The organism is Pseudarthrobacter sp. NPDC092202 (genome assembly GCF_044755505.1).
Lineage (GTDB): Bacteria > Actinomycetota > Actinomycetes > Actinomycetales > Micrococcaceae > Arthrobacter.
Genome location: NZ_JBIVRG010000019.1, coordinates 1 through 49,050 on the forward strand (window position 1 = coordinate 1; position 49,050 = coordinate 49,050).

43 protein-coding genes, 1 pseudogene and 2 riboswitches are annotated in these 49,050 nt (G+C 64.7%); of the genes and pseudogenes, 20 read left to right on the forward strand and 24 right to left on the reverse strand.

Annotated features, from left to right (window positions below; all coding sequences use genetic code 11):
- Positions 1 to 219, forward strand: a 219-nt coding sequence (locus tag ACIQF4_RS19435; RefSeq protein WP_400517464.1) for a hypothetical protein, incomplete at its 5' end; no start/stop codon positions are given.
- Between the two features lie 66 nt (positions 220 to 285).
- Entirely contained in the window at positions 286 to 960 is a 675-nt protein-coding gene (locus ACIQF4_RS19440; protein WP_139027875.1) for a fasciclin domain-containing protein, read from the forward strand.
- Positions 961 to 1,361: 401 nt separating this feature from the next.
- Here ACIQF4_RS19440 and ACIQF4_RS19445 read toward each other — a convergent pair whose 3' ends face one another.
- Positions 1,362 to 2,348, reverse strand: coding sequence for an arsenic resistance protein (locus ACIQF4_RS19445; RefSeq protein ID WP_191079185.1), 987 nt, complete (start codon positions 2,346 to 2,348; stop codon positions 1,362 to 1,364).
- A 237-nt stretch (positions 2,349 to 2,585) separates the two neighbouring features.
- On the opposite strand from ACIQF4_RS19445, the gene ACIQF4_RS19450 reads away from it, so the two are divergent.
- Together ACIQF4_RS19450 and ACIQF4_RS19455 are read left to right on the forward strand one after the other, a co-directional pair.
- Positions 2,586 to 3,836, forward strand: coding sequence for an Nramp family divalent metal transporter (locus ACIQF4_RS19450; RefSeq protein WP_139027873.1), 1,251 nt, complete (start codon positions 2,586 to 2,588; stop codon positions 3,834 to 3,836).
- A 626-nt stretch (positions 3,837 to 4,462) separates the two neighbouring features.
- On the forward strand, positions 4,463 to 5,767 hold the full coding sequence (locus tag ACIQF4_RS19455) for an efflux RND transporter permease subunit (RefSeq protein WP_400580032.1): 1,305 nt from the start codon (positions 4,463 to 4,465) through the stop codon (positions 5,765 to 5,767).
- 175 nt (positions 5,768 to 5,942) lie between these two features.
- On the opposite strand, the gene ACIQF4_RS19460 is transcribed toward ACIQF4_RS19455, so the two are convergent.
- The 7 genes from ACIQF4_RS19460 to ACIQF4_RS19490 all read right to left on the reverse strand — a co-directional run bounded on the left by ACIQF4_RS19460 (position 5,943) and on the right by ACIQF4_RS19490 (position 11,679).
- Positions 5,943 to 6,647 carry a metal-dependent transcriptional regulator gene (locus tag ACIQF4_RS19460; protein ID WP_191079183.1) on the reverse strand — a complete coding sequence of 235 codons (705 nt, stop codon included), beginning with the start codon at positions 6,645 to 6,647 and terminating at the stop codon, positions 5,943 to 5,945.
- 203 nt (positions 6,648 to 6,850) lie between these two features.
- On the reverse strand, positions 6,851 to 7,723 hold the full coding sequence (locus ACIQF4_RS19465; protein WP_223883696.1) for an SURF1 family protein: 873 nt from the start codon (positions 7,721 to 7,723) through the stop codon (positions 6,851 to 6,853).
- Between the two features lie 2 nt (positions 7,724 to 7,725).
- Entirely contained in the window at positions 7,726 to 8,361 is a 636-nt protein-coding gene (locus ACIQF4_RS19470) for a DUF3105 domain-containing protein (protein ID WP_191079182.1), read from the reverse strand.
- A gap of 27 nt (positions 8,362 to 8,388) precedes the next feature.
- Positions 8,389 to 9,063: a DUF305 domain-containing protein gene (locus ACIQF4_RS19475; RefSeq protein WP_139027867.1), complete on the reverse strand. Its 675-nt coding sequence runs from the start codon at positions 9,061 to 9,063 to the stop codon at positions 8,389 to 8,391.
- 2 nt (positions 9,064 to 9,065) lie between these two features.
- Positions 9,066 to 9,461 carry a M23 family metallopeptidase gene (locus tag ACIQF4_RS19480; protein ID WP_400517462.1) on the reverse strand — a complete coding sequence of 132 codons (396 nt, stop codon included), beginning with the start codon at positions 9,459 to 9,461 and terminating at the stop codon, positions 9,066 to 9,068.
- Positions 9,462 to 9,880: 419 nt separating this feature from the next.
- Positions 9,881 to 10,060: riboswitch (cyclic di-AMP (ydaO/yuaA leader) on the reverse strand.
- 188 nt (positions 10,061 to 10,248) lie between these two features.
- Entirely contained in the window at positions 10,249 to 11,217 is a 969-nt protein-coding gene (locus ACIQF4_RS19485; protein ID WP_191079181.1) for a cytochrome c oxidase assembly protein, read from the reverse strand.
- A gap of 42 nt (positions 11,218 to 11,259) precedes the next feature.
- Complete coding sequence (locus tag ACIQF4_RS19490; RefSeq protein ID WP_191079180.1) at positions 11,260 to 11,679, reverse strand: helix-turn-helix transcriptional regulator; 420 nt, start codon at positions 11,677 to 11,679, stop codon at positions 11,260 to 11,262.
- 210 nt (positions 11,680 to 11,889) lie between these two features.
- On the opposite strand from ACIQF4_RS19490, the gene ACIQF4_RS19495 reads away from it, so the two are divergent.
- From ACIQF4_RS19495 to ACIQF4_RS19520, 6 genes are all read left to right on the forward strand, one after another.
- A complete protein-coding gene (locus ACIQF4_RS19495; protein ID WP_363956572.1) occupies positions 11,890 to 13,980 on the forward strand; it encodes a cytochrome c oxidase assembly protein in 2,091 nt (696 codons plus the stop codon).
- A 53-nt stretch (positions 13,981 to 14,033) separates the two neighbouring features.
- Entirely contained in the window at positions 14,034 to 14,411 is a 378-nt protein-coding gene (locus tag ACIQF4_RS19500) for a helix-turn-helix transcriptional regulator (RefSeq protein ID WP_191079178.1), read from the forward strand.
- Complete coding sequence (locus ACIQF4_RS19505) at positions 14,408 to 15,328, forward strand: cation diffusion facilitator family transporter (RefSeq protein ID WP_191079177.1); 921 nt, start codon at positions 14,408 to 14,410, stop codon at positions 15,326 to 15,328. Before ACIQF4_RS19500 ends, ACIQF4_RS19505 begins: the two co-directional genes overlap by 4 nt.
- Positions 15,328 to 16,020 carry a thioredoxin domain-containing protein gene (locus ACIQF4_RS19510; RefSeq protein WP_191079176.1) on the forward strand — a complete coding sequence of 231 codons (693 nt, stop codon included), beginning with the start codon at positions 15,328 to 15,330 and terminating at the stop codon, positions 16,018 to 16,020. Before ACIQF4_RS19505 ends, ACIQF4_RS19510 begins: the two co-directional genes overlap by 1 nt.
- A gap of 77 nt (positions 16,021 to 16,097) precedes the next feature.
- Positions 16,098 to 16,703, forward strand: coding sequence for a hypothetical protein (locus ACIQF4_RS19515; protein ID WP_191079175.1), 606 nt, complete (start codon positions 16,098 to 16,100; stop codon positions 16,701 to 16,703).
- A gap of 79 nt (positions 16,704 to 16,782) precedes the next feature.
- The gene (locus ACIQF4_RS19520) at positions 16,783 to 17,397 is read left to right on the forward strand and encodes a copper resistance protein CopC (protein WP_400517459.1); all 615 of its coding nucleotides are present in this window, start codon (positions 16,783 to 16,785) and stop codon (positions 17,395 to 17,397) included.
- Positions 17,398 to 17,469: 72 nt separating this feature from the next.
- On the opposite strand, the gene ACIQF4_RS19525 is transcribed toward ACIQF4_RS19520, so the two are convergent.
- Entirely contained in the window at positions 17,470 to 17,949 is a 480-nt protein-coding gene (locus tag ACIQF4_RS19525) for a hypothetical protein (RefSeq protein ID WP_191079173.1), read from the reverse strand.
- 374 nt (positions 17,950 to 18,323) lie between these two features.
- On the opposite strand from ACIQF4_RS19525, the gene ACIQF4_RS19530 reads away from it, so the two are divergent.
- On the forward strand, positions 18,324 to 20,675 hold the full coding sequence (locus ACIQF4_RS19530) for a transglutaminaseTgpA domain-containing protein (protein WP_400517458.1): 2,352 nt from the start codon (positions 18,324 to 18,326) through the stop codon (positions 20,673 to 20,675).
- A 200-nt stretch (positions 20,676 to 20,875) separates the two neighbouring features.
- On the opposite strand, the gene ACIQF4_RS19535 is transcribed toward ACIQF4_RS19530, so the two are convergent.
- Positions 20,876 to 21,676: an NlpC/P60 family protein gene (locus ACIQF4_RS19535; RefSeq protein ID WP_191079171.1), complete on the reverse strand. Its 801-nt coding sequence runs from the start codon at positions 21,674 to 21,676 to the stop codon at positions 20,876 to 20,878.
- A 5-nt stretch (positions 21,677 to 21,681) separates the two neighbouring features.
- Positions 21,682 to 21,880: riboswitch (cyclic di-AMP (ydaO/yuaA leader) on the reverse strand.
- A gap of 530 nt (positions 21,881 to 22,410) precedes the next feature.
- On the opposite strand from ACIQF4_RS19535, the gene ACIQF4_RS19540 reads away from it, so the two are divergent.
- Together ACIQF4_RS19540 and ACIQF4_RS19545 are read left to right on the forward strand one after the other, a co-directional pair.
- On the forward strand, positions 22,411 to 23,949 hold the full coding sequence (locus ACIQF4_RS19540) for an alkaline phosphatase (RefSeq protein ID WP_191079170.1): 1,539 nt from the start codon (positions 22,411 to 22,413) through the stop codon (positions 23,947 to 23,949).
- Positions 23,950 to 24,259: 310 nt separating this feature from the next.
- Positions 24,260 to 25,039 (forward strand): CPBP family intramembrane glutamic endopeptidase, encoded by a 780-nt coding sequence (locus ACIQF4_RS19545; RefSeq protein ID WP_191079169.1) that lies wholly within the window; start codon positions 24,260 to 24,262, stop codon positions 25,037 to 25,039.
- 222 nt (positions 25,040 to 25,261) lie between these two features.
- Here the strand turns inward: ACIQF4_RS19545 and ACIQF4_RS19550 are convergent, their stop codons facing one another.
- The gene (locus ACIQF4_RS19550; protein WP_191079168.1) at positions 25,262 to 25,699 is read right to left on the reverse strand and encodes a hypothetical protein; all 438 of its coding nucleotides are present in this window, start codon (positions 25,697 to 25,699) and stop codon (positions 25,262 to 25,264) included.
- Between the two features lie 746 nt (positions 25,700 to 26,445).
- Between ACIQF4_RS19550 and ACIQF4_RS19555 the strand changes: the two genes are divergently transcribed.
- Entirely contained in the window at positions 26,446 to 26,667 is a 222-nt protein-coding gene (locus ACIQF4_RS19555; protein ID WP_139027852.1) for a DUF3188 domain-containing protein, read from the forward strand.
- A gap of 781 nt (positions 26,668 to 27,448) precedes the next feature.
- Positions 27,449 to 30,082: an AMP-binding protein gene (locus ACIQF4_RS19560; protein WP_191079167.1), complete on the forward strand. Its 2,634-nt coding sequence runs from the start codon at positions 27,449 to 27,451 to the stop codon at positions 30,080 to 30,082.
- Positions 30,083 to 30,127: 45 nt separating this feature from the next.
- Here ACIQF4_RS19560 and ACIQF4_RS19565 read toward each other — a convergent pair whose 3' ends face one another.
- The 9 genes from ACIQF4_RS19565 to ACIQF4_RS19605 form a co-directional block, all read right to left on the reverse strand.
- On the reverse strand, positions 30,128 to 30,418 hold the full coding sequence (locus ACIQF4_RS19565; RefSeq protein ID WP_191079166.1) for a hypothetical protein: 291 nt from the start codon (positions 30,416 to 30,418) through the stop codon (positions 30,128 to 30,130).
- Between the two features lie 550 nt (positions 30,419 to 30,968).
- Entirely contained in the window at positions 30,969 to 31,595 is a 627-nt protein-coding gene (locus ACIQF4_RS19570; RefSeq protein ID WP_191079164.1) for a hypothetical protein, read from the reverse strand.
- A gap of 116 nt (positions 31,596 to 31,711) precedes the next feature.
- Positions 31,712 to 32,314: a cadmium resistance transporter gene (locus ACIQF4_RS19575; RefSeq protein ID WP_191079163.1), complete on the reverse strand. Its 603-nt coding sequence runs from the start codon at positions 32,312 to 32,314 to the stop codon at positions 31,712 to 31,714.
- A 52-nt stretch (positions 32,315 to 32,366) separates the two neighbouring features.
- Positions 32,367 to 33,116: a cytochrome c biogenesis CcdA family protein gene (locus tag ACIQF4_RS19580; RefSeq protein ID WP_191079162.1), complete on the reverse strand. Its 750-nt coding sequence runs from the start codon at positions 33,114 to 33,116 to the stop codon at positions 32,367 to 32,369.
- Positions 33,113 to 33,622: a signal peptidase II gene (gene lspA / locus ACIQF4_RS19585; protein WP_400517455.1), complete on the reverse strand. Its 510-nt coding sequence runs from the start codon at positions 33,620 to 33,622 to the stop codon at positions 33,113 to 33,115. Before lspA ends, ACIQF4_RS19580 begins: the two co-directional genes overlap by 4 nt.
- On the reverse strand, positions 33,619 to 35,571 hold the full coding sequence (locus ACIQF4_RS19590; protein WP_191079160.1) for a cation-translocating P-type ATPase: 1,953 nt from the start codon (positions 35,569 to 35,571) through the stop codon (positions 33,619 to 33,621). The genes lspA and ACIQF4_RS19590 overlap by 4 nt, the downstream gene beginning before the upstream one ends.
- Positions 35,568 to 35,942 carry a helix-turn-helix transcriptional regulator gene (locus tag ACIQF4_RS19595; protein ID WP_191079159.1) on the reverse strand — a complete coding sequence of 125 codons (375 nt, stop codon included), beginning with the start codon at positions 35,940 to 35,942 and terminating at the stop codon, positions 35,568 to 35,570. The genes ACIQF4_RS19590 and ACIQF4_RS19595 overlap by 4 nt, the downstream gene beginning before the upstream one ends.
- 93 nt (positions 35,943 to 36,035) lie before the next feature.
- Positions 36,036 to 37,274, reverse strand: a complete 1,239-nt coding sequence (locus ACIQF4_RS19600; RefSeq protein ID WP_223883694.1) for a cytochrome P450 — start codon at positions 37,272 to 37,274, stop codon at positions 36,036 to 36,038.
- A 121-nt stretch (positions 37,275 to 37,395) separates the two neighbouring features.
- On the reverse strand, positions 37,396 to 38,004 hold the full coding sequence (locus ACIQF4_RS19605; RefSeq protein WP_191079158.1) for a TlpA disulfide reductase family protein: 609 nt from the start codon (positions 38,002 to 38,004) through the stop codon (positions 37,396 to 37,398).
- A gap of 297 nt (positions 38,005 to 38,301) precedes the next feature.
- Here ACIQF4_RS19605 and ACIQF4_RS19610 point away from each other — a divergent pair, with 297 nt between their 5' ends.
- From ACIQF4_RS19610 to ACIQF4_RS19630, 5 genes are all read left to right on the forward strand, one after another.
- On the forward strand, positions 38,302 to 39,954 hold the full coding sequence (locus ACIQF4_RS19610; protein ID WP_191079157.1) for a cytochrome c biogenesis protein ResB: 1,653 nt from the start codon (positions 38,302 to 38,304) through the stop codon (positions 39,952 to 39,954).
- The gene (gene ccsB / locus ACIQF4_RS19615; protein WP_191079156.1) at positions 39,954 to 41,066 is read left to right on the forward strand and encodes a c-type cytochrome biogenesis protein CcsB; all 1,113 of its coding nucleotides are present in this window, start codon (positions 39,954 to 39,956) and stop codon (positions 41,064 to 41,066) included. The genes ACIQF4_RS19610 and ccsB overlap by 1 nt, the downstream gene beginning before the upstream one ends.
- A 156-nt stretch (positions 41,067 to 41,222) precedes the next feature.
- Positions 41,223 to 42,104: a prolipoprotein diacylglyceryl transferase gene (gene lgt / locus ACIQF4_RS19620; RefSeq protein ID WP_377087145.1), complete on the forward strand. Its 882-nt coding sequence runs from the start codon at positions 41,223 to 41,225 to the stop codon at positions 42,102 to 42,104.
- A 155-nt stretch (positions 42,105 to 42,259) separates the two neighbouring features.
- Positions 42,260 to 43,627, forward strand: a complete 1,368-nt coding sequence (gene lpdA, locus ACIQF4_RS19625) for a dihydrolipoyl dehydrogenase (protein WP_191079154.1) — start codon at positions 42,260 to 42,262, stop codon at positions 43,625 to 43,627.
- Between the two features lie 135 nt (positions 43,628 to 43,762).
- Positions 43,763 to 44,380: a class I SAM-dependent methyltransferase gene (locus ACIQF4_RS19630; protein WP_223883693.1), complete on the forward strand. Its 618-nt coding sequence runs from the start codon at positions 43,763 to 43,765 to the stop codon at positions 44,378 to 44,380.
- Between the two features lie 252 nt (positions 44,381 to 44,632).
- Here the strand turns inward: ACIQF4_RS19630 and ACIQF4_RS19635 are convergent, their stop codons facing one another.
- The 4 genes and pseudogenes from ACIQF4_RS19635 to ACIQF4_RS19650 all read right to left on the reverse strand — a co-directional run.
- Positions 44,633 to 46,342, reverse strand: a complete 1,710-nt coding sequence (locus ACIQF4_RS19635; protein ID WP_191079152.1) for a dolichyl-phosphate-mannose--protein mannosyltransferase — start codon at positions 46,340 to 46,342, stop codon at positions 44,633 to 44,635.
- Between the two features lie 127 nt (positions 46,343 to 46,469).
- Positions 46,470 to 46,964 (reverse strand): DUF3093 domain-containing protein, encoded by a 495-nt coding sequence (locus ACIQF4_RS19640; protein ID WP_191079151.1) that lies wholly within the window; start codon positions 46,962 to 46,964, stop codon positions 46,470 to 46,472.
- A gap of 766 nt (positions 46,965 to 47,730) precedes the next feature.
- Entirely contained in the window at positions 47,731 to 48,633 is a 903-nt protein-coding gene (locus ACIQF4_RS19645; RefSeq protein ID WP_191079150.1) for a cytochrome c oxidase assembly protein, read from the reverse strand.
- Between the two features lie 65 nt (positions 48,634 to 48,698).
- Positions 48,699 to 48,837 (reverse strand): annotated as a pseudogene (locus ACIQF4_RS19650) (c-type cytochrome biogenesis protein CcsB); the annotation flags it as partial.
- Positions 48,838 to 49,050 lie beyond the last annotated feature (213 nt).

Consider the following 49,050-nt stretch of genomic DNA (forward strand, 5'->3'; position numbering starts at 1 on the left):
GCGACGCCCGGAACACACCCCTGCCCGCGGCGCATCATCTCGCACCGGTCACGCCAGGACGGCCAGCCGAAGGCTCATCGGTGGATCGAGGCTAAAGCGGCGGCGGAGCACCTCACTTTGACGGTCCGCGATGGCGCGTTTCTCAGAAGCGAAGGATCTCAGGAAAAACTTCTTGATATTGACCCATCCATGTTTCTGCGTCGGCCGAATAGTCATTGAGACACCGGCCAGGGGCAGGTGAACATCGGTCCGGGCCATGCCCGTCACAATTCAAGGAGTACTGGAATGCAGACAATTAAGCGCAGCACGTTCACGGTCGCAGGCGTTGCAGCGGCGGCTTTGCTAAGCCTGACCGCCTGCGGGGGATCGGCTGCCACTTCAGGCTCATCTGCTCCCGCCGCCGCGCCTTCTGCTTCCAGTGCGGCGCCGGCACCGTCCGCCAGCTCTTCGGCCGACGCTATGGACCCGGCCGTCAACCTGGTCGGCCCGGGTTGCGCTGGTTACGCCGAGCAGGTCCCCACCGGCGCAGGCTCGGTGGAAGGCATGGCCTTGGATCCAGTCGCTGTCGCAGCATCGAACAACCCGATCCTTACCACTCTGACCGCCGCAGTGTCCGGCAAGCTGAACCCCAAGGTTGACCTGGTGGACACCCTTAACGGCGGCGAATTCACTGTCTTCGCACCGGTGGATGAGGCCTTCGCCAAAATTGACCCCGCAACCATCGAAACCCTTAAGACCGACGATGCTCTGCTGAGCAAGATCCTGACCTACCACGTGGTCCCGGGTCAGATCACTCCCGACAAGATCGCTGGCACCCACGCCACGGTCCAGGGCGGATCCGTCACGGTCACCGGCAGCGGTGAAACCCTCAAGGTCGATGACGCCAGCGTCATCTGCGGCGGCGTGCAGACCAAGAACGCAACCGTCTACCTCATCGACTCGGTGCTGATGCCCAAGTGAATCGGCTGCTGGCCTAGGGCCAAATAGGACTGCTCCCTGGAAGTTGGAACTGAATTTATTAGTCCAAACTTCCAAGGAGCAGTTTCTTGTGTAGCCACACCCTCTTTGGCCGCGGTAAGAATTACCGAGAACTCACATTGGACGCCTAAGTCCATGGGGCAGGAATGCCATGGTGGGCCGCTGGTCTTGAGAGTGAACCTGCTCTTTCCGTCATCTCCGCTGGCTGCCGTGCAGAGCCAGCAATCTCCCGCAGCTGCTGGGACCAAGACTGACCGCGGCCCAGCCATATCCGTTCTCTATGACTGCTGGGCAAACTGAAACGGGTAAGGCTTCATTTACTCATCTGTGTGAGGGGTGTTTCATGGGCCGGCGGCGCTGGGGGAGTGGGCGGAGGGGCCGCGTTAGCTGGACTTGAGGGTCCGGTCCGTCCTGATGATCCGGGGGACGATCTTGACGTAGGCCACCATCCCGATGAGCTCCACTAATGTCTGGGTAACGACGACGAGGGATACCAGGGCGAGCGGCTCGGGCAGGGCCAGGGCCAGGGGGAGTACGACCAATGAGTTGCGTGTTGCGCCGCTGAAGATCACGGCCTTGGTACTGGCGGCGTCCAGTCCGCCTGCCCGCGCCGCTGCCATGCCCAGCGGGACCATCACCACCAGGAATGCCGCGTAGACCGGGATGACCGACAGCAGGGATCCGATCTGGCTGCCCACGCCGGTGATCTGTGACCCAATGACGACAGCGAGGGTCAGCATCATCAAGGGAACCATCAGCCCTTCCATCAGCGTCATCACGGCACGGCCTCCGGCTGCCCGTCTGGCCCATTCCTGGGTGAGCGCCGCCAGAACAAGCGGGATGATGATCAGGAAGACGAGAGCCTCAATGAAGGGCCCTGGCTCTATCTCGGAGACCAGGTCGGGGCCTACAAAGAACAGCAGATACAGGGGCAACAGCAGCATCTGCGTGAGCATGAGCAGCGGCGCGGCCGCAAGAAGCCGGTCGCTTGATCCGCCGGCCAGTCCGGAGAAGACGATTACGTAATCGATACAGGGGGTCAACAGCACCATCATCACCCCGATCAAAAGGGCCTGATCATGTGCGATGAACCGGGACAGGGTAAAGACAACGCCCGGGACGATAAGGAAGTTCAGGACCAGAACGGTCGCCATGAACCGGACATCGCGTATCGCCTTACCGATCAAGGCAAACGGAATGCCGAGGAACGTCGCAAACAGCAGCAGCACCAGAACAGGGTTGATGGCCTGTTCCAGGGGCACAGACACGGCAGGAACCAGCCAGCCGAGCACTCCTCCAGCGACAACGGCCAGCAGGTAGAGGCCGATCTGCCGGCGCTCCAGGACACTGACCAAACGGGCTACTCGCATTCATCAAGCGTAGGCGGGTGAATAAAGGGCGTCGGAAGATGACGAAGCAGGCCAACCGGCCCGGGAACAAGCACCGGCGTCCTCAGCTGAGAAACCACCGCCGCCGTACGGAACCTTGATGAGTAGGTGCAGTGATGTCCAACGTGAAAGAAGGTAAGCCGAAGCTTTACTTTTCGGTGCGCCTAATTTTGCGTTATTCTCAGTGGTATCACCACGCCCACGATGACGAGGACCATGATGGCTATTCCGATACTTCAGGCACGCCCGGCCGCGGGCCGGCGGTGGTCCCGCTTGCTGCTGATGGGCCCGGCTTTTGTGGCCGCCATCGCTTACGTCGATCCTGGCAATGTGGCCGCTAACCTCACTGCGGGTGCGAGCTACGGGTATTTGCTGGTCTGGGTTTTGGTGGCAGCGAACGCCATGGCCGTGCTGGTGCAGTATCAGTCGGCCAAACTCGGGCTGGCCACGGGCCTGAGCCTTCCCGAGATTCTGGGCAAGCGTCTTGGCAACGGCCGACGGCGGATGTACTGGCTCCAAGCTGAGGTGGTCGCCGGCGCAACCGACATGGCCGAAGTCATCGGCGGTGCCGTGGCGCTGAACCTGTTGTTCGGCCTTCCGCTGCTGGCCGGCGGCCTCATCATTGGTGTGGCATCAATGCTGCTTCTGGCGTTGCAGAGCGCACGGGGCCAGAAGTCCTTCGAGTACGCGATCCTGATCCTGCTTGGCGTCATCGCGGTCGGTTTCGTCTCCGGGCTCTTCGTGAACCCGCCCGATGCCGGGAGCGCCTTGGGCGGCCTGGTGCCCAGGTTCGAGGGCACGGACACCGTCCTGCTTGCGGCCAGCATGCTGGGAGCCACGGTCATGCCGCACGCGATTTATCTGCATTCGGCGCTGGCCCGGGACAGGCACGGCTTCTCCAAGGATCCCGCCGTCCGGACACGACTCATTAAGGCCACCCGCTTCGACGTGGCGGGCGCCCTGATGCTCGCCGGGGTAGTTAACATTGCCATGCTCCTGCTGGCCGCCTCCAGCCTGCGTGGCATCGAAGGAACGGACACGATCGCCGGTGCCCACGCCGCCGTCACGTCGGCTCTTGGTCCCGTCATCGGCGTCGTGTTCGCCATCGGGCTGCTGGCCTCGGGACTGGCCTCGACATCGGTCGGCTGCTATGCGGGCGCCACGATCATGGGTGGGCTGCTGAAGCTCCGCGTACCGCTGCTGACCCGTCGCGTCATCACCTTGATCCCTGCCCTGCTGATCCTCGGCGCCGGGATCGAGCCGACCCTGGCCCTGGTTCTGAGCCAGGTCCTGCTCAGCTTCGGTATTCCTTTTGCTTTGATCCCGCTGATCCGGCTGACCGGGAAACGTGATGTGATGGGCATCCACACGGACTCGATGCCGCTGAAGATCGCCGGCTGGACCAGCGCGACGCTGATTGTGGGACTGAACTGTGTCCTCATCGTCCTCACCGTTACCGGTCAAGCCTGATCCTTCCGGAGTTTGACGCGGAGTCGCCGCTGCTGGACGGGACCACTCGCTCGGCGTTCGTCGCTTTGGGGAGGGCTGTTCCTCCAGTGGAGGGCGAACTCGTCCAAGGTTTTGCCATCGACAAGCCATGGTGTCGGGGGCACGAGCCGGAGACCGCGGAGCTCCCCATTTTCCAGCATTTTCACAACTTCGGCTTCACTGATGCCCAGTACGCCGGCGGTCATTGTGACTGTGTAAAAGTGCACCATTCCCCGTGCCGGTGTGCGGGCGTGACGTGGGGACATGCCAAAGCTCCTTTTTGGATCGGATAAGTGTTGGCCAGCTGATGGCCAGTGCCGTCATCTTCATGGCCGTGCATTCTGGTCCGGTACCGCAATATAAGTGCTCCAATTCCTTTTTGTCGACCACCAAAATTTGGGGGACGGTGCTGCCCCACCCCGTGTGGTTGGGGGGGGCAGGTGCCCCTGTTTTGGGGGTTCCGGCGCATCAAGTTGGGGCTGTCTGGTGGCCGTGATCGGGGGGAAGCTTGGGTAACTGTCCCTTGGAAGGTTTTCGGCGCTTTGCCGGCCCAAATTTCCCACATGCACTTTGGAAGAGCTATGACGGGTTTATTTGCTCGATGGAGCATGCAATTTCGGTTGTTGGTCCTGGCTTTGGCGGCCGGCATTGTAGGCATGGGTCTTTGGTATCTTCCCCATGTTTCTGTGGATGCCCTTCCTGAATTCGAGCCAGCGCAGGTGGAAATTCAGACGGAAGCCCTGGGCTTGTCCGCTGTTGAGGTAGAGCAGCTCATTACCTCGCCGATGGAAGTCGACTTGCTCAACGGCGTCGCCTATCTGGACGAGATCAGATCCCAGTCCATTCCTGGCCTGTCCTCAATCCAGCTGCTGTTCGAGCCGGGGACGGATTTGCCCCGGGCACGCCAGCTCGTGGCGGAGCGGCTGGTCATGGCGCACTCTTTGCCGCGTGTCTCCACGCCGCCGGTACTGATGCAGCCCAAGTCTTCCACCGGCCGGGTGATGATGGTGCGGCTCTCTTCTTCGGAGATGCCGCTCATGGACATGTCCGTGTTGGCCCGCTGGAACATCAAACCACGCCTGATGGGCGTTCCCGGCGTCGCGAACGTTTCCATCTGGGGGCAGCGTGAGCAGCAGATGCAGGTCCAAGTGGACCCGGCAGTGCTGCAGGCACGCGGAGTGACGCTGAACCAGGTCATGGAGACCACGGGCAATGCCGTGTGGGTGTCTCCCCTGACCTTCCTTAAGGCCTCCACGCCAGGTACCGGCGGCTTCCTGGAGACGGAGAACCAGCGCATCGGTATCCAGCACGTGCTGCCGATCACCACTTCGAGCGATCTTGCCAAGGTCAGCGTGGAGAAAGTGACGGGTGCCCCATTGACGCTGGGGGATGTTGCTTCAGTGCGCGAAAATCATCAGCCGCTCATAGGTGATGCAGTGCTGGACGAGGATCCAGGCCTGATGCTGGTCGTCGAGAAGTTCCCCGAGGCGAACACCATGGAGATTACCGCCGCCCTGGAGTCGGCGCTGGAGGACCTGAAACCGGGCCTTTCGGGCATTGACGTGGACAGCAGTGTCTACCGTCCGGCGTCCTTCATCCAGTCCGCGGTGGAGAGCCTGGGAATTGCGCTCTTCGTCAGCCTGGCGCTGGCGGCTCTCCTGCTCGGGATGTTCTTCAGGTCCTGGCGAGTCGCTTTGGTGGGACTGCTGGTCCTGACGGTATCCACAGTGGCCGCCCTGCTGGTGCTGTTCGCGCTGGGGGTCGGATTGAACGTCATGGTGTTCTCCGGCCTGGTGCTTGCCCTGGTGGTGGTGGTGGGAGACCTCGTGACCGACCTGAACGGGCTGCAGCTCTACCGCAGCCAGGAGGAGATTCCCGGCAACGGCAGCACGCGCGCGGGGAACTGGTCCTAAGACCTCACCGCAACAGCCTGGACCTTACGGCTTTCCGCGCCCGGCCGCCATCATCTTTGTCCGCCGCCCACGAGCGGGAGAGCACCGGTGGTCAGAGGTCGAAGGCGGCGGCAGCCAGCGCCGTGACCCTTAGGCAGTGACGAAAGTACTGACGGCGGCTATGGCCCACATAAGCTCATGAGCGCTCAATCCCCGCTGCTGCAGGAACCACCCAGACCGCGTCCGCCGCTTCAGTTCCAAGCGTGATGTCCTGCCCGCTGCCGGTCATTCGGACGGTTGTCCCTGCCGTGAAGGGCTTCCGTTGGCCGGTGGTGAGCTTGGTCCCGGGAGTGAGGCCAAGGCGGGAAAAATAACGCAGCAACTTCGGGTCAGTGTCCGATACCCGGCAAATGACCACGTTTTGTCCTGGCTGTGCGGCAGTGAGCTGGCTGGCTTCGGGGCGGTTTACCTGCCCGTCGGCTGTGGGGATGGGATCACCGTGGGGGTCCGTGGACGGGTGTCCCAGCAGTTCATCCATTCTGGCGATCAGGTCTTCGGAGGCCGCGTGTTCGAGCTTTTCGGCCTCGTCGTGGACTTCATCCCAGGTGTATCCGAGTGTCTGCACCAGAAAGGTTTCCAGGACTCTGTGCCGGCGGACCATGACCAGGGCGTACCGCCTCCCGTCGGGAGTGAGACTGACACTGCTGTACTTGGCGTGTGAGACCAGGCCCTGGAGCGCGAGCTTTGCGATACCCTCGGAGACCGTGGACATGCTCAGGCCCAGCCGGTCCGCCAGCAGCCCAACGGTGACCGGCGCATCCGACCATTCATTGGCGGTGTAGAGGAGCTTCAAATAGTCCTGAGCGGCAACGGTCAGGTCAGAACCGTCGGCCTTAGCCATTGCCGCGCCGCCCGCCCTGCAGAGAGCCAGTGAGCCGTCCCTTTGGGGGAAGGATGGTCAGGGCCAGGGGCTCAGTCCTTGAGGGCAATCGACGCCGTGCGCAGCAAACGGCCGCCCAGGGTCCGGTCGTCGCCTCTGCAGCGGATCCGCCGGCCCGGCTGCGGCTGGCCGTCAGGTACTCCACGGCTGGCTGGCCTCCGCTCTTAGAGGCCCATGGCATCCAGAAGAGCATCTTCCTCGTCATCAGAGCGTGGGCGGCGTGCTTTGCCCTGGGCACGGTGTTGTCCGGGTTCGGACGGTTCCTCAAGTTCACGTTCCTCCCGACCGATGCGGGCCTGTTGCCGGGCCATGTAACCGAACCCGACAAAGGCCAGCACGCCGAAGGTAATCCACTGCATCGCGTAGGACAGGTTTGACCCTTCCTGCACCTTGGGTGGGGCGAGTTGCTGAGGCGCAGTTTCCGGCGGGGGCGTTTCGGAAGCCATGAGGCCATAGCTGCCTGTCTTCACAGGGTACTGCAGCTGGCGGGCATAGGAGGTCAGGTCGATGCTGGCCAGTTGCCCTTCCGGAGCAGCGCGGTCCACGTCGGCTTCTGAGGGTTTGATCCGCACCACCGCAGTGACGGTTCCAGTCGGCGGTGCAGGAACCATATCAGGGTAGCCGGGCCGGTTGTTTCCGATGGGAACCCAGCCGCGGTTGATGATGATCGTTTCGCCGGTTAGCAGACGGAACGGCACCACAATCTCGTACCCTGCGGCAGAGTAGTTGGGCCGATTCCGCACGATCCGCTGGTCTTCGGCGAGGTACTGGCCTCTAACGGATACGGTCGTCCATTTCGCGTCCGGCTCGGCGTGATCAAAATAGCGGCTGGCTTCTTCGTAGGGCACAGGCGGCTTGTCGTAGTTCTGCTGGACACGGCGGATTTCGGTGACTGCCTGGTTTCGCCGGTCCATCTGCCAGTTACCCAGCCCTATGCAGGCCGCAGCGAACAGAACGGCCAGACCCAGGATGCCCACCCACCGCCAGGACAGCAGGAATCCGTAGGCCCTGGGCTCCCGGTCCTTATTTGGCAGCAATGTCAGCCCTGCACGCCGCCGGAACAAACAGCCCCGGGCTCGGGTGCCTGCGCGCCTTGCCGGTATTTTTTAATGAACGGTGCCAGGCGTTCGTCGCTGCCGCTGTCCACGGCGAGCTGCTTGCCCCACGCTGTTGCGACCACCGGGGAGACCTGCCCCGGAACGGGGCTGGCCAAGAGGTAATCCTGTCCGACGGCCAGCGAGGTTAGGCTGGCGATCTGGTCCGTGGGCAGGTCGGGGCGGTAGGTGAGCCAGACGGCCCCGTGTTCGAGGGAATGCACTGCCCGGGTCTGTTCAACGGGGGCGGTGTAGATCCCGCAGTTCGTCCAGACCGGTGCATGGTCTCCGCCGGTGGCCGGAGTCTGCGGATAATTGACGGCCCCGCTGGTGTGGTTTCTGGACTGGTCCGGATAGTCCTGCTCACCCTCGATCGGGCGGGCCGCAGCGGCATTGAGCTGCTCGCGCTGCTGCACCTCTGCCACAAGGACAAAGGTCACTGCGGCAATGATTGCGAGCACGACCGCCGCGCCGGTGCCGTAGATCAGCCAGGCCCGCCGCCTGTCGGCGGCCCGATGCCTGGCCTGCACTGCAGCTAGGAGCGCTTTGCGGTCCTCACCGGCTTTCGGTTTTCCGGACATCGGCGGTCTCACTCTCTTTTGGGGCGGTCAAAGTCGGCCACGGAGCTCTTCAAGGGCCCTGATTTCAGCTGTCTGTGCTTCGAGGATACGGGCAGCGAAGTCCCGTACCTTTGAGGTTTCCGCCAGACGGGTACCGGCGGTGGCCATTGCAACGCCACCTTGATGATGGCGGATCATCAAATCAACGAATAAACGCTCCGCCTCCGCACCTGAGGATTCGCGCAAGGCCTGCATCTGTTCCTGGGTGGCCATGCCTTCCATGGTATTTCCGCCACCGGCAGCTGGGGCACCGTGCGAGGCACCGGCCCCGTCATGAGTACCATCTGCCTTCATCCAGGCCATCGGCGGCGCTGTCCCGGTCTGGGAGAGCCCCCAGTCCTGCAGCCAGGCAAACATCTGCCCATTTTGATGCTGCTGTGCAGTGGCAATGTCATAGGCAATCGCCCGGACCTCGGGGTTCTCGGACTTGTCCCGGATCAGCAGGGCCATCTCCACCGCCTGGGCATGATGGGTCTGCATATCCCGGGCAAACCCGGCGTCCGGGCCGGCGTCCGGGACTACAGTGGGCGCGGCGGAAAGCCGCCCCAAGGCAAAGAAGCCCAGCGCGGTGAGGGCCACAACCGTGACAAAAACTGCCCACAGCCGTTTCCTGGGCAGCACCGACGTTGCCTTGGGCTGTTCGCGCGCCTCCATGTCGGTCATGCTCAAAGCCAGCCCTGGGGATCCACGGTCACGCCGTTGCGGACGATTTCGAAGTGCAGGTGGCATCCGGTGGAGTTTCCGGTCGTGCCGGCACCGCCGAGCCGCTGGCCCTTGCCCACCACGGCTCCGACCGGAACCTCTATCGACGAAAGATGGTTATACGTGCTCTTCATCCCATTGCCATGATCCACCACGATGCGGTTCCCTCCGCCGTTCTGGGACCACCCGGCCTCCACCACGGTGCCGGAGCCGGCGCTGAACACTGCGGTCTGGCAGGAGGCCACCAAGTCCAGTCCGGTATGCAGTTCGCCGGACCCGCCGGTGATCGGGCTGGTCCGGAAACCGAACGGAGACGAAATGGACATGCTGGCCAGCGGGGCGGCCAAGGTGGCATCCACGGGTACAGCCCCTGGCGGTGCCGCCGCTGCATCGGGAGGAACTGCGGCCGGCGTTCCGGCAGTGGATCCTGTTCCGGCAGGCGCCGGTGCCGCAGGCCGTTCGGCCGGACTGGTTCCGACGTCAGTGCGTGGATAGGTGATGACCGCCTGCGCCTGCGCCGCAATGGCCGGTGCAGCCTCAACGGCCGCCGGCGGGGCGGCTGGGACGGGTCCGGCAGCAACTAGGCCGGCATGCGCGGCGGGTATACCGGACGCGAGCATAGCGACGGCAGCAAAAGCGGAGGCCCCGGGAAGCCAGGCAGGGCGCCGGGACGGGGCGTGGGGACCGGACCGTCCCCGCGGCCCTGCAGCACCTGCGCGGGCTCGGGAGCGGTCTCGGGGCAGGGCACGGCGGCGGCCGTGGCGGGAGGGGAGCACAGCTATCCTTTCAGGTCGCCTGCGAAGTTAGCTGTCGGGTTCGGGCCAAGGAAAAAAGCCCGGACGCAGCCCCGTCACCGGCCCGCAGGGCCGCTGCCGAGTGTGCGTCTTCACCCCAAGGCAGCAAGCTGCCGTGAGTGGGTCCTCCGCCCCCGCCGTAAAGGGTTCGTCGTCTGGCACCGCCGGCGGGGCTGAGCATGCGGAGCCGAGGCTTAATACAGAAAAGCCTGAATCAATGCTACCTAACCGAACGAGAATGTCACAATCCGATAACAGCAGGAAAAGAAAGCTACTTCTACGCTTTGTAAAACTCGTCTGCAGATATCTTCATACGACCAGACCCGGGGGTCAAGTCGGACGGCGCTGCTGATCAGCGGTGACGCTCAGGTCTGTCTGCCAGGTGCTGCAGGTAGCTGTTGTAGGCGTCCAGCTCGGGGGTTCCTCCGGTCAGCTCGGCCCGCTCGATGCTGGCGTTGGATCTTGCCTCCTCGCGCTGCCACCGGACCAGGATGAACATCAGCAGGAGCACCCCGGGCAGCTCCCCGTAGGACCAGGCCAGTCCGCCGGCCACGCCTTGGTCCGTCATCGGGTCGACATTCCATCCTGGAGGGGGTGCGGCGAAGAACTTCACCATGGGCGTGGTCGCCATCATGACGACCACCCCGAAGAAGGCATGGAGCGGCATCTCCGCGAAAATGTCGACCATCCGCCCGAAGTGTGTCTGGCGGCTCGGCAGGGGATCGGCGGAGATTAACGGGACAGTGAAGAGGATCCCGGAGATCAAAAACAGCAGTTCCAGGCCGACGTGGCCGTACCAGCTAGGCAGCAGCAGGTCCGCCAGGCCCGAGAAGTACACGCCGTAGAAGCTGAGCAGGAACAGCGGGACCATGAAGGCCGGGTGAATCGCAATGCGCCCCCAGCCCGAACGCAGACCCCACAGCGCTGCCTGAAGGACGCGGCGGCCGAGCCTGCCGTGTGGTGTGGCACGCAGCAGCAGTGTTCCTGGTGATCCAATTACCAGCAGCGGTGGAACGGCCATCATGAGAGTCAGTTGCTGGAACATGAAGATGGAGAACATCCGCAGCCCGTACCCTTCGATACCGGCTCCCATGACCACGAGGATGGCCAGACAGCCCACCAGGAAGGAACAGGTCCGCACCACGGACCAGCGCCGGCCCTGCCGCCACAGCCGGATCGCCCCTGCAAGGTAAAACACCGCGGCCAGGAGCGTCAGGGCAGGGATCAGCGGTACCGGCTGCAGGTTGGGCGCCAGGTATTCAGTAAGCGACGGGGGCAGCGAAGGAAGCCAGACCGGACCGGTGATCTCCGGCTCAGACATGGCAGCACCGGCGGCCGCACCGCGCAGACACAGCGGCCCCTATCAGCCTGGCTGGGCGGTTTCGACCGCGCGCAACCGGTCCTTCCCTGTATGGCCCACGTGGGTCAGGCCAAGATCGAGCAGCATCCGGACGTGGGAGTCTGCCAGTGAGTAGTAGGCCATTCTGCCCGAGCGGCGCACCTGAACAACCCTGGGCCCGCGCAGCAGGCGCAGGGCGTGGGAGACGCCGGATTCGCTCAGCCCGGTGGTTGCTGCCAGGTCGCAGACGCACATTTCCCCTTCGAGGAGGGCGATCAGGATCCTGACCCGGCCAGGGTCCGAGAGCAGCCCGAAGATCACCGCCAAATCGGCCACGTCCGAATCTCCAGGCATCCGGGACCGGACCGCCTCGACTTTGTCTGCATCGACGAGCCGGAGGGAACACTCCGGCCCGGAAGGGGCCAGGGGTGGGATCTGCGTCATCCATCTAGGCTACCTTTATGTGCTGAATCTGTGATCTGCCCCGGATACGTGCGGAAGCGCACGAGGCCCGCGGCCCGGGGGAACGCACGCCGACACGCGCGTTTAACGTGTGAACAACTCTACAGATAATCTGGTGTCGCGCGCGGTGTTTCGTTTCGCGCTCCGTCCCCGCCCTTCCGGGACGCGGCCAGGACCAGGTTAGGACGTATCGTGGCGCTCAAAGCCTCCACTTCACAGGAGAGGACAACTGTTTCACCCGGGCCGGTCTGGCTGGCGGCCGCCTGCGCAGTTGCCTTGGTGGTCGTCCTTGCTGCGACCGCCTACGGCAGGGGAACTCTTCCGGCCGAGACCCGGGACCCGGGGGCGCTGGTTCAGTGGGGCTACGGCCTGGCGCAGACAATACACAACCTGGCGGCGGCGGCAACGATCGGCGGGCTTGTCTTTGCCGCTTTCATTCTCCCGCCCCTCAAAAGCGCCGGCCGGGCCTCCCGAACCGGTGTTCGCCGGCAGGCCCCGGCAACAGGGGCTGAGCACCCCGCCTTTACCCGGATCATGGTCCTGGTTGCGACCACCAGCATCATCTGGACCTTCTCGGCGCTGGCGGTCCTGGTCCTGGGCTTCGCGGACATCGCCGGCGTCCCGGTCTCCGGCAGCCCCGAATTTTCTGCCGGCCTTGTCGCCTATATGACAGAACTGCCCAGCGGAAACGCGTGGCTGTCGGTCGTGATCATCGCAGCAGTGGTAGCAACAGTGGTGTTCGGTGCCCGCTCGCCGGGGCCCCTGGCGGCCGCGGCGCTGCTGGCCATCGCAGGACTGGTTCCCGTCATCCTCATTGGCCATGCCTCCAGCGGTACCGACCACGAACAGGCCACCAATTCCCTGGGCCTTCACCTGGTCGGGGTGTGCCTCTGGTTCGGCGGACTGATCGCCCTCACCGTGGCCGGAACAGCCCTGGGCAAAGACACAGCAGCGGTCCTTCGCCGGTTCTCGTCCCTGGCCTTGTTCGCCTTCATCCTGGTCTCCGCTTCCGGCATCATTAACGCCTCAATCCGGATGGCGCTGCCGGAAGGACTGGCCTCCCCGTACGGCGTCCTGGTCATGGCCAAAACCGCCGCCGTCATCATCCTGGGCATCATCGGATATCTGCACCGTACCCGCCTCATCCCCGCCCTGAGCCGGAAGGATGCGCCGGGAGCGGGCACGGTGCTGTGGCGGTTCATCGTCGCGGAACTGCTGATCATGGGCGCCGTCAGCGGCCTCGCAGCAGCCCTGAGCCGGACGCCTCCGCCCGGCGGCGAAGAAATCCGCGCGGCCCTCACCCCGGCCGAAGTGCTCACCGGATACCTTCTGCCGCCGGAACTGACCCCGGAGCGCTGGTTTACCGTGTGGCGGCCGGACTGGCTGTGGATCACCCTGGCCGCTACCGCTGCTGTCCTGTATCTTTTGGGCGCGCATCGCCTGCGCCGGCGCGGGGACAACTGGCCCTGGATCCGGACGGCGCTCTGGCTCACCGGGCTTGCGGCGCTGGTCTTTTTCACGTCCGGCGGCCCTTCCGTATATGGCAGGGTACTTTTCAGCGCCCACATGGTCGATCACATGGCCCTGACCATGGTCGTCCCCGTCTTCCTGGTCCTCGGCTCCCCGGTCACCCTGGCCCTGCGCACCCTGGCCCCGCGGCGGGACGGCTCCCGCGGCCCCAGGGAATGGATCATGATTCTGGTTCATTCCCGGGTGGCGGCGGTCCTGACCCACCCGCTGTTTGTCGCGGCCAACTTCGCCGGTTCCATCGTGCTGTTCTACTACTCAGACGCCTTCGGGTTCGCTCTGCGCGAACATGCCGGACATGAGCTGATGACCGCCCACTTCCTGATCACCGGTTACCTGTTCATCCTCTCGATGATCGGAACCGACCCGCTGCCGCGCCGCGCCCCCTACCCGCTGCGGCTCCTGCTGCTGCTGGCAACCATGGCCTTCCATGCCTTCTTCGGGGTAACGCTCATGGGCTCACCAACTCTCCTGCAGCCGGACTGGTTCACCGGCCTGGGCCGGGACTGGGGACCGTCGGCCCTGGCCGACCAGCAGATGGGCGGAGCCATCACCTGGGGCATCGGGGAAGTCCCCACTTTACTCATTGCCATCGGCGTCGCGGTGATGTGGTCCCGCTCTGATGCCAGGGAAATGCGCCGCACCGACCGCGCCGCCGTACGGAACAACGATGCGGATCTGGACGCATACAACGACATGCTTGCCCAGCTGCAGGAGCGCGACAGCAGGATCGACCGGCGGCGGGATGGCCGGTGAACCGCGTCGATCCAGGCTTTCCTGAATCCAGAAACAGCTGTAATATTGCCGGTATGCGCATTCTCTCGAGCACTGAGGTCCTGGCCCGGTTCGGCAAAGCCCTCGCAGACCCGACCAGGGCAGCGGTCCTGCTCACGCTGCGGAACGGTCCGGCGTTTCCCTCTGATCTGGCCGAAAGGATCGGTGTGAGCCGCCAGATTCTTTCCAATCACCTTGCCTGCCTGCGCGACTGCGGGCTGGTCCTGGCCGAGCCCGTGGGACGGCGCGTCAGGTACGAACTTTCTGATCCCCGCCTTGCCCACGCCCTGGATGACCTGCTCGGTACCATCCTCACGGTCGGCCCCATCTGCCAGTGCGCTGACCCTGACTGCGCCCAGGAGACAACCGCATTCTCCCGGACCGGGGCGGTAAACCAGGAGATCCATTCGTGAGCGGCCACGATCACGCCCACGGCGCCGGTGACGGGGCGGCTCAGCGCGGAAAACTGATCATCGTCTTCACCATCACCTTCGCCGTGATGGTCGCCGAAATCATCGGTTCCTTCCTGACCGGCAGCCTTGCCCTGCTGGCCGACGCCGGACACATGTTCACCGATTCCACTGGCCTGCTGATCGCCCTTATTGCCGCGTCGCTGGCGCTCAAACCCGCCACCATGAAGCGGACCTGGGGTTACAAACGGGCAGAGATCGTCGCCGCCGCCGGGCAGGCGGCCCTGCTCCTGGGCGTGGGCGGTTTCGTCATCATCGAAGGCATCCGCCGGCTGTTCGAACCTCCGGATGTCGGTGGGTCCACGATGCTCTGGTTCGGCATCATCGGCCTGGCCGGCAACGTCATCGGCCTGATCGTGCTGGCCTCGGGCCGGAAGCATAACTTCAATATGCGTGCCGCGTTCCTCGAGGTCCTCAATGACGCCCTGGGATCCGTCGCCGTTATCGTCGCCGCCATCATCATCGCCGTCACCGGCTGGGTGCAGGCCGACGCCGTCGTATCCCTGCTGATCGGGGCGCTGATCATCCCCCGGACCCTGAAGCTGCTCAGCGAGACCCTGAACGTGCTGATGGAGAACGCGCCGGCAGGCCTTGACCTGGCAGAGGTCCGTAAACACATCCTTGCCCTGCCGCACGTCATCGACGTCCATGACCTGCATGCCTCCCTGGTCGCCTCGGGCACCCCAGTCCTCTCCGCGCACGTCACAGTCGAAGACGGCTGCATGCTGGACGGCCACGCCGCCGAGATCCTGGCGGACCTGCAGCGCTGCGTCGCGGAACATTTCGAAGTCAGCGTCGAGCACTCAACTTTTCAGATCGAACCAGTAGCCCACCGCAACCAGGAAAGCATTCCCCACTAATGACACAGGCAACAAAATCCACCGCCAAGCCCACCGACCCGGCGCGGAAGGTCCGGATCGTCCTCTGGATCCTCCTCGCCGCCGCCGTCGGCGCCGGCCTGATCTGGTACGCGGTGTTCACCGCCGCCAAACCCGAACCGGCCGCAGTGCAGCCGGTAGCGGACGCCCAGGTGGTCAGGGACGACAGCCACCGCCTCACCGCCCCCGCCACCGAGAAGGCCCAGCTCGTAGAGTTCCTGGACTTTGAATGCGAGGCCTGCGGGGCCGCCGCGCCGCTGGTGGAGGAACTGAAGAAGGAATACGGGGACCGGATCACCTTCGTCAACCGCTACTTCCCGCTGCCCTCTCACAAGAACTCAGGCCAGGCCGCCCTGGCGGTGGAAGCCGCAGCCCAGCAGGGCAAGTACGAACAGATGGCCGCCAAGATGTTCGAAACCCAGCCGCAGTGGGGCGAGAAGCAGGACTTCCAGAACGCCCTGTTCAGGACCTTCGCCGAAGAACTGGGCCTGGACATGGCGAAGTACGACGCTGCCGTGGCTGCCGAAGAGACCAAGGAACGGATCCGCAAAGACATCGCTGACGGAAAAGCCCTCGGCGTCTCCGGCACGCCGACCTTTTTCCTCAACGGTGAAAAGCTGACCCTCAACACCGAAGCGGAATTCCGGCAGAAACTCGAGGACGCCGTCAAATAGCCGGCACGCAGCGGGGCCTGCAGAAACGCTATCGTTCTACATGACGTAGCAGAACAACGCCCGGAAGGAGCTGGCACGTGGTCCTTCGGCACGCGCCGCTGCGCCTGCCCCGCGCAGGGGTGCTGGCCCTGACCGTGCTCACACTCGCCGCCGCGGCACACGTGGGAGCCGGGGGTCAGCTTCCAGCGCCGGCAATCATGATGGCGCTTGCCGCGGTCGTGGGACTCTCCGCAGTCCTGCTCGCGGGGCTGAAAATGACAGCCCCGCTCCTGGCCGCCTACCTCGGCGGGGCCCAGCTGAGCCTGCACCTGGCCTTCTCAACCCTGTCCGCCGGCGCCGTGCCCGGTTCAGAGCCTTCACATCACGGGCCCGGGCTGGCGGCCGGGCCATTGATGCTGGAAAGCGCAGCGACCCATCAGCATCTGATGGCCGACGCCGGTTCGCCAATGACGTTCGCGCACGTCATTGCAACGCTGGCTACAGCACTCCTCCTTGCCCGCGGCGAGGCCGCCCTCTGGGCGCTTGCGGCGTGGCTGCGTCCCCTCAACGGACCCATCGATCCTGTCATTATTCCGCCGGGCTTCCGCCAGCCGCTCCGTACCCGGCGGCCTCTTCCTCCTGGCGTCACAGTCCCCGTTCAAACCGTTGTCCGTGGGCCGCCGCCACGCTTGGGCTGCTCATAAGACCCTCGCCGGTGACGGCAGGGCAACCCGCCTGCGCTCTGCAGTGCGGGGACCGGATACGAACAGAAGTGAAGAACCCATGACAGCACGGAAAAAGAACGCACGCTCCCGGGCCGGCCTGGCTCTCGCCGGAGCGCTGCTGCTCGCAGCAATCGGCGCCGGACCAGCGCGGGCCCATGACGCTCTCCAGTCCACATCCCCGGACCGGGACGCTACGGTGACAGCCGCCCCCGACACCGTGACCCTCACCTTGTCGGAACCGCCCACGGATTCGAAGAGCCTGAACCTGAGCGTGATCACCGTGACCGACTCGACCGGAAAAACGCTCAGCGACGGACAGGTCACGGTGACCGGCCCGACGATCTCAACCAAAGTCGCCCCGGGAAGCAACGGACCCTACACCGTGTTGTGGCGGACGGTCTCCTCCGACGGCCACCCCATCGAGGGAAACTACTCCTTCACCGTCCAGGACCCCGCGGCGGTGCCAACGGCCTCACCGGCAGCGCCAGTATCGGAGTCCGTGACAGCATCGCCAACCCCAAGCGCCGCGGCAAACGCGATGCCCCAGGCTCCCCGCCCGGATGACAGCAACGGTCCACTCGTGACAGGGATCGGCGCTGCCATCATCGCCGTCCTGGGAGGCATCCTTTACCTCGCCCGCCGCCGCCGGGAGCGGCCCGGCAACCAGGGCTGACGCTACGGGGGACGTTCCCATTCGCAGCCGCCGTGACAGGGCACCGGAAAGGTGCCCTGTCACGGCGGCTTTTTATGGCGCGGTCTCGGGGTTTTGCGCGTGAAGCCGGGCCTTCGCCGACCGCCTGCGGCCCGTGTACCTGGCCACGGCGGCAACCAGAACAGCCCCGGCCATCAGGACGAATGCGGCAACGCCCACATAGAACAGTACGGAGGACACCGGCGGCGCAGGGGCGGACGCATCCGCAGCGGCAATGATGGTCAGCCAGTACGCGACGGTGGCCCCTGTCCATATGAGGCCCGCGCACGCTGTCAGCCACGACCACCGGGAAAACCACGCCGTGCCATCCCGGTAGGACAAGGCGATGGCTATCGCCACTACCCCGGTCACTGCCAGGAGCTGCATGCCGAGCACATACGGCCCGGCAACCAGACCGACGGGAACGCCTAAACCGCCCAGGAGTACCAGCCGCTTGGCACCGAGGGGCATCCCGGCCGCCACTCCCTGGTCCCCGTCAGTTCGCGCCCCCTGGCTTGTCGTCTTGTCTGGCACGGTCGAATCCATGAACTTCCTCTTAAATATTAGGCCCGGACCGAAGTTCCGGGCTGGTGCCGGACCAATGGTGCGGCGGATGATTGCCTTCCCCGACGTTACAGCATCAGCTGGATCGAACACGGTGGTGGTGACCTCAACAGGTTCAAGCACCTATCCGTTAGCGGAACCTTCCACTCGATCAACACGTTGGAATGTCAATCCAGTGATTTCTCCCGGCGCAGCTCCCAGGGATTCTTCCTTGGCCTGCATAAGGAAGGTTTCCATGACCACAATCGATCAGCGCTCCGCGGGCAGGAAACCTTCCACCGTTCCGCCGACCGTCCTGTTCCATCGGCCTCCCCTTTTTCCATAGCGGAAAGAACATCGTCTCCATGGAAACCGCCACTGCGACGGACCGCCAGACGCTTCCGGAGCCCGACCCGCAACAGCGGCGCTCCCTGAGGCAAAGCAACCACGCCGCGGAGAGTCAGCGGCACTTGATGGTATCGCTGGCCGCCCTGGTGGCAATGGTCCTGGTATCGCTGAGCATCCATGGAGTCCTTGACGGCTGGGGCTGGCTTCCGAACGTAATGTTTACTGCCGCTGCCGTATTGACGGCGACAGCAGGGACACGGAGCCTCCGTTGGCCCCCGGTCCTGAGCCTGGGGGCGGGCCTTTTGACCCTTGCCGGGGTGCTCGTCTGGCAGTTTTTCCGTGACCAAAGTTTCCTGGGCATTATCCCGGGCTCTCAGGCCACGGAACGTCTTGCGTCTTTGCTCGAAAACGCCGAAACCACCGTCGCCTCAGAGCTGGCACCGGTGGCGCCCGGCGAGGGCGTCCTCTTGATCACCTGTGCCGCAACCGGCCTGGCCGCACTGCTCATCGATACCCTGGCCATCACCTGCAGGATGCCCGCGACCAGCGGAATACCCCTGCTGGCCGTCCTTTCCATCCCCGCAATCATCCTTCCTGACAGCGTCGGTGTTCCCGCATTCACTGCAGCCGCCGCAGGCTACATCTTCCTCCTGGCTACCGGGCAATGGCGGGAAAGCTCTGAAGCTCAAGGCCGGGCAGCGCACCGGACCGCCGGCTACCTCACGCAGGCCGCAACCATCGGGGCGGCCGCGCTCAGCCTGGCCCTCGTTCTGCCTGCCATGGTCCCGGGATTCACCACAGGAACGTTTCCGCAGGGATCCCGCCTGCAATGGTGGACGGCAGCATCCGGGCTCGACCCGAGCGTAACCCTGGGAAACTCCCTGCGGGAGCCCGACGGTTCTGGCCGGATCACCTATGCCACCACCGCCAATGAGCCACTGTATCTGCGGCTGACAACGCTGGAGGACTTCTCGGGAAGGCGATGGCAACCGGACCAGCGCATGGATTCCCGCCGCACCGGGATCAGGCAGATGGGCATCAGTGCCGGCCTTCCGGTCGGCAGCGGGAACCTGACCACCACCCGGATCGATACCCGAAGCTTTACGAGTCCATGGTTGCTCGCCCCCTATGCCCCACTGAGCATCACGGGAGTCGACGGCCGGTGGACATGGGATCCGCGAACACTGACGGTATTGTCGGCTACAGGGGAAACTTCGGCCGGGCAAAGCTACCAGGTGACCAGTTCAGTACCGGAATTGACGCGTGAAGTCCTTGCCGGCAGCGCACCTGTGGGGAATGACGAAGTTGACGCCCGGTTTAGTTACCTGTCCGAGGATCTTCCGACAGTCGTCAGGGAAACGGCGTCGAACCTCACCTCGGACTTGATCAACCCCTATAACAAAGCAATGGCCATCCAGAATTACCTCCGCGGCGGTGACTTCACCTACTCCCTCCAGGCCCCTGTTGAAGGAAACTACGATGGCACCGGCCTTGAAGTCATTGGACGGTTCCTTGAGGTAAAAGCCGGCTACTGCGTCCACTTCGCCGGTGCCATGGCTGTCATGGCAAGGCTGGCCGGGATCCCGAGCCGCGTCGCAGTCGGTTATGCACCAGGGGAACCAACCGGAAACACCGTTATGGTTGGCGGTGAACAGCTGCCCGAATTCGCCGTTGATTCCAAGGATGCCCATGCCTGGCCTGAGCTGTACTTCCGCGGTGCCGGCTGGGTGAGGTTCGAACCGACACCCTCCCGCGGCGTGGTCCCGGACTACGCGCAGCAACCGGCAACTCCTCCAAACCTCCCGGTAGAAGACGACCTCAGACCCGACGGCTTATCCATGCCGGACACCGGGACATCCCCGACTCCTGCCCCGGGACTTTCGGGCAGCGGCACGCCGGGCACGCCCATCCCTTCCGGCGTGGAGCCCGGCATGACGGTGGTGGCCTTGGTCCTGCTGTTTCTGGCCGCCGCGCCCTTCCTGATCCGCGCCGCCAGATCCGGTGGACGGAAGCGCCGCTTTCTCAGGTCGAATCCGCAACAAGCAGCCAGCATCGCCTGGGCCGAGACGACGGAAAGCGCCGTTGACCATGGCTACACTCCGGGCGCGGCAGAAACACCGCGGGCTTTTACCAGCCGACTGATGCAGCAGGCGCGGTTCAACAGCCAGGCCGTCGACTCACTGACCAGGCTCCGCCACGCCTTTGAGATGCAAATGTACGCTGCTGCGAAGGTACAACCCGTACCCGGGACGGTGTCTCCAACCTGGGCCGATGTCCAGGAAGTCAGGCGGGCTTTGTGGGGTTCGAAGACCCTGCCGGCGCGCCTGAGAGCCAGGCTCCTGCCGCGATCGCTACGACGCCGATACTGACCTCGTGCACAAGGCAAGGGCTGGACGCTGAGGAGAAGAAGCCGTGCAGGCCGTGTCCAAATCGTTACTAAGCGGTCGGCTGGTCAGTGCGGACAGGCCGTAGTTCCAGGAACAGCATTCGCGGCGGGTGCTGCTCAAGCGATACTGAAGGCCGGTGATTCGCCGCCCCCAAGGCACCGAATGACCGGCCTTCAGTGGATTTATTTGCCTGCGCGGACGAAGGTGACGGCGCCCTTGGACGTCATCCAGGTCAGCGGGTGGACCGCGGTTTCGTTCTTGCCGTTCAGCCCGGAGCTGAGGACCTGGCCGTTGCCGACGTAGATGCCGACGTGGCCGGGCTGCATGACCATGTCCCCGGGCTGGGGATCGGAGACCACGGTGCCGTAGTTCATGAACTGCATGGGACCGAGGTCACCGACGGGGATCCCTGCAGCGTTCAGGGCGTTTTCCACCAGCCGGGTGCAGTCCTGGATCATGCCGATCTGCGCGTAGGCCGAGGAGACCATGGTGGCGTTGACTCCACCTGCTGCCGGAGCGGCCGCCGGGGCGGCTGCCGGCGCGGCAGCAGGGGCGGGGGTGACAGTGACCTGGGCTTTGGCCTTGGCCGGCGCAGCAGCCTTCACGGCGGCGGGCGCGGCCGGAGCGGCTGCCTTGGGGGCCTGGACGGCGACCGGTTTCGGCGCTTCCACGACAGGGGCCGGCGTGGTCTTCACGGCGGGACGTTCGAAGGAGATCTGGACGGTGGCGTCTGCGCTGAGCGGGGCCTGGACCTGGCTGGCGAGCTCCAGGGTCGAGGTCGGCTCCGTGTCCCGCTGGGCCGGCGCGTCCGCTGCCTGCGCTGCAAGGCCGCTGGTCAGGACGAGCCCGGAAGCTGCCGCGATGACGGCGGCCTGACGGCCCACACCGCCGGCGTTTTCAGCGACGGATTTGGACAGGACCGCAAGGGCACTGGTCTGAACGGGGACCGCGCGGTGGCGGCCGTGAGCACGGCGAATAGACACGAAAAAGGGCCTCTCCCACTGCCTGCGAGGTTAGCTGTCGGATTCGGATGGGAGACACCCGGCCGCATCTCCAGCGCAAGGCAGGAGGCGCGGCTTCACCCCAAGGCCCGCCCGAAGCAGGCCGTCATGTGGTTTCCCCGTCTCTGCCGGACGAATGTTGCGAAGGGATCCCGGGGCAGCGGCAGAGTTAGGCAAATCTGCTCAGGAGTGCCGCATTCTGAGACCGGCACGCGTCCGACCCTACTGCAAAAACCACGGCGTTGTCACATTTGCATAACGCAAAGCAGCGATCCCCCGTCCGAATACCTGAAGGACGGCGCTAAGGACGGGGGCTGAACAATCGCGCCGCCGCCCGCCGGGAGTCGAAAAAGAACGGCCCGTCTTCCTGCCCGGTCGGCCACATAATCATTTGTGAAGTCTGAAACATGCTTTGGAAGAAGACGAAGGCGAAGCCGGAAGTGCATTCCGTCTTCGCCGCCGCTAAAAGGCTTCTGTTCAGCGGCTGCCTTTGGAACAGGCCCCACTGATGGGCGCACCGGTTGGTAGGACCGGGCGGGCCAGCCGGATGAAGGCCGGGTTGTCCTTAACTGATTCAATGCCCCGGAACATGCGTATCCTTTCTGAACGGATCTATTTCCATTGGCTCGAGAAACCCTCGGGTAGTGCTATGGCCGCGGTACGGTTTGAGGCAAAGGCGATATAGCCCCCCGCCCCTGACAGGAAAGCACCCTCCGATGACACAAGTTCCGGCCGACGTCACGCCCGCCGACCCTGCACGGAAAAGACGCAGGATCATTTGGGTCGTCCTGGCAGCCGTCGTGGCCACCGTCGTGGCCACCGGGCTGATCTCGTCCGCGGTGTTTACCGCCACCAAGCCGGCACCTGGCACAGCCCAGAACGTTATATATCTGCTTGGTGACGGCATGGGCCGCACCCAAGTCACTGCCGGCAGGGAGCGTTTCTACGGTGCCGAGGGCAGGCTGGTTATGGAAACCCTCCCGGCCCACGGTTCTGTCAGTACCTATGCTGTGCAGAAAAACTCCGGCCAGCCGGGGCAGTCTGACTTCGCCCCGGAACTGGTCACCGATTCCGCCGCTGCAGCCACGGCGTGGGCCTCCGGGGTGAAAACCTACAACGCCGCCCTCGGGGTGGATGCCACGGGCCATGTGGTGCCGACCATGATGGAGTTGGCCAAGCAGACCGGCTACCGCACTGGCAGTGTCTCCACGGCCGAAATTACCGACGCGTCCCCGGCCGGGCAGATGAGCCACGTCCTGTCCCGCGGCTGCCAGGGACCGGACTACTCCGCGGACGCGTGCCAGGACACAGAGATCACCGGTGAGCCGCTGCCGACCAGTGATGTCCGAGTAACCCCGATCGCAGACCAGATCGCCCGCAACGGTACCGCGGACATCATCTTCGGCGGCGGCCTGCGCCGCTTTGACGCCTCGGATGAAACCGAGCTGAAGGAGCAGGGCTACTCGATCCTGGGTTCGGTTTCCAGCCAGATTCCCGCGACCCGGGACGACCTGAACGGAGCCGTGGGGGAGAAGGTCTTTGGCCTGTTCAACAAGGGAAACCTGACCGTTGAAAAAGCCAAGCAGGACGACCCCGGAGCTCCCCAGGCGAAGGAGCCGTCCCTGCCGGAGATGACAAAGAAAGCTCTTGAGCTTCTAAACCAGCAACAGGAAAGCAGCGGCAAGGGTTTTTACCTGCAGGTTGAAGGTTCCTTGATTGACAAGCGGTCCCACGACAACGACGCGGCCCAGACACTGGAGGAAGTCAAGGCCTTCGACGATGCCGTCGCCGCAGCCCTGGACTTCGCCAAGAAGGACGGCAATACCCTGGTCATTGTTACCGCCGACCACGAAACCGGCGGTTTCCACATCATCGAAAAGGGCTCCTTCACTAACGCCGAAGCAGCCGCGCCCCCGGTCAACGTCGATTCCGGGAACGCCGCCAATAACTCCACCCCGACCCGGTCCGACGGAAACTTCAAGGACCCGGAACGTTCAACCGGTATCAGCAACGGTGCAGGCGCAAAGGACCAGCAAAACTTCGGCCCTGCCACCTTCCGGACGCCGAGCGACCCGCCCCAAGTCAAGGACGGTTCAAAGGAAGCCAGTCTTTGGCTGAGCTACGCCTCCGGCAACCACTCCGGTGCAGACGTGCCCGTTTACGCCTACGGCCCAGGCTCGGAGCAACTGCAGGGCAGCGTGGACAACACCGATTTGTTCGACATCGTAGGTAACGCCCTGGGCGTCCTGGGCTGACCGCAGCGGAAAACCAGAACTGCAAACCTGCCACGGCCACGGCCAAGCCCGACGAGGCTTCCGCACGCCTCAACCCGCCGGGCCAGGTGATGCAGGATAACGGGGACCTCGATAAAGCCCGGTCCAAGCTGTTGCCAAGGCGTCGACATTAAGGACAACTGAACCCGGGAGCCTCCTGGGGGAGCTTGTTTTTCCCCCTCCGCCACTGGCTGACGGCCAGTAGAAAAGGGTCGGTAGCCGGGCCGGGCGCGGATGGACTTCCTTGTGGCATCCCGGCAGAGACCCGGCAACTGCAGGCAAGAATAGGACCATGCTCGTTCCCTCCCGCCGCCGTCTGCGGATTGAAGTCCTGATAGTCCTGGGACTGTCGTTAGGACAGTCCGCCGTTTACTCCGTGGTGCAGTTTCTGGACAAGATCACCAGCGCGCCGCTGGCCCAGGGCACCTCCACGCTCAACAACTCCCAAAGCACCCGCGAATATTTTGATCTGACATATCAACTGCTGGAGATCTTCTTCGCGCTGGTACCTGTCGTTCTGGCGCTCTACTTCCTGACCGACCAGCACAGGACGAACACCGGCAACGGCGAGGGCAATGGTTCGGCCTTCACGAAAATCGGTTTTAACTTCACCCGCCCCGGGCTGGCCATCCTGCAGGGGCTCGGGCTTGCCGTCCTGATAGGCATCCCCTCACTGGGCCTCTACGCGGCCGGGCGCGCACTGGGCATCACGACAGCGATCATTCCCAGCGCCCTGGACCCTTACTGGTGGACGGTTCCCGTGCTGGTTCTGTCAGCGGTGCGGCACGCGGTCGTCGAGGAAGTCATCGTAGTGGGTTATCTGCTGGACCGCTTTGGGAAGTTCGGCTGGTCAGTTCCCCTGGCCATTTTTGCCAGTTCCATGCTAAGGGGCAGTTACCACCTGTACCAGGGCTTCGGGCCGTTTATTGGCAATATGGTGATGGGGGTGGTCTTTGCATGGATCTATACCAAGAGCCGCCGTGTGATGCCGCTTGTCGTCGCCCACGCACTCATCAACATTGTGGCGTTCGTCGGTTTCAGCCTGTTTGGAAGGGCGGTCGGGCTCGGCTGATTCACTCAGCCCTCGGTACTGGGCCTCCCCACAAAGACTCCAGCCTTGTGCCGCCCTCACCACCCATGGGTGAGCGCACTGCCAGTCTCATTGACCGCTGCAGGTGTGTCCTGAGCGGCTGAGGTAGGCCTGAAATCATGGCCCCCTTCATCTTGGGGGCGGCTGGTCCGGTGGCTGTTCAGGTGCGCAGGCTGGTGCCATGATGACCGGCAGTTGCAGTGGCTAAGTTCGAGGAAGGAGCTGGTATGCGTAAAGCAGAGGCGCGTCCACGCTTGATGCTGCAAATTCCACCGGACCTGATTGCGGAATATGGAGTCTAATATTTTCGCGCGCACCGTTGCAGGCAGCACCAAAGTCGATCAGCTCGCGTTCTTCCACGCGTGCAGTCAGGAAGGCTTTGCCGCCGCCGTCACACGCCAGCACAAGTGTGTAGTCGCCTTCGGGCACGGGCACGATGTTGCTGACGGGCTGCGCATCCAGGATTTTGCCGGCACCTTCGGCCACTGCTGTGCCCGTGGTCGGGAGGGCGGTGGCCTTCCACGATGGGATATCAGCGTTCTCGACCGAAAGCTGCTGGGTGCAGCCCGAGAGTGCGACCGCCACTGCAGCTGCAGCGACACCCCGGAGGGCGTGCGTAACGGACAGGAATTGGAAGGGCATGCCTCAAACCTACCCGGAAATCAGGCGAGGGCGGTGGCACCTGCAGCGCTACCGGTCCACGATACGTCCTGACTGCTTAAGAGCTTTTCCCCTGAGATGCCGCCACTGCGACGGCACCGATCAGTCCAGTAAGGGCGAACAGAATTCCTACGATTCGGTCTGTGCCGTGGACACCCGCCACGATAAAGGCCACACCCAGCACACCCAGGAGTGCCAATGCTACCAGGCTGAAATGCCGCATTGGTAACTTCCGGACGCAGAACAGGGACGTGTGGGCAGCAGCCGACTAACACTGCGCGAAGCAGCACCAGCCCTGGTGCCGCTCAGTTGGCGAAGCTCCGATCAAATAGCGGTTGACCGGAGCTTCGGTTCCATTATGCCTGCCATAACCTTGCGATTTGCTGGGAAGGCAGCACCCGGGCCAGATTGTCCACAAGATAATCGACTGACGCCCAGTCTGGCCAATTGCACACCTGCGCCGGGTTCGGTGCGGCCCTGGTCTTTGTTTCGCCTCGCCGGGCCTGTAGGCAGTCTGGGCTTTTACGGCAACCGGAACGTGCCGGGGCAGCCGGCGGTAAAGGCGGCGCTTGTGACACGACGATCGCCGGGGGCGAACATTGAGGAAAGGGCCGCACAAGCGGGGGAGGGGCCCGCAAGGCCCCGAGACAACCGCGCCGGCCCGTTTAGTGGACCGCACTTCGCCTGACCGGCCCAGTGTCCCGCCCGTTGAGCGGTAGACTCCATTCGTGCTCAATGAGTTTTGGAATGTTGCCTCCAAGTTTTACAAAGCCCTGGTGTTTGGTGCCATGGGGCTCATCGCCGCAGGCCTCGTTATCAGCGTCCTGGGCAATGCCACCCAGAATCAGGGGTTGGCTTTCGCTTCCTTGCCCGTGATCGGAACTGGCTTGGTTCTCCACGCCGCAGGAGTGGCGGTACGAGGGCACCAGGTCCGCAAGATGATCAGGTAACGGGTACCGCCGTCGGCCAGCACTGGCACGGGAGGCCTCGGCTGGGCTATGGCACGATGGCATGGCCCCAACACCTCCACGGCCCCTCGGCCCTGCTGTCGTAAGATTTTTCATGAGCCGGACGCTCTGCCCGGCCGACTCCGGGGGGGCACGCAACCCGGGCAGAACTGCAAGGATTACATGAAGCTATCGTTAGTCGATTCTCTGGCCCAGGGAATTATTGCCCTCAGCGCAACCCCCTCCCCGAGCGCTGGCGAGAATGGGCTAAGACCAGGTCTTAGCCCCGACCAGGTGACCCCGGGTTTCCTTGGCTTCGTGATGACAGCGTTCATGGTTATAGCCGTTGTGATGCTGATGGTGTCAATGACCGGACGAATCCGCCGCATGAGATACCGTGCACAGGTCAGCGAAGCGGGCGCTGAGAGCCCTGCTCTGCCCGGTACCCGCAGCGCCCAGCAGCCTGGGGATGACACGGCCCAGCAAGGCTGACTGACACCACTAGTCGCCCTTCCCCGCCGGGGAGGACGCTGCCGGGGGTGTGGTTGCTGACCTGCCAGCCGCCGCTGGGCAGTTGGCGGATCGCGAGGGCCTCACCTACCAGCCTGTGATCCTTACCGCTCACGATCACTATAAAGGCTGAGCCCCTCAGCCCAAGGTCCATTTGAACCGCTGTCTGCGCCAACCCGAGTGGCGGCTGGTGATCGCATCGCTGTCGTGGTGGCCCTGTTCCAAGGAATGTCCATTTGAGTTAGGTTAGCTTTTGCCTTTACTGTGCAGGTTTGTGACTGTACAGCCGGAACTGGCAGGAGTCTCGTTCGCCGCGCAGCTGGCCGGCTTCGGAGACCGCACCGCCATCAGGACCAAAAACCACTCAGTGAGCTACGGCGAACTGGGACGCCGTGTCGACGACATGGCCCGTTCCTTCGGACCCGCCCGGCGGCTCATTGCCCTTGAGGCCGAGAACACGCTGCCGTCCCTGGTGGTCTACCTCGCCGCCCTGTCCTCCGGCAACCCATTGCTGATCCTGCCCACAGGCGGCGGGACCGCCGCCGAGGCGCTCGTCGCCGCATACGATCCCGATATCGTGGTCCGCGCCTCGCAGGGTGAGGCGGTCCTGGACGTACGGCGGGAAGAAACCAGGCATGAGCTGCACCCGGAGCTGGCGCTTCTGCTGAGCACCTCCGGATCCACCGGTTCGCCAAAACTCGTGCGCCTGTCCGCCGAAGCCGTGCAGGCCAACGCCTCGGCGATAGCCGAATACCTGCACCTGCGCCCGGACGACACCGCGGCCACCACGCTTCCGCTCTCCTACTGCTACGGGATGAGTGTGGTGAACAGCCACCTCCTGGTCGGCGCGTCCCTGGCACTGACCGACCTTTCAGTGGTTGACCCGTGCTTCTGGGAACTGGTTCATACCGAAAACGTCACATCCTTCGCCGCCGTGCCCTACACCTTCGATCTCCTCGAACGCGTCGGATTTGAGCACATGGACCTGCCGGGCCTGCGCTACATCACCCAGGCGGGCGGCCGGCTCGATCCGGACCGCGTGCGTTCCTACGCGGAACTGGGCAGGCGGCAGGGCTGGGACCTGTTTGTCATGTACGGGCAGACCGAAGCCACGGCCCGCATGGCCTATCTGCCCCCGGACCTGGCGGCAGAACACCCCCACGCCATTGGAGTGCCTGTCCCCGGTGGATCCTTCCGGCTGGAGCCCGTCCCCGGCCTGGATGCCTGCGAGCTCGTCTACTCAGGTCCCAACGTCATGCTGGGGTACGCCGAACAGCCGGAAGACCTTGCCCTGGGACGGGTTGTCACGGAGCTTCACACCGGTGACCTCGCCAGGCGCGGGTCCAATGGCCTCTATGAGATCGTGGGCAGGCGCAGCCGGTTCGTGAAAATCGTCGGCCTGCGGGTGGACCTGGGCCAGGTGGAACGGCTGCTGGCCGATCTTGGCCTGATCGCCGCGGCTGCCGGCTCGGACGACGCAGTGGTCGCGGCGGTGGAAGGAAGCCACGATCTTGCCCTGGTGGCCAAGAGCCTTGCCCAGGACCTGGGTCTGCCGCGTTCAGCGGTCCAGCTTCATGCCGTGGGGTCCATACCGCGCCTGGAGAACGGAAAGCCGGACTACCCCGCGGTCCTGGCCCTGGCGTCCAGGAATGATGACCGCGCCGGCGGTACTGCTACTGCACCGGAACCGGCAGGACGCCCGGCTGACGTGCGGAGGATTTTCGCGGAGGTCCTCGAACAGGAGGACGTCGCCGATACGGACACCTTTGTTTCCCTGGGCGGTGACTCGCTGTCCTACGTGGCAGCGTCCGTCCGGCTGGAGCGTGCCCTGGGACACATCCCGCAGGGCTGGCACCTGACGCCGGTCTGTGAACTTGTGCCTGCCACCCACCGGGCGCAGGGCACGCAGCCCGCGGCCACGGGTGAGGCTGCGGGCCAGCTTAGCCGCCCGGCCGGGAAGACCGCACGTCGCTGGCACCGGCGGATGCTGGCCCCGATGGACACCGGGATTGTGCTCCGCGCCGTTGCCATCATCTTCATTGTTTCCACGCATATAGGTTTCTTCCACTGGGAAGGGACCGCCCACGTGCTCATCGCCGTCGCCGGCTATAACTTTGCCCGCTTCCAGCTGACCGGTACCCGCTGTGCCCGGCTGCGGCGGCAACTGCGCAGCGTGGCCCGGATCGTCGTGCCCAGCGTTGCGGTCATAGGCCTGGCTTTTGCCGTGACCGATACCTATACCTGGGCGAATGTTTTCCTGCTGAACTCCTTGCTGGGGCCGGAAGGCTGGACCGACTATTCCCGGTTCTGGTTTATCGAGATCCTGGTCTACATCCTGCTGGGCCTGGCCGCCCTGATGGCAATTCCTGCCGCTGACCGGGCCCAGCGCCGGTGGCCGTGGGCCTTCGCCCTGGCATTGGTAGCTGTTGACCTGCCGTTGCTCTTCGACCTGGTTGACAGCCGGTATCCGGGGCAGGGGCCGGTCCTGTGGCTGTTCGGGCTGGGCTGGGCCGCCGCCGCGTCGCGGACACTGTGGCAGCGGGCAGCCGTGACCGCCATTGCCCTGCTCACCATCCCACAGTCCTTCGACGACCAGTACCGCAGCGCAACCATCCTGGTGGGCTTCCTCATCCTGCTCTGGCTGCCCACCCTGACCGTCCCGCGCGGACTGCACCGGGTCACGGCACTGCTGGCCAGCGCCTCCCTGTACATCTACGTCACCCACTGGCTGGTGTACCCGCTCGTTGACCCGGCACAAAAAGGCCTGGCCGTCGTCGCGTCCCTGGCCGCAGGCATCCTCTACTGGGCGGGGGCCACCAAGGTAATGGGATTGCTTGAGCGCCAGCTGCAACGGCCGCGCATCCTTCTCCGTAGATCTACTGCAGCTGGCAGGGCAGACTCCGAGTGAGGCCTACGAGAGCAGCACGCCTGAATACCAAGCATCAGCCGCTGCCTATCGGGAGGGGATGCGACTTGGCTGGAGGGGCAGGTCCGACATGATGACCCGGGGGACCATCATGACGTAGGCCACCATCCCGAGGAGCTCCACAAATGCCTGGGTGACGACGACGAGGGATACCAGGGCGAGCGGCTCGGGCAGGGCCAGGACCAGGGGGAGTACGACAATGAGTTGCGTGTTGTGCCACTGAAGATCACGGCCTTGGCACTGGCTGCGTCCAGTCCGCCTGCCCACCGCGGCAGCCATTCCTGGCGGGACCATCACCACCAGGAACGCCGCGTACACCGGGATAACTGCTCTGCCCTACGGGGGCAGCGGGATGACTGTGCGGTGTTTGCCGCCTGGGGTGAGACGCGGAGGGGAGGGATCCCTTGTCAGGGTGACATGGCCCAGTCCATGACCGGCCAGCACGGCGGCGATTTCGGAACGGGCGGCTTCGAAAACCCTCGCAGGTTCGGCACCGGGGGCGGGTTGCAGCCGGAGGGCGAGGTCCTGGGGTCCTGTCTGGATGATCTGGCCCTTACTCAGGCCCTGAACTTTGTCCAAGGCGGCACTCAGCGTGAGGGGTGTTATTGAAACGGAGAGCCCGGGCGTTTCCAGGGAAGGTCAGCAGCTCCGCTGTTCGTCCCTGCACGTGGATGGCCGGCGTCGGGTCCCCGCACGGGCACGGGTCAGTCCTGGTGGTGACACTGTCGCCCAGGTCGTAGCGCAGGATCGGTTGTATGCGGTTGGCCAGGTTGCTCAGCAGCACGGTGTGCGAGGGCTGCCCGGGCGGGACGGGTTTATGGTTAGCGTCGACCGGTTCCAGGATGGCCCAGTCGCTGTTGACGTGGAGCTAGCCTTCCTGGCAGCTGTAGCTCAGAAAGGGGCATTCAGTCGCTGCGTAGCCTTGACGGACCTTGGCTCCGAACGCTCCGCTGATCCTGCCGTAGTCTCCCTCGGGCAGGCCCTCGGCGGAGAGAACAACGGCAACGGGGTGGATGTTCAGCCGTCCGGCTTCCTGCTCGGACGCCAGCAACCGTCCGGTTGAGGCGTAGGGGGCAAGAAGGGCCGGGCGGAAGCTGTTCAGCTGGGCGACGAGGTCCGGCATCGGTGTCTGGACCGGGAACACCCCCACGCTGTGCCTGCCTGGTCCCTTCCGGAGCGCGGCCGCGGCTGCTGCCGAGGCGAAGTGGCCGCCCGTGGCGATGACCATGGCGATCCGCCCGTGACCGCGGATTATCCCCAGGATATCGGCCGGGGTGAGCCAGGAACTGAGCATGCGAAATGTCAGGGCCTTGGCCACGGCCAGGGATGTGGTGTCGAGCAGGAACACTCCCCGGGTGCCGGTCGTCCCGGACGTTGTAGCGACCGTGTAGCGGTTGAGGAATTTCGCGCCGACCAGCGACGGGTCATTAACGAACGACTGCACACCCTCCAGCGTCACGGCAGGATCCGTCACCCACTCATCGAAGTGAGCCATCAGGGCTGCCTTTGTCGTCACGGGCAGCACGGGCATCAAGCAACAGCCCCCCTGGCGTTTCTTTCATGATTCCTCCTGGCCCTGGCCGTGGCTGGTCCCCGGTGATTCCTTGTTGCTCAGGCGTTGAACAGCCGGGTCAGGACGCCGGAGCTGAGGAGGATGAACAGGCCCAGCCCGATGAACACTGCCGGGACGAGCCAGTGTTCGATTTTTTCGAGGGTCTCAATGACTTTGGGGTGGGTTCCCACAACACGTCCCAGTGCGCACCAGACGGCTACCAGGATGAGGAACACGATGATGGTGACCACGGTGTCCTGGGGGCGCATGGTCCGGAAGATCGGGGTGTAGATGGCGATGTTATCTGCACCGTTGGCGATGGTGATGCCGGCGACGCTGAGCAGGCCAACTGCGCTGATAGCGCCTTCGGTTTCCTCTTCGCCGCGTCTGCGCAGGAAACGGATCAGGCCGAAAACGCCGATTCCGAGGGGGAGCAGGCCGAGCCAGCCGACCCATTCGTCCGGGACAAGGGTCAGCCCGAGCGCGGCCAGGACGCTGATGCCGACCAGGGTGATGAATCCCAGGTACTGCCCGCCGACGATTTCCCAGGGCCGGGGCCGGCGGCCTTTCGAGGAGGCGAGGAACAGCACGGTCAAAACGACGATGTCGTCGATGTTCGTGGCAGCGAACATTGCTGCCGCGGCCGCGATGATGCCAAGCATTAATCAGCACCTCTCTCAGGGCGTCCCCGCCGGTTGCATACCCGCGGCCAGGTCAGATGGGCGTGGTGAAGGTTCCGATCAGGTTCTGCAGGCTCAGGATCCAGGTCGTCCAGACACCGGAAACCATCAGGATCCCGACCAGGACCAGGGTCGCTGCCCCTGCGAGGTTGAAGGCCCTGATGTTCCGCCGGACGAAGCCGAGGGTGCCGGTGACCCAGCTGAAGCCCCGGGCGACGAGGAGGAACGGGATACCCAGACCGATGCAGTACGCGAAGCCGAGCAGCGCCCCGCGCCAGGCCGACCCGGTGGTAGTGCTCAACGCCAGCACGGCGCTGAGGGTCGGGCCGATGCACGGCGTCCACCCGAGCCCGAAGCCGATGCCCAGCAGCGGCGCCCCGGCCAGGCCGGTGTTCGGTTTCCAGGTCAGCTTGGCCGTGCTCTGCAGGAACGGGATCTTTCCGGACAGGGCGACGCCCATCACGATCACGACCACGCCCAGAACACGCGTGATCATGTCGCTCCAGCTCACCAGCCAGTGTCCGATGGTCCCGAACGCCGCACCGTAAAGGGTGAAGACCGCGGCGAAGCCGAGGATGAACAGCCCGACGCCGGCGGTGGTGCGCCTGCGGGCGGCCTTTTCATCGGTTCCGGCCAGGCCGGAGACGTAACCCAGGTAGCCCGGGAGCAGGGGCAGGACACAGGGTGAGATGAACGAGACCAGACCGGCGATGACCGCCAGGGGCACTGCCAGGAGCAGGGCTCCGGACTGCACAGACTCGGCGAAGAAGCCGCCAAGACTCATTCCGCTGTCTCCGGTTCCTTGCCTGCCCGCAGCATTCCCAGGACCAGGACGGCGGTTCCCACGGTGACGAAGACGTCGGCGAGGTTGAACGTGGGGAACCATCCGCTGTGCAGATAATCGACGACCCCGCGCCCGTCGAGCCGGTCAATGAAGTTTCCGATGGCGCCGCCGGCAATGAGAGTACCACCGGTAAGGGCGGTCCTGGACATCTTTGGTGCGTTCACTGTTAGCCATGTCAGCAGCACGGCGATGATGGCCCCGGTACCGGCCACGACAATTCCGGTGGGCAGGGCGGATCCGAGGCTGAAGGCCACGCCCATGTTGTAGAGGAGCTTGATCGTCAGCAGCGGCACCTCGATCACTTCTCCCCGGGAGAGACCGGCTTCGGCCTGGGTCTTGATGAGCAGGTCGGCCCCGGCCAGCAGGAGCGCGCCGGCCAGCAGCCCGCCCCGGCGCATCCACGGCCGGGACGGGGTGCTGTCGCGCACCGGTGTCGGTTGGCTCACCGTGCCGGTTCCAGGGTGGGGACGGTGTCCTGGGTGGCCGGGATGGTGCCGTACTTGCTCACCTTGCCGGCGCGGACGCCGTTGGCGATGACAACGATTTCGGCCAGTTCGTGGATCAGCACAACTGCTGCCAGTCCCAGGATGCCGAACAGGGCCAGCGGGATCAACACGGCGATCAGGGCCAGGGAGAGTCCTACGTTCTGGAACATGATGCGGCGGGTGCGGCGGGCGTGCTCCAGTACTTGCGGCAGGTGGTGCAGGTCCTCGCCCATCAGTGCGACGTCGGCGGTTTCGATGGCCACGTCGGTGCCCATCGCGCCCATCGCGATGCCGGTATCGGCGGTCGCCAGAGCGGGGGCATCGTTTACACCGTCACCGACCATGGCGGTCGGCTGCCGCCCCTTCAGGGCGCGGATAATCTCCGCCTTGTCTTCGGGGCGCAGGTCGGCGTGGACTTCGGTGATGCCCGCTGCCTTGCCCAGGGCCTCGGCGGTGAGCCGGTTGTCACCGGTGAGCATGGCCGTGGTGTAGCCGGCGCGGCTGAGGCGTTCAATCACGGCCGCGGCTTCGGGGCGAAGTTCGTCGCGGACGGCTACGGCGCCGATGAGGACAGAGTTCTCCTCGACCAGGACCGCTGTCGCGCCGCTGGCCTGCATCCGCTGAACGGTGTCCTTCAGCTCCCCCGGGGCGATCCATCCGGGCCTGCCGAGCCGGGCGCTGTGCCCGTCGATGGTCCCTTCGAGCCCGGCACCGGGAACGGTGTCCAGGCCGGTGACGGTGACCCGGTCGCTGGCGGCGGCGAGGATGGCGCGGGCGAGCGGGTGTTCGCTGCGTTCTTCCAGGCCGGCGGCGACGGCCAGCACCCGCTCCCGGGTGGAGGAGGCGGTGGCGGCGACTTCGATCACGGCGGGTTTGTTGCGGGTCAGGGTCCCGGTCTTGTCCAGGGCGATGGTGCGGATCTTGCCGAGGGTTTCCAGGGCGCCGCCGCCCTTGATCAGGACGCCCATCCGGCTGGCAGCGCCGACGGCGGCGACCACTGTCACGGGCACGGAGATGGCCAGGGCGCACGGTGAGGCTGCCACCAGGACCACCAGGGCACGTTCAATCCACAGGAGCGGTTCACCGACGATGAAACCATAGACGGCAATGAGCGCGGCGGCGATCAGGATACCCGGGACGAGCTTTTTGGCGATCGAGTCGGCCAGCCGCTGGCCGGGGCCCTTGCGGGACTGCTCGGCCTCCACGATGTGCACGATTCGTGCCAGCGAGTTGTTTTCCGCGGTGCTGGTGACCTGAACCTCGAGCGGGCCGGTGCCGTTAATGGAGCCGGCGTAAACGTCGCTGCCCGGTCCTGCTTCGACCGGGACTGATTCGCCGGTCAGGGCCGAGGTGTCCAGGGAGGTGCGCCCGGTCAGGACGCGTCCGTCCGTGGCGAGCCGTTCGCCAGGGCGCACGACCATGGTTTCACCGAGCACCAGCTCGGACGGGGAGACGGTGACTTCGGTTCCGTTGCGCAGGACCCTGGCCTCGGCCGGGACCAGATCCAGCAGGGCACGCAGCCCGCGCCGGGTGCGGGCTACCGAGTATTCCTCCAACCCCTCCGAGATGGCATACAGGAAGGCCAGCATCGCCGCTTCCTCGACCTGCCCCAGGGCAACGGCTCCCGCTGCCGCGATCGTCATCAGCGTGCCGACACCGATCTTGCCCTTGGCAAGCCGGCGCAGGGTTGAGGGAACAAACGTCCACCCCGCGACCAGCAGCGCCGCGGCCTCCAGCGGCAGGGTGACCCACTCGGACGCGTCCAGCAGCGAAGCGATCCATGCCATCAGCAGCAGCCCGCCGGCGACCGCGGCCGCGCGGACCTCAGTCACCTGCCAGAAGCCCTCAGCCTCTTCCTGACCCTCTTCTGTTGTTACAGGCTTGTCATCGCCGCAGCAGGCGTCGCTCACAGTTGCTCCTCTTTGGTGGTTGCGGTGGCGCGGGAGGCGTCGCCGTAGACCGGGCACAGGCTGACCGCATTGCCCGTGGCGGCCAGAAGGATCTCGGCCTGGGCCAGGACATCGATCAGTTCAGGGCGGGTCAGGGAATAGAACACCTTCCGGCCCTCCATCCGGCCCGTCACCAGGCCGCAGTCCCGCAGGCAGGCCACATGCGCCGAGACCGTGGACTGCGCCAGACCCAGTACCTCGGTGAGGTCACCGACCCGGACCTCGCCCTGGGCGATGCGTTTCACGATGGCAAGCCGGGCCGGGTCCGCCAGGGAGTGGAACAACGCGGCCGCCGGTTCCAACCGGGTACCGCTCCTCATATCAATCGTCATGCACCGATGATATCCATACATGTGGATATGTGCCAACCGTTGCTCATGCGGCGTGCGCCCGAAGGATTCCCCTGTCGTGTGTGCGGGGAGGTGTCAGTGCGGTCCTGGGCGTCCGGAGAGGATGAAGCCGCTCCGGGGCAGGGCGGGCATCCGGGTGAGGTTGATGCTCAGGTCCTGAGCGGGTACGGTCATCCGGGTCTCCGCGGCAAGCGCCCGGGTGGCGCGGCGGATCAGGTCAACGGTGATGTCCTCGCCGGGGCAGCGGTGCCCGGCGGCCGGGTCGCCGGCGCCCTGTGGAACAAGGGTGTGGGGATCCGGGTGCCAGGTACGGAACCGGGCAGGGTTGAAGCTTTCCGGGTCCTTCCAGATCCGGCCGTCGTGGTTCGTGCCGTACAGATCGAACAGGACCCATTGCCCGGCTTTGAACGCGTGGCCCTTCCATTCCAGCGTTTCCCGGGCAGTGCCGCCGACGAAGGGGAAGAACGGATAGTACCGGCGGACTTCCTGGGCGAAGCAGTCCAGGTCCGCGTCCTGGCCTGCGCGCAGGATCTCTTTCCATTCCGGGTGCTGGTGCAGGGCGACGGCTGCAAAGACCATGAAGCGGCCGACAGCCACGATGGGCCGGAGCAGGTTGAGAAGTTCCACCGCCGCGATGTCCGCCGGCAGAGCGTTGCCGTGCTCGTCCGTGTGAAAGGCGATCGCAGCGGCAGGGGTATCGCCGGCCGCGGCCGGACCGCTCCGGCGGAGGGTGCTGATGCGCTCGGCGGCCCACTTTTCCGTGGAGCGGCGGCGCCACCGGGCATACCAGTTCACCGGCCCGACCGCTCCGGCCTTTTCGATCATCAGGCCCAATTCGCGGCTGATCCGTTCGACCGTTGCCGGGTTTGCCGGCACTCCCGCCCACCGGCAGGCGGCGGCGGTGAGCAGCGGGCGCAGCTCGTCATGCAGCACAACTTCGCCGCGGACCTGCCACCAATGCACCGCCGACACCCATTCCTCATCGAAGGCCTGGCCGAGGCGTTCGACCGATTCCTTGGTCATCAGGTCAAGAAACAGTTGTTTCCGGTGCCGGTGGGCAGGACCTTGGAGGGACTGTACGCTGCCGGCGTCCTGCAGAAGGTGCTGGGCGGAGCGGGGCATCGCCGCCTCGCGGCCGAACCGGCCACCGCCGTAGAAGAACTCTGCCGCTTCCGCCCCGCGGAGGCAGACAACGGGGCGAAGCATCAGCCGTGTGCGGAACGAATCGGTGTCGAGCCGGTCGCACCGGCTCGAAATGAACGTGTATCCCTCACGCAGAAGAGCAAGGGAACTCTCAGGCAACTGCACCGTCATGATGGACCAGCCTTCTCTCGTGCCGCCCCGGCATGGCCGGCGTTGAGGCGGCCCGGGCGCTTCGGGAATCCCAGCGTACCGGCCCGCTCGGAACGCCAAGCCGGGAGCGTCATAGCTTTTCTTAGGCTTCGAGTGTGGAAGTGATCAGGGCTTTCAGGGTGCTTTTGTCCAGTCCGCCCAGGATTCTGGCCGCGACACGGCCTTGCTTGTCCAGCACGAGGGTGGTTGGGACCGCCTGGGGCGGAACGAAGCGGGTCATGGCGAGCAGCACCTTCCCGTCCTTGTCCTGCACGCTTGGATAGGTCACGCCGAAGGTCCGCTCGAAGGCTTCCGCCGTGGGCTTTTCATCCCGGACGTTGATGCCGTAGAACAAAACTCCCTGCGGGGCAAACTCCTGGTACAGCGCTTCCAGGTGCGGGGCCTCAACGCGGCACGGGGCGCACGCCGCGTACCAGAAATTGAGTACCGTCACAGTGCCGGCCCAGTCCGTGGAACTGACAGGGGTGCCGTCATAGAGGGTCGCGTTCAAGGCCACAGGAGCGCTGCGTGATTCCTCAGCGTATTCCTGCACCGATCCGTCACCGGCAATGTAGTTCTTGTTATCCCCTGCCGCTGCCTGCTGGGCGAGGGGGTCAGGTCCCGCGCAGGCGGCCAGGCCGAGGAAGGCCGCCGCGGCCAATCCTGTCAGGATGCTGCGCCGGGCCAGGCCGCCGCCGGATGGGGTGTTCATGGATGACTTCCTCGTTTGTCGGGTTTCCGGCTGATCGTCACGCCCACTGCTTCCCTGGCGGATCAAGCCAGCCGGCTAAGGCACGCACCTGCAGAAGCCGTTCCCGGCCCGCCCCCGTATTCCGTGAGAACTTCGGGCAGAGGGACTTAACCGGAACCGGTGCAATCGTCTTTAGGCGATATTATCAGGAGGGCGCTCGGAAGGCGTGGCCACCCACCTGGTACTAATTCTACGTAAGGTAGAAACTGCGGTCTGCAGACCGTGCGAGCTCTTGTTCATCCCGATTGGAAGGCAGTGATGTCCTTATCTGACGCGCCGGAGACTGCGGCAGGCCCGGTCCCGCCGCCGCTGGGTCCCGCCGGGATGCTGCGCTGGGCGTGGACGCAGCTGACAAGCATGCGGACCGCAATCTTTCTCCTGCTGCTGCTGGCCGTGGTCGCTGTGCCCGGCTCGTTGTTCCCGCAGCGTCCTGCGAACCCTGCCCTGGTGACCCAATACATCAAGGACCGCCCGGAGTACGGAAAAATCCTTGACTCACTCCAGCTCTTCGATGTCTATTCCTCGGCCTGGTTCTCCGCGATCTACATCCTGTTGTTCATCTCCCTCATCGGCTGCGTGATACCCAGGGCACGGGCCCACTGGAAGGCCCTGCGCTCAGCCCCGCCCCGCACCCCGCGTCGGCTCTCCCGGCTGCCCGAATACGGCACGCTCGTCCTGCCGGCGGAATCCGGTGTCAGCCCGGGCGACGCCATCCGGGACGCAGCGGACGTTTTGAAAAAACGCGGCTACCGGGTCGATATCCGGGACGCCGACGCCGCGATGCCCTCACTGGGGGCTGAACGGGGGCTGCTACGGGAGGTCGGCAACCTCGTCTTCCACACCGCCCTGATCGGCGTGCTGGTTTCCGTGGCCATCGGCGGATTGTTCGGCTACCGGGGCCAAAAAATCATCATCGAAGGCGACACCTTCGTCAACACCCTCGTCGGCTACGACAACTTCACCCCCGGAACCAACTTCCAGTCCGACTGGCTGGACCCGTTCGCCATCACGCTGGACAAGTTCGAGGTCCGCTTCGACCGCGAATCCACCCGGCAGTTCGGTCAGCCCATCGACTTCAAAGCCGCCGTGACGACCCGGGAAAGCCCTGACGCCGCCCCGCAACAGCAGGTCCTGAAAGTCAACGAACCGGTCTACTTCGGCGGAACGGGCATCTTCCTGGTGGGCAACGGCTACGCACCCATCGTCACCGTCAAGGACGGGGACGGGAACACCGCGTTCAGCGGCCCCGTCGTCTCCGTCCCCAACGACGCCGTCTACACCTCCAGCATTGTCCTCAAGGCCCCGGACGCGTCACCTTCCCAGCTGGGTTTCGTCGGGTTCTTCCTGCCCTCGGCCATCAAGAACCAGGAGGGTGTGTCCTACAGCTTCGACCCGGACCCGCTGAACCCACAACTGAACCTGAACTCCTACTACGGTGACCTCGGGCTGGACACCGGGAAACCCCAGAACGTCTACAACCTGGACGTGCAGAACCTCACCCAGCTCAACGGCCGGGATCTTCCCGCCGGCGGCATTGTCCTGGACGCAGGGCAGAGCTACACCCTCCCGGAGGGTAAAGGCTCGATCAGCTTCGACGGGCTCAAACGCTATATCGGGGTGGACATCCGCACGGTCCCCGGGCAGGAGGGGGTTCTCATCTTCTCCCTGGCCGCCGTCGCGGGGCTGATCGTCTCCCTGTATGTGAACCGTCGCCGCGTCTGGCTCCGTGCCGGCGCCCACGTGGACGGCCGCACGATGATCGAATACGGGCTGCTGGCCCGCGGAGAAGACCACAGGCTCGCGCCCGAAGCCGCCGCGATCCGTGCCCGCCTCGCCGCCCGCTGGAACCTGGCAGAGTCCGACCCCGCCGCTGCCGCCGCCGTCCCTGCCCGCTCACCGAAGGAGCACTAATGCCTGAGATCAACGAAATCATGGGCCAGTACAGCGAGCTGTTCATGCTCCTGGCCGCAGGCACCTACACCGTGGCGTTCATCGCATTCGCCTGGGACCTGGCCCGCAGCAGCAGGACCCTGCGTGCGGTGGACCTCAAAGCCGCAACAGCCGCGCCCGCTCAAGCCTCCGCACCCGCCAGGGTTCCGATCAGCGCCGGAACCAGTGCCCGCGCGTCCGGGGACCGGGCGGCTTCCGGCGTCGGCGGGCCGGCTGGCTTTGCTGAACGCCCCAGCTCAGCAGCGCACCGGACAGGAGAAGACGCAGCCGGCGCAGGACGAACTGCCGGGACCGACATGGACTACGCCCCCGCCCGGCGCATGCCCGCGCGCGTCGGTGTAGCCCTGACCATGCTGGGCGCCCTGATCCACGGCGCCGGGGTGGTGACCCGGGCCCTCGGTGCGGGCCGGGTTCCCTGGGGCAACATGTACGAATTCCTCACCACCGGCGCCTTCGTCGTCGCAGCGGTGTTTCTGCTCGCGCTGATCCGCCGTGACCTGCGGTTCCTGGGCACCTTCGTGATCGGCCTGGTCATCATCATGCAGGTCGCCGCCTCGGTGGCGTACTGGACTCCCGTGGGCCACCTCGTTCCCGCCCTGCAAAGCTACTGGCTGATCATCCACGTCTCCATCGCCGTTCTCTCATCGGCCCTGTTCACCCTGACCTTCGCGCTGTCCGCCCTGCAGCTGGTCCAGTCCCGCCGGCAGAAAACTGTCGCCGCGGGAGGCGCGGCCAGGCTTGGGTTCATGCGCGTCGTCCCGTCGGCGCTGAGCCTGGAGAACCTCTCTTACCGCATCAACGCGCTCGGGTTCATTGGCTGGACCTTTACCCTGATGTTTGGTGCGATCTGGGCCGAAAAAGCCTGGGGCCGGTTCTGGGGCTGGGACACCAAGGAAGTCTGGACCTTCGTCATCTGGGTGGTTTACGCCGGCTACCTCCACGCCCGTGCCACACGCGGCTGGACCGGAACCCGCGCCGCGTGGCTGTCCATCGTCGGCTACCTGTGCGTGGTCTTCAACTTCACCATCGTGAACCAGTTCTTCAACGGCCTGCACTCCTACTCCGGCCTGTGATCTCACCCTAGGCGCCGGCAGGGCCGCAGCAGCCGGCTGCGGCCAGTCCAGGGCATGGAGCCGAGGGCGCCTTTCCACTGACCTGCCGCTCCGTGCCGAGAACGATTACCGCCGCAGGATTTCCCTACCCGCCACGACGCTGAGCGAACCGGAGCCATGCAACCGTTATCAACGCCGGATCTCTTCCTGCCTTCCCCGACACTGAGCGCCTTCGCACTGGGCCCGCTGACGATACGCTTCTACGCGCTGTGCATCCTGGCGGGCATCGTCGTCGGCACCTGGCTGACCGTCCGCCGCCTCACAGCAAGGGGAGGCACCTCCGAACAGGCCCTGGACATCGTGATGTGGGCCGTTCCCTTCGGCATCGTCGGCGGCAGGCTTTACCATGTGATCACCGATAACCAGCTGTACTTCGGGCCGGGCAAGGACCCCTGGGGCAGCCTGCGGATCTGGGAAGGCGGCCTTGGGATCTGGGGCGCGGTCGCCCTCGGCCTCGTCGGGGCAGCCATTGGTGCCCGCCGCACCGGAGTCCCCTTCGCTGCATTCGTTGACGCCGCCGCCCCTGGACTGCTCCTGGCGCAGGCCCTGGGCAGGTGGGGAAACTGGTTCAACAACGAAATTTACGGCGCCCCCACGGATCTGCCATGGAAGTTGCAAATCCACGCCATGGACTCCACCACAGGGAAGGCAATTACTTCCCCTGAAGGCGCCCCTGAGGTCATCGGCTACTTCCACCCGACCTTCCTCTACGAATCCCTCTGGTGCCTGGCCGCGGCGGCACTGCTGATAATCCTGGACCGCAAATACAGCCTCGGCGCCGGAGCGGTCTTCTCCCTCTACCTCGTCTTTTACACGGCCGGCCGGTTTGCTCTCGAATTGATGCGCTCCGATCCTGCCAACACGATCCTCGGTGCACGCGTCAACACCTGGGTAGCCGGGCTTGTCCTCGTCACCGGGCTGGCACTCTTCCAAACCCTCAGATCCCGGGCACGGTCAAAAGTCGAAACCGGCGGCACGCTACCGCACCCCGCACGCTGAAAGTGCGGCGATAACGGGTGCCGCAGCTGCCGTGGTAAGCGATTGAACACAACTGCCAACCCACAACCACGAAATCCCGGAAAGGACTCCCCGAAAGATCGGCCTTGGGCAATAATATCGGGAAACAGCTCACGTACTGGATCGGGAGGAAAATTATGGCCCATGATCTCGTAGTCCTCGGAGGTGGCAGCGCCGGTTATGCAGCTGCTCTGCGCGGGGTGCAGCTGGGCATGAAGGTGGCCCTCGTTGAGGGCGACAAGCTCGGCGGGACCTGCCTGCACCGCGGTTGCATCCCCACCAAGGCCCTGCTGCACTCGGCGGAAATCGTGGACACCATCCGTGAAAGCGAAGCATTCGGCGTCGAAAGCACCTTGGGCCGTATCGACATGGCCGGTGTGACAAAGTTCAAGGAAGGCGTCGTTGCCCGGCTGTTTAAAGGGCTCCAGGGCCTGGTGGCTTCCCGCAGTATCGACCTGATCCAGGGATGGGGCACGCTGGCCGGCCCCGACACGGTGGAAGTCAACGGCACCTGCTACCAGGGCAAAAACATCGTGCTGGCAACCGGGTCCTGTGCCAAGTCCCTGCCCGGTCTGGAGATCGGCGGCCGGGTCATCACCTCCGAACAGGCACTCGAACTAGATTTCGTACCCAAGAGCGCGATCATCCTCGGCGGCGGCGTCATTGGCGTGGAATTCGCTTCCGTCTGGGCTTCCTTCGGCACGGAAGTGACCATCGTCGAGGCCCTCCCGCGCCTCATCGCCAACGAGGACGAATCCCTGTCCAAGGGACTGCAGCGGGCCTTCACCAAACGCCGCATCAAATTTCTCACCAACACGATGTTCGCCGGCGTTACCCAGAACGATAACAGCGTCACCGTCACCACCCAGGACGGGAAAACTTTGGAGGCCGAGGTGTTGCTCGTGGCGGTGGGCCGTGGCCCCTCCACAGCAAACCTCGGCTACGAAGAAGCCGGCATCCCCATGGAGCGCGGCTTCGTGCCCACCAACGACCGGCTGCACACCGGGGTCGGCAACGTCTATGCCATCGGGGACATCGTGCCCGGCCTTCAGCTGGCCCACCGGGGCTTCCAGCACGGGATTTTCGTCGCCGAAGAGATCGTCGGCCTGAACCCGGCACCCATCATCGAATCGGGCATCCCGCGTGTGACCTACTCGGAACCCCAGGCCGGCTCTGTCGGCCTCACGGAGGCCCAGGCGAAGGAACAGTTCCGCGCCGACGGCGTCGAGACGGTCGAGTACAACCTTGGCGGGAACGCAAAAAGCCAGATGCTGCAGACCGCGGGCTTCATCAAACTTATCCGTCAAAAGAAGGGCCCGATCGTTGGGGTGCACATGCTCGGCGCCCGTGTCAGTGAGCTGATCGGGGAGGGCCAGCTGATGGTCAACTGGGAGGCCTATCCCGAGGACGTCGCGAACCTGGTACACGCCCACCCCACCCAGAACGACGCCATCAGTGAGGCTGCCCTCGCCTTGGCGGGCAAACCCTTGCACGCCCACGGTTGAACGACGTCTGCTCGGTTCGACTCTGCGGACGGGCTTCACCATCGCCGTGTTGCCACCCCGGTCGTCCCAGGTGGCTGTCGTTGACTCACCCACATCGTTTGGACGAAGGGACGGCTAACGGTGTTAATGAACCGGATGGAAACTCTTCTGGTCAATTCTCCGCCCCGGCGGTGGCTGCAGCGCTTCTACGAGATCCGGGTGTTGCTGCGGCTGGGTGGCCGGTTGCTGCCCGGGGCACGGGCGCTGGAGATCGGCTGCGGCTTAGGCTATGGGTCCCAGCTGGTGCTGGAACGATTCGGCGCCGCAAGCGTTGACGCTGTAGACCTGGACCCGGCGATGATCAACCGCGCTGCCCGGCGCCTTGCCCGTTATGGTGACCGGGTGCGACTGGCGCAAGGCAGCGCAACCGACCTGCGTTCCGCGCTCAGTGCCGGGGACGACGACTATGACGCGGTGTTCGACTTCGGGATCGTCCACCACATACCGAACTGGCGCGCAGCCATCGCCGAGGCCAGCAGGGTCCTGGCGCCGGGCGGGCGGTTCTACTTCGAAGAGGTCACCGCTCACGCCTTGGCCCGCCCGACTTATCAGCGGCTGTTCGACCATCCCACCGAGGACCGCTTCACCGCCCAGCAATTCCTCGACGAACTGGCCAACCACGGGCTCGTGGTGATTGGTTCTCTCACCCGGATCTCCGGCGATTACCTGCTCGGTGTGGCCGCAAAGCCGGTTCCTGCCAGGAGCGACGGCTGATATGTACTCCGCCGCCTGCGCCCTGTTCGCTGGTCCAGCGCCGTAACCTTACCTTTCCAGACCGCACTGCCGTCCCCGGGCCAGATCCTCGAGGTCCAGAGCTCGTTCGGTGACATGTGTTCGAAGGCTGGTCGAACAAGGCCTGCCCAGGTCTTTGGCAGGGCCAGGATTGGGGCAAAGGAAGCTGGAGGCGAGTCCCGGCCGGGACGTGGATGAATTTTTGGACAGGTCAGAGGTCGCGAGCATTCTGCCCTAGATCCAGGACGGCATCCACATCCGGAGCCGCCACTCCTGGTACGGGATGATTTCCGCGGTCCAGATTGGGTAGAAAAATGCCGAGAGCAAAACTGCTGCGGCCACAAACAGGGCCACCAGGTAGAGCCCGGAACGCCGACGCCACAGCGGGTCCTGCCTCCGTCCGAGCGCCAGGCCGAGGGAGTATGTCAGGGCGAGTACCAGGAACGGTTCAAAGGAGACGGCGTAGAAGGTGAACATGGTGCGTTCCGGGTACAGGAACCACGGGAGGTAGCCCGCGCCGACCCCGGCCAGGATGGTACCGGCCCGCCAGTCCCGGCGGCCTGCCCACCAGAACAGCAGGATCACCAGCGAAACCGTGGCGCTCCACCAGATCAGGGGATTGCCCACTGAGAGGATGGCCGAGGCGCAGCTGGTAACGTCGCAGCCTGGGCTTCCCTGCTTGGGGGACTCGTAGAAGAACGACGTGGGCCGCCCCATCACCAGCCAGCTCCAGGCGCTGGCTTCGTAGGGGTGGTCGGAGCTGAGTCCCTGATGGAACTTGTAGACTTCCAGATGGTACTGGGCCAGAGACCGCAGCGGGCCCGGAATCCAGCCCCACTGGACTGAGGGGTTGGTGTCGGCCCAGTGCCGGAAGTACGCATCCTTGGATTGGAACCAGCCGGCCCACGTGGAAACGTACACCAGGACGGCAACAGGGACGATGCTTAGGAAAGCGGGAATTCCGTCCTTGATGAGGCCGCCGCTGATCCAGCCCCGGATCCCGGCGACCCGGCGAGCGCTCAGGTCCCAGAAGACGGTCAGCAAACCGAAGGCAGCCATGAAGAACAGCGCGGACCACTTGGTGCCCACCGCAAGGCCCAGGCAGATGCCCGCCGCCACGCGCCACCAGCGGACGCCCAGCCACGGTCCGGAAAACAGCTGAAGCACCGAGGGCCTGCCGTCCGGGGCAGCAGCGGCGGACTGGCGTCCCAGCGTAGCGGCCAGCCGCCGCCGGCCGTCGTCGCGGTCCATCAGGAGCGCACCGAAAGCGGCGAGGATCCAGAACATCAGGAAAATATCCAGCAGGGAGGTCCTGGACATCACCAGGTGGTGTCCGTCCACTGCCAGGAGGAGGCCGGCTACGGCCCCAAGGGTCAGGGACTGGAAGAGTTTTTGCGCGATCAGGGCGATCAGGAGGATGGACAGGGTCCCCGTCAGCGCTGCGCCGAAGCGCCAGCCCAGGGGATTGTCGGGCCCGAACAGCCACATTCCTGCCGCGATCATCCACTTGCCGACCGGCGGGTGGACCACGTACTGGGGGGTGTCCAGCAGGACGGCCGGGTTACCGGCGTTGAAGGAGACATTGGCCTCCTCCGGCCAGCTGCGTTCGTAACCGCTCACCAGCAGCGAATAGCCGTCCTTGACGTAGTAGGTCTCGTCAAACACCAGGCTGCGCGGAATGTCCAGGCGGACAAAGCGGAGGACGCCGCCGATCGCGGCGTTGAGGGCCGGAATCAGCCAGAACCACAGCCGCAGCGACGTCGGATAATCGCGCCATGAACGGATGCCGCCAAGCAGCCGTTCCTGCAGGGCGCTTTCGGTGAATGCTTCCTGCGGCCGGCGGATCCACCGGTGGCTTGCAAGATTGCGTACAGGCGTCCCGGGCGCCGGATGCTCCAGAGGGGCTGGGCGGGCCTCGACAGGAGGTACGGAGGTCTGCGTCATGTGCCCATGCTATGTTTTGCCGGTGCCATAATCTGCGGGTCATAAACCCGGGCGTTATGACCCGGAGCCCGGGCTGGAGGACGGTGGTAATAAACAAGCCCTACGGGGACATTGAGCTAACCCAGGCCTAGTGCCGCTGGGCCGACAGGGCCACGATCAGCTGGTCCGGGTGCCGGGTGGACGCCAGCCAGTACGGGGTCTGGTCGGAGGGATCAGTGATCTCGATCCGGACCACCGGATCCACCCAGCCACGGATGCACAGAAACGCCAGGCCATTGAGCCGGGTGCCGCGTTCCGCCGTCGCTTCGGCGCGGCGGAACGCCATGGTGGTGCCGACGAAGCTCCGTTCGATCGTGGCCCGGCCCACACTCAGCGTTGACCCGGTCACCTGGATTGTCGGGGTCGAGAGGACCAACAGCACGAAAATGATGGCGAACAGCACAATAGCTGCGGTGATCCCGGCCGCGATGCTGATGGGCGCCAGCATCAGGATTCCGGCGCTCGAGAAGCCCGCGGAGACCAGCCAGATCCAGAAGTTCGGCCAGAGCTTCTCGGTGTAAAGAACGCTGGCGTCACCGGGTGCGCTCTTTGGGGCAGGCGCAGCTCTACTGGATTCAGGCATAGGGCCAGCTTTCCACTTTTCCCGGGATATTTCATCTTGGCGACGGCCGTCAGCCCTCACTCCATCCATCCCTGCGGATTCACGGTCTGCCCCAATACAGCTAGCTTGAGTTTCTGTTGGTTCTGACGACTGCGATTGCGCCGATGAAACCTGTGAGGGAGAGTAGGATCCCGACGGCCCGATCTGTGCTGTCGGCGGCCGCGGCGATAGCCATCACTCCTATCAGTCCCAAGATGGCCATCGCGATGAAACAGAAACGTCGCATTGTTTCCCCTGGGTTGAATAACTGGCGTGGATTGTCGGGATAGGCACACTAATCACCGGTACTCGTGCCGCCTGAACTGCAGTATCTCACCCCGGGGTGGTTGGCCGGGCACCGCCGCTGCTCACCGGCAGTGCCCTGGCTTGCGGCCATGACTGCCCTGGGCCCTTCATCGCTTTACCGACACGGCAGTTCGTGTGGATGCCGCTGTTTAGTACGCCGTGATCCTCTTTATCGGCTCAGGGTTGCCGGCGGCCGGCGGCGGTACCTGCACGGTTTGAGCCGGTACGCGCGGCGGCTGAACGGCGCTCACTGATTACTCAGCCTGCTACCCAAGCCGGCCGCCTGCGGCAGGCGCTAAGCTTTCTTATTCCGGCCCGGAATACGGGCTGACGAGAGGACGACCGTGGAAAATAAACGACGTCACCGGCTGCCCGGAACCAGCAGTACCTTGGTCGCTTGGGGCCGGCACTGATGCGCTGGCCGCGACACACGAGGATCCCACTACCTCTCAAGGCGTCCCTGGGCCATACTTGCGAGGTATTCGTTGTATGTGTCGAGCTCTGCATCCTCGACGCGTTGTCGTTGCTTCGAGGTGCGCATCTCCCGGGTGCGCCAGCGGGAAAGGCAGACGATGAGTACCACGAATAGCGGCAGTTCTGCATAGGTCCATACCAGGGTCCCGGCGATCGCCTGATCGAGGATCGGATCATGGTCGCCGGTGGGGTTGGCGTATGCACTGAAAAGCGGTGTCCCGGTTCGGAGCAGGATCAGGCCGAAGACGGCATGGATTTGGAGCTCGACGACGATGTCGACGAACCGCACAGCGAAGGATGGGACACGTGGCAAGGGGTCGGACGACCATAGCGGTATCGCCGAGATGACGCCGAGGACGAGGAAGATGAACAACATGGCGTCATGGCCGGAGGGGATGCGCATGATGATGCTGATGACGTCTGTGAGATAGAGAGCCGGGTACAGCAGGATCGCGGCGACGATGGCGACCACGGGGTGTAGTGCGGCGCGGCAGAATCGTGATCGGAGTCCCGCGTGCGCGGCGCGGAGCACGAGTCGTCCGAGGTCGGTGTGCGGTGTACTGCGCAGGAGAAGACGCCCCGGCGAGCCAGCGATGAGAAGCGGCGGGACGACGGTCAACAGGGTGATCTGTTGGAACACCAGGCCCGAGACGAACTCCTCGGCCAGGCGGTTCACGCCGAACGTCGTGACGGCAAAGATCAGGACGCATCCGGTCAAGAACGATGCCGTACGGGCGATTGCCCAGCGACGGCGATGCCGCCACATCCAGATCGCCCCCCTCAGGTATAGCGCCGCGAGCAGCAGGGCGGCGACGGCGATTGGCGAGCCCGCGAGGGGTTCGAACGCGACCCACTGGTCAATCGGTGGCATGGCAGGTTCCCTTCACCGAAGCGATGATACATCGTTATTCGGCCGCCGCGGTGCCGGGGACGGGGTCAGGTGCGTCTGGAGTAGGAGTGCAGGCCGGGGAAGTACACGTTGACGACGGTGAAGTTGAACACTAGCGGCGAATCCGATGATGCACAGCCAGGCCGAGCGGTTGCCGCGCCCGCCACGTGCGGCCCGGGCGAGGATTTAAGCCGGCCTAGAGGGACGTTTCGCAACCGCTGGCGCAAAACCTTAGCGTTGGATATTTCACTTTTTCACAAGCCACCCCAAGAACAGGCCTTCGGCTGGGAAGCCCCGGGCAAGACCTTAGCCTCGATCCACCGATGAGCCTTCGGCTGGCCGTCCTGGCGTGACCGGTGCGAGATGATGCGCCGCGGGCAGGGGTGTGTTCCGGGCGTC

Bases quoted from the DNA above. Each gene is read 5' to 3' on its own strand.
- ACIQF4_RS19550 (WP_191079168.1), bottom strand. From the start codon at position 25,699: ATGCCCTTCCAATTCCTGTCCGTTACGCACGCCCTCCGGGGTGTCGCT.
- ACIQF4_RS19580 (WP_191079162.1), bottom strand. From the start codon at position 33,116: ATGAGTCTTGGCGGCTTCTTCGCCGAGTCTGTGCAGTCCGGAGCCCTG.
- ACIQF4_RS19605 (WP_191079158.1), bottom strand. From the start codon at position 38,004: ATGAACACCCCATCCGGCGGCGGCCTGGCCCGGCGCAGCATCCTGACA.
- ACIQF4_RS19610 (WP_191079157.1), top strand. From the start codon at position 38,302: ATGTCCTTATCTGACGCGCCGGAGACTGCGGCAGGCCCGGTCCCGCCG.
- ACIQF4_RS19545 (WP_191079169.1), top strand. From the start codon at position 24,260: ATGCTCGTTCCCTCCCGCCGCCGTCTGCGGATTGAAGTCCTGATAGTC.
- lpdA (WP_191079154.1), top strand. From the start codon at position 42,260: ATGGCCCATGATCTCGTAGTCCTCGGAGGTGGCAGCGCCGGTTATGCA.
- ACIQF4_RS19595 (WP_191079159.1), bottom strand. From the start codon at position 35,942: ATGACGATTGATATGAGGAGCGGTACCCGGTTGGAACCGGCGGCCGCG.
- ACIQF4_RS19645 (WP_191079150.1), bottom strand. From the start codon at position 48,633: ATGCCACCGATTGACCAGTGGGTCGCGTTCGAACCCCTCGCGGGCTCG.
- ACIQF4_RS19440 (WP_139027875.1), top strand. From the start codon at position 286: ATGCAGACAATTAAGCGCAGCACGTTCACGGTCGCAGGCGTTGCAGCG.
- ACIQF4_RS19520 (WP_400517459.1), top strand. From the start codon at position 16,783: ATGACAGCACGGAAAAAGAACGCACGCTCCCGGGCCGGCCTGGCTCTC.
- ACIQF4_RS19455 (WP_400580032.1), top strand. From the start codon at position 4,463: ATGCAATTTCGGTTGTTGGTCCTGGCTTTGGCGGCCGGCATTGTAGGC.
- ACIQF4_RS19475 (WP_139027867.1), bottom strand. From the start codon at position 9,063: ATGACCGACATGGAGGCGCGCGAACAGCCCAAGGCAACGTCGGTGCTG.
- ACIQF4_RS19470 (WP_191079182.1), bottom strand. From the start codon at position 8,361: ATGTCCGGAAAACCGAAAGCCGGTGAGGACCGCAAAGCGCTCCTAGCT.
- ACIQF4_RS19575 (WP_191079163.1), bottom strand. From the start codon at position 32,314: ATGCTTGGCATCATCGCGGCCGCGGCAGCAATGTTCGCTGCCACGAAC.
- lgt (WP_377087145.1), top strand. From the start codon at position 41,223: ATGCAACCGTTATCAACGCCGGATCTCTTCCTGCCTTCCCCGACACTG.
- ACIQF4_RS19540 (WP_191079170.1), top strand. From the start codon at position 22,411: ATGACACAAGTTCCGGCCGACGTCACGCCCGCCGACCCTGCACGGAAA.
- ACIQF4_RS19460 (WP_191079183.1), bottom strand. From the start codon at position 6,647: ATGGCTAAGGCCGACGGTTCTGACCTGACCGTTGCCGCTCAGGACTAT.
- ACIQF4_RS19485 (WP_191079181.1), bottom strand. From the start codon at position 11,217: ATGTCTGAGCCGGAGATCACCGGTCCGGTCTGGCTTCCTTCGCTGCCC.
- ACIQF4_RS19490 (WP_191079180.1), bottom strand. From the start codon at position 11,679: ATGACGCAGATCCCACCCCTGGCCCCTTCCGGGCCGGAGTGTTCCCTC.
- ACIQF4_RS19450 (WP_139027873.1), top strand. From the start codon at position 2,586: ATGGCTATTCCGATACTTCAGGCACGCCCGGCCGCGGGCCGGCGGTGG.
- ACIQF4_RS19630 (WP_223883693.1), top strand. From the start codon at position 43,763: ATGGAAACTCTTCTGGTCAATTCTCCGCCCCGGCGGTGGCTGCAGCGC.
- ccsB (WP_191079156.1), top strand. From the start codon at position 39,954: ATGCCTGAGATCAACGAAATCATGGGCCAGTACAGCGAGCTGTTCATG.
- ACIQF4_RS19445 (WP_191079185.1), bottom strand. From the start codon at position 2,348: ATGCGAGTAGCCCGTTTGGTCAGTGTCCTGGAGCGCCGGCAGATCGGC.
- ACIQF4_RS19500 (WP_191079178.1), top strand. From the start codon at position 14,034: ATGCGCATTCTCTCGAGCACTGAGGTCCTGGCCCGGTTCGGCAAAGCC.
- ACIQF4_RS19635 (WP_191079152.1), bottom strand. From the start codon at position 46,342: ATGACGCAGACCTCCGTACCTCCTGTCGAGGCCCGCCCAGCCCCTCTG.
- ACIQF4_RS19600 (WP_223883694.1), bottom strand. From the start codon at position 37,274: ATGACGGTGCAGTTGCCTGAGAGTTCCCTTGCTCTTCTGCGTGAGGGA.
- ACIQF4_RS19530 (WP_400517458.1), top strand. From the start codon at position 18,324: ATGGAAACCGCCACTGCGACGGACCGCCAGACGCTTCCGGAGCCCGAC.
- ACIQF4_RS19640 (WP_191079151.1), bottom strand. From the start codon at position 46,964: ATGCCTGAATCCAGTAGAGCTGCGCCTGCCCCAAAGAGCGCACCCGGT.
- ACIQF4_RS19570 (WP_191079164.1), bottom strand. From the start codon at position 31,595: ATGGCTCACTTCGATGAGTGGGTGACGGATCCTGCCGTGACGCTGGAG.
- ACIQF4_RS19510 (WP_191079176.1), top strand. From the start codon at position 15,328: ATGACACAGGCAACAAAATCCACCGCCAAGCCCACCGACCCGGCGCGG.